The organism is Arthrobacter sp. P1_H7 (assembly GCF_056405215.1).
The window spans coordinates 106,083-162,977 of sequence record NZ_JBFUCO010000002.1; the positions used below are offsets into that span (position 1 = coordinate 106,083).

Here is a 56,895-nt window from a genome sequence, read left to right on the forward strand (position 1 = left end):
CCTGGCCCTCGGCCAGCTTGATGCCCTGCGGAAGCGTGGACTCGTCGAGTTCGACCTTGTAGGTTCCCTGGGTGGGGACGCCGATGGTCCAGGCGCCGTTGGCTCCCGATTTCGTGGTTCCCGTGAAATCGCCGCTCGTGGCGGTGATGGTTACCCCGGGGATCGGGGCGCGGTCGTCGCCGCGCAGGAAGCCGCTGATGCTGTTCGTGAACTGGGTGGCCGACGGGGATGGTGTCGGCGAAGGGGTCGTGGCGCTGGACGCCGGGGCCACGATGAGCAGTAGCGCAGCCATGGCGGCAAATACTGCCCCCACAGACCTCAGTAGTCTGCCGCGCCGTCTCTGCGACAGGCCGCTCGTTGTGCTTCTCAAATTGAAAACCTCCACATGGGGGTGCTGTGGGTTGCGCCTTTGCAACCGTTGCGAACGGTCAGGGGACGAGCGTCTGGCAATACGATCACGTGTTGTGATGTCCGTCACCCTGTGTGGCCTATGCTACAGCCCGGACGCCCCAAAGAATGCCGCTGCGAGCAGGGGGAACGTCGCGATCGGGTAACAACCGTGTAGCCGCGCCGACCCCTTGATGTAGCCCAGCTAAAGAAAACTTTTGTTGATTCCGAGTATGCCTAAACAGTGGCCGGCCCGGTCCATAATCCGCCGGGCCAACCCGGGGCTGGTGCGGGCTGCCGGGCACGCCCGCTCCGGCCCGCGGAACCGCCACCTCCAAGCTTTTTCCAAGTCCTCCCGAGTTATGGTGCGAAGAGCGCCAGAACCGGAGTCCGGAACCGGAGTTCGGAACCGAAGTCCTTTCCTTCCGGGAACCGGCCGGCGCCGATGGCAGGGTCCGATCTTGGAGGGCCGAGGGATGAACCGGGTAGTCAAGCTGTGCCTCGCGGGTTCGCTTGTGCTGGCGATCCTGGGCCTTCCGGCGCTCAGCCTCGGCCCCGAGACCGCCGGGGCGCAGGCCTGCGTTCCCACCACGGAAGCGCTCACTGACCCCTACCCGGGGATCCAGGCGGCGGCGTCCAGCTTCGAGGCAGGCACCTTGGACGGATTCGGTGTCTCCACGGCCGGGACGGGGAATGCCTCGGTGTCCACCGGGCTCTCGCGCTCCGGGAACTGTGCCGCCCTCCTGCGCACCACTGCTGGGCCAGGCTCCATCGCCAGGCTGACGGTGGGCCTGACCCCCGGGGCCACCGAGGCGTATGCGGACGGATGGTTCAATATCGCTGCCGAAGGAATGGCGGGAAACAATGTTCCCTACTTCCGGTTCTTTGCCGCCGGCGTCCGCGTCCTGGATGTATTCCGGCAGAACATCTCCCATGAGCTGGTGCTCCGCACCTACTCACCCGCAGGGTTCACCTACACCACGTTGCGGCGGGACGTCCCTACTGACTCCTGGCACCGGCTCGTCATGCACGTGGTCCCCAACGGCTCCGGGACCCAGGTCCAAATCTGGTGGGACGGGCGCTCGGTCTACGCCGGCACTGTCAATATTTCCGCGACGACGCTCGACACGCTCCAGCTTGGCTCCGAACACGATCAGCAAATGGCCGACATCTACATCGACGACGTCATTGTCAACAGCGGCACGGGAACGCCGGCGCCGGTTCCCGGCCCGCTCCCGGAGCCGAAGGGGGACCCGTCGAAGCGGTTGGACGATTTCCGCGGTGACGGACAACCCGGCCTGCTGGCCGCCGGCACTGCCGCGAGCCACAATGTTGCGAACCGTGCTGCCGCGAGCCGCACGGGCCGGCCGGCGTTTGCGGACATACCGGGCCTGAAGAACCCGCGGACTTAGGTCACGGTTCGGTTGCGGCGGCCCCCGCGGGGAACTATCCCTCCCCGTCGGCCGTGGGAATTGGTAGCGTGACTATATAGAACCCCGTTTCGTCTAGTCCGCATCGCACCGGAACATCACCCACCCCCTTATTTTGGAGGACACCCGCAATGGCACATGGCGGAAACCCGATCTTCAGCGGAAAGAATTTCCGCGAAGCCACCCAGGCACCGCCTGCCCCGCAGGCCCCGTACGGCCAGAACTCGTATGGCCAGGCCCCGTACGGCCAGAACCCCTATGGCCAGACCGGCTACGGCCAGGCCCCGGGCCAGGGCGGCTGGAATTCGGCGCAGCAGGGCATGACCCAGGAACAGCTCCAGGACCTGTACAACCGCCCGGCCGCCGGCCCGGCCGACATCGGCCGGATGACGTACGACGACGTCATCATCAAGACCGCCGGGTGCCTCGGCATCCTGGTGGTCGGCGCCGCAGTGGCGCTCGCCGTCCCGCAGGGCACCGGATCCATGCTGATGATCCTCGGAGCCCTCGGCGGCTTCGCCCTCGCAATGGTCAACACCTTCAAGAAGCAGCCGTCACCCGGACTGATCCTGGCCTACGCCCTGCTTGAAGGATTCTTCCTCGGCGGCCTGACCCGCATCCTCGACAACCTGTTCCCGGGAGTCGGCATCCAGGCCGTCGTCGGAACGCTGTCGGTCTTCGCCGTGACGCTTGTGCTGTTCAAGAGCGGCAAGGTCCGGGCGACGCCCAAGCTCATGCGGTTCTTCATGATCGCCCTGATCGGCTATGCGGTGTTCGCGCTCGTCAACATGTTCATGATGATGACCGGGGCCGTGACCACGCCGTTTGGCCTGAGCACCAGCATGGAGATCATGGGTATCCCACTCGGCGTCTTCATCGGCATCCTGGCGATCGGCCTGGCCGCCTTCTCCCTGATCATGGACTTCACGTCCATCGAGGCGGCCATCAGCGCCGGAGCCCCGCAGCGCTTCTCCTGGACCGCGGCCTTCGGCCTCACGGTCACCCTGGTCTGGCTCTACGTCGAGATCATCCGGCTGCTGGCCATCCTCCGCGGCGACGAGTAAACCGGCGTCGTTCCTGAACGACCCTGATTGCCCCACCAGGAGCCCCGCCCAACGGCGGGGCTCCTGGCGTATGCGGCTGACGGTGGCTGCCGCAGCAGCTCAGCCGCATGCCGTCAGCTGAGCCGCTCGAACACAACTGCCATGCCCTGGCCGCCGCCGACGCAGAGCGTCGCCAGGCCGAGGGAGGCGTCGCGGACGCGGAGCCCGTTGAGCAGCGTGGCGGTCATGCGTGCGCCGGTCATCCCGAAGGGGTGGCCGAGCGCGATGGCGCCGCCGTGGACATTGAGCATCTCCGGATCAATGCCGAGCTCCCGGGCGCTGGCCACGACCTGGACCGCGAACGCTTCGTTGAGCTCCACGAGATCGATGTCCCCGATGGTCAGCCCGGCGATCGTGAGCGCCCGGCGGGTCGCTTCCACCGGGCCCATGCCCATCAGCTCCGGGGACAGGGCGCTGACACCGGTGGAGACGATCCGGGCAAGCGGTTCCAGGCCCAGTTCGCGGGCGCGCGAGTCACTCATGACCACGACGGCGGCGGCCCCGTCATTGAGCGGACACGCGTTCCCGGCCGTCACGGTGCCGCCACTGCGGAAAACGGGCTGTAGGGCGCCGACGGCCTCCGCGCTCACACCGGGACGCGGCGAATCGTCACGGTCGACCACCGAGCCGTCGGCGCGGGTATACGGGGTGATTTCGCGGGCGTAGAACCCGGCGGCGATGGCCGCCTCGGCCCGGTTCTGGCTGAGCACCGCCCAGGCGTCCTGCTCCGCACGGGTGATGCCGTAGCTTGTGGCGACGTTCTCCGCCGTCTGGCCCATGGCGATATACACGTCCGGCATCCGGCCGCCCAGCCGCGGGTCGGTCCACGGGGTGTTGGCGGCCGCGCGGGCCTCGGTGCGTTTCCGGGCCGCCGTGAAGCGCGGATTGTGCGTGCCCGCGTCGGTCTCGCCGGCACCGGCCCAGTCCCGGTAGCGCGACACCGCCTCCACGCCGGCGGCCACAAACGCCTGGCCTTCGCCCGCCTTGACGGCGTGGAACGCCATCCGGAGCGTCTGCAGACTGGAAGCGCAAAAACGGTTGATGGTGGCGGCCGGAACGTTGTCCAGCCCGGCCAGGATGCTGACCACACGGGCCATGTTGGAGCCGGCCTCGCCGCTCGGCTCGGCGCACCCCAGATAGATGTCGTCCAGGCCGCGGCCGGGACCTGCGGCGGCGTCGAACGCAGGAATCCCGGCGAGGGCCGCAGTGATCATGGCGGCGGCGAGATCGTCCGGCCGTTCGTCTTTCAGCGACCCCTTGAAGGCGCGGCCGATCGGGCTCCGGGCCGTGGAAACGATGACAGCTTCTGGCATGCGCCCAGACTACGCCCCGCCTAGCACAGACGCATGGCCCCGGCCGCGGGGCTGACGCTGAAGATCTCCGGCGCGGCATACCCGGCCCGGGCAAAGGCACGTTCGACGGCGGAACGCACCTGCTGCGCCGATCCCGCCGGGGTCAGGGCGATCGCGGAGCCGCCAAAGCCGCCGCCCGTCATGCGGGCTCCGATCGCGCCGGCCGACCGTGCCGTGCCCACGGCAAGGTCCAGTTCCGGGCAGGAGATCTCGAAGTCATCACGCATCGAGGCGTGGGACGCGTCGAGCAGGGGGCCGATGGCGGCCGGTCCCACGGTGTCCAGAAGCTCGACCGTCTGCAGCACCCGCTGGTTTTCGGTGACGACATGCCGGAGGCGGCGGAACGTCACCGCATCCAGCAGCCCGCTGGCCTCCTCGAGGTCCTCGAGCCCGACATCGCGCAGCGCCGCCACGCCAAGGACCTCGGCGGCGAGTTCGCACGATTCCCGCCGCGCCGCGTACCCGCCGTCGGCGTGGGAATGGGAAACCCGGGTGTCGATGACCAGCAGCACCAGTCCCGCGGCGTCGGCGTCGAACGGCACCAGCCGGACACTCTGGTCCCGGCAGTCGAGGAAGACGGCGTGGCCGGCCGTGGCCCGGAGCGAGGCGGACTGGTCCATGATGCCGGTGGGCGCGCCGACGAAGTCATTCTCCGCCCGCTGGGTGGCCAGGACCATGTCCTGCACGGAGAGGCCGGCCTCCATGAGCCCATTCAGGGCCGAAATCACGGCACATTCGATGGCGTGGGAGGACGACAGGCCCGCGCCGCGCGGGACCTCGGAATCCAGGAGCAGGTCCACGCCGGGAACCTGGAGGCCCCGCTGCTGCAGGGCCCAGATGACCCCGAGCGGGTACTTTGTCCAGCCCCTGGCGCTGGCGCGGGCCAGCGAGCCGGTCTCCGCGGTGGTCAGCCMCTGGTTGCCGAACGTGGAGAGCATCCGCACGGTGGAATCCGGCCGGACCCGGACGGCAACCCGGGCTGCCCGGTCGATGGCGAACGGCAGGACGAAGCCCTCGTTGTAATCGGTGTGCTCGCCTATGAGGTTGACCCGTCCCGGTGCCCGCCACACGCCGTCGGGCCTGGCGCCAAAGACCGACTCAAACCGGGCGGCGAGCCCGCGGCTGTCCAGGGGTGGATTCATGGCCTGGCGCCTTCGCTGGTGGAAGTCATGGGTCCAAGGTATACGGGTTGCCGGGCGGTCTGTACGGTGGTCACCATGGATCTCTCAGCGACACCCCCGGCCTCCGGCAATGTCTCCGCCGCCAATGACACGATGCGGCGGTACGCGTCCGGCCGGCAGTACGAGCTCCGGCGCGGCGACGCCCTGGCAGTCGTCACCGAACTCGCCGCCGGCCTGCGCCTCTACAGCCGCGCAGGAACCGCCCTGACGGAAACCTACGGGGATGCCGACATTGCGCCCGGTGCCACCGGAATCACGCTGGCACCGTGGGCTAACCGGGTGGAGGACGGCGTCTGGCACCTCAACGGCAAGAAGCTGCAGCTGGACATCACCGAGGTCTCCCGCAATAACGCCAGCCACGGTCTGCTGCGGAACTCCTCCTACGAACTCGTGGACGAGGACGAGTTCTCCGTAACCCTGGAAGCGGCGGTTTTCCCGCAGCACGGCTACCCGTTCCTCATGCGGCACCGGGTCCGCTATGAACTGGCCGAGGACCTGGGGCTGGTGGTGCGCCAAACCCTGATCAACGACTCCCAGGACCGCGCGCCGTTCGTGCTTGGCGCACACCCTTACCTGCGGCTGGGCGACGTGCCCAGCGAGGACCTCACCGTGAGCGTGGACGCCCGGACCAGGCTGGTCGCCGACGACCGCCTCATCCCGCGCAGCAGTGAACCGGTCAGCGGCGACTTCGATCTGCGCGGCGGGCGGCCGGTGGGGACGCTGGACCTCGATTCGGCCTACACGGACCTGGAGTTCGACGGCGGCGTCGCGCGGCACACGCTGCGCTCACCCGACGGGCGGACGGTGAGCCTGTGGCAGGACGCGAGCTGCGGTTACGTCCATGTCTTTGTCACAACGGAATTTCCGGGCCGGTCGAAGGCGGTCGCGATCGAGCCGATGACCGGTCCCGCCAATGCGTTCAACAGCGGCGAGGGCCTGCGCTGGCTCGCGCCGGGGGAGCAGTTCTCCATGACCTGGGGCATCTCCGCCGCGCTGACGGCCACCACACCCTGACCCCACAGGCGGACCCGGCGGCCTGACTCTGGCCGTCGCACGGGCCGTTGCTGGTTGCTGGTTGCTGGTTTCCTATTGAGCGTCGCCTACGGAATCATGGGGCTATGACGCCAGCTGAGGACGCCGCACCTGCCACAAGCCCCTCCTATTCCACGGCCGGGACCGGGGCACGTGCCGTGGCCCGGGTACGGACCGACCGGGAGATCGACCAGGACATTCCCTACGGCGTGCGGATCGCCGCCGGCTGGGCGTGGCGCGGCGGGCTCATCCTGCTCGTGATCGGGCTGCTGGTCTGGCTGCTCAGCCACGTCAGCTTCCTCATCATCCCCGTCATGGTGGCCGCCCTCCTCGCGGGGCTCCTGAGCCCCGCAGTGCGCTGGATGGCCAACCGGCGCGTGCCCAAGGGCCTCGCCGTCGCCATCACGGTGCTCGGCTTCATCGGACTCATCGTCGGTGCCCTGACCCTGGTCGGGCGCCAGCTCGTGCAGGGCTTCGGTGAGCTGTGGTCCCAGGCGCTAACGGGCGTGCAGCAGGTACAGACCTGGCTGTCGGAGGGCCCGCTGCACCTGACGGCCGCACAGATCGACAAGTACATCGAGGACGCCACCGCCGCGCTGCAGAACAACAGCAGCAGCATCCTCAGCGGGGCCCTGACGTTCGGGAGCACTGCCGGGCACTTCGCCGCCGGCCTGGTCCTGGCTCTGTTCATCCTGATCTTCTTCCTGCTCGAAGGCGACAGGATCTGGGCCTTCCTCGTCAGCCTCATGCCCCGGAAGGCGCGCCGCGCCACGGACGGCGCGGGCCGCCGCGGCTGGACCTCGATGGTCAGCTACGCACGCATCCAAATGTTCGTCGCGTTCGTGGACGCCGTGGGAATCGGCGTCGGCGCCGCCATCATTGGCGTGCCGCTCGCGCTGCCGCTGGGCGTGCTGGTCTTCCTCGGTTCGTTCATCCCGGTGGTCGGCGCGCTGGTCACGGGTGCGATCGCCGTGCTGCTGGCGCTGGTCGCCAACGGGCCCGTCAACGCCCTCATCATGCTGGCGATCGTGCTCGGCGTCCAGCAGCTCGAAAGCCACATCCTGCAGCCGCTCGTCATGGGCAAGGCCGTCTCCCTCCACCCCGTTGCCGTGATCCTGTCCGTCGCGGCGGGCTCCTACCTCGCCGGGATCCCCGGCGCATTGTTCTCCGTGCCGATCCTTGCCGTAGCAAACTCGTCGATTCGCTACATTGCGGGCAGAACGTGGGAACATGATGAAGTGCTGGCAACCGCGGGAGCCGGGGGCGGACCCGCCCCCGAACCCGGCGCAGACACCACCTTCACAGACGTCCACCTGCCGGGCGCACACCCCGGCGGCGAGGGCGCCGCACCCAACAGCGGTGCTCCGGGCAGCGATGCCGGACGGGGCACCGACGCCTAATCCAAAGAAGGAGAACAGTTCGTGAATACCCTTGAGAGCCTGCCCGTCACGCTGGACGATGTCCTGGAGGCGCAGAAGCTGCTCGACGGGATTATTACGCGGACGCCCGTGGAGTCTTCGCGGGCCCTCGGCAGCATGGTGGGCGGCGAGGTCTTCCTCAAGTGCGAAAACCTGCAGCGCGCCGGCTCCTTCAAGGTCCGCGGCGCCTATGTGCGGATGGCCAAGCTCTCCGACGCCGAAAAGAAGCGCGGCGTCGTGGCGGCCTCCGCCGGTAACCACGCCCAGGGTGTGGCTGTCGCAGCCAAGAGCCTGGGCATCAAGGCCCGGATCTACATGCCGCTCGGCGTCGCTTTGCCCAAGCTCGCCGCCACCCGCAGCCACGGCGCCGAGGTGGTGCTGCATGGCCACAACGTGGACGAGGCGCTGGCGGAAGCCAAGCGCTACGCCGATGAAAGCGGCGCCGTCTTTGTCCACCCCTTCGATGACGTCGACGTCGTCGCCGGCCAAGGGACGGTCGGGCTGGAGATCCTCGAGCAGGTCCCCGACGTCGACACCATCCTGATGGGTGTCGGCGGCGGCGGACTCCTCGCGGGCGTTGCCGTCGCGGTGAAGGCACGTGCCAAGGAACTTGGCCGCAATATCCGCATCATCGGCGTCCAGGCCGAAAACGCTGCCGCCTATCCTCCGTCCCTCGCTGCCGACGCCCTCGTCCCGCTCAAGAAGGTGTCCACCATGGCCGACGGCATCGCCGTGGGCCGGCCGGGCCAGCTGCCCTTCAGCATCATCCGCGAGCTCGTCGACGACGTCGTCACCGTCAGCGAAGACGCCCTGGCCCGGGCGCTGATCTTCCTGCTGGAGCGCGCCAAGATGGTGGTGGAACCCGCCGGGGCCGTCGGTGTCGCGGCGCTCATGGAAGGCAAGATCGAAAACCCGGGAACCGTTGCAGTGGTCCTCTCGGGCGGCAATATCGACCCCATGCTGATGCTCAAGGTCATCCAGCGCGGCCTCTCCGCCGCCGGGCGGTACATGACCGTGCGGATGATGCTGGACGACCGTCCGGGCTCGCTGGCCACGATCGCCCGCATCATCGCCGAGAACGACGCCAACGTCACGGGCCTGGACCACACCCGGGTGGGCGGCTCCATCAGCATGGGCGACGTCTCCATCACCGTCAACCTGGAAACCAAGGGCCACGAGCACTGCAGCCAGGTCCTGGCGGCGTTGCGCGCCGAGGGTTTCCAGCCGATCGTGGTGCACTAGGGGCCATGGTGAGCGACGCATTTCCGGGCGGGCCGCCGCGGGAGGGGGACAGCACCGCGGTGCGGGCCCGCCGGGGACTGCTGGTGGTGGGCTCCTTCGTGGTGCTGCTGTACCTGATCGAGATCCTCAACACCGCCCTGTTCCACTCCCTGAACCGCACTTTCGGGCTGCGTCCGCGCAGCCTGGACGGGATCCTGGACATCCTGACGTTTCCGCTGCTGCACTCCAGCCTGGCCCACTTGATGTCCAACACCCTCCCGCTCATCATTTTCGGGTTCCTCGTGTTCCTCTCCGGGCACCGGGTGTTCATCACCGCCCTGGCCGCCAGCTGGCTGGCGTCCGGGCTCGTGGTGTGGCTCATTGGCGGCGCCAGCGTCACCGTGGGCGCCTCCGGGCTGGTGTTCGGACTCTTCGCGTTCCTCCTGGTCCGCGGCTTTATCAACCGGAACTGGTGGCAGATCGCGCTGTCCGTGGTGTTGTTCATGGCCTACGGCGGCATCCTGTTCGGAATCCTGCCCACCGTGGCCAGTTTCGTCTCGTGGCAGGCCCACCTGGGCGGGGCGATCGGCGGCATCACAGCGGCACTGCTGCTGAGCACCAGGCGCCCGGGGGCGCTGCCCGCCGGCCGCTGAATACCCGGCAAGAGGACCCGCCGGGGACTCCGGCCAGGCCGACCGGCCCAACCGGCCCCGCCAACACGCGGAAAACGCGACGCCGGCCTCCCCGCGAAGGGGAGACCGGCGTCGCTGTTCTGCTGTTATGTGGCGGCCGTTCTGCGAACGTGCTCCGTCACGGAACAGGGCGGGCTGCGGGTGTCAGCCGGCGTACGGCTTGGCGGAGATGATCTCCACCGTGATGTCCTTGCCGTTCGGGGCGGTGTAGCTGAGCTTGTCGCCTTCCTTGTGGCCGACGATGGCCGCGCCGAGGGGGGACTTCTCGCTGAAGACATCCAGGTCCGAGTCGCCGGCAATTTCGCGGGAGCCGAGCAGGAAGGTCTCCTCGTCGCCGGCAATCTTGGCCACGACGATCATGCCGGGCTCCACGATGCCGTCATCGGCCGGGGCCTCGCCGACGTGGGCGTCCCGGAGGAGGGCCGTGAGCTGGCGGATGCGGGCCTCGATCTTGCCCTGCTCCTCCTTGGCAGCGTGGTAGCCGCCGTTCTCCTTGAGGTCGCCCTCCTGGCGCGCGGCTTCGATCTTCTGGACGATTTCTGCCCGGCCGGGGCCGGAAAGGTTGTCCAGCTCTGCCTTCAGGCGGTCAAAAGCTTCCTGGGTAAGCCAAGCCGCAGTTGCGCTGTTGGTGGTAGACACGGACTTCTCCTTTGGGTGGTCATACAAGCAAAGACCCCGCCACGGTGGCCACTTTTATGACGCAGTAACCAGCTCAGCGGGGGAAAGGTATTGATCCATTGTAGTCAATCCTGTGGATAAACCAAAGAGGACTGCGGCGTGGATCACACCGTGTTACCGGCGCCTGCCGCGGCCCGTTGTCCGGTTAGTGTCCGGCGTCGGGAATCCAGCAGCTGTCCACGACGGCGGAGACCGCCTGGGATTCCGTGCGCAACTGGATGCGGTGGGCTGTGGTGCGTCCGCCGTCCGTGCCGGCATCGGCCGCGTTCGGCCCGATGTCCACAACCTTCCAGCCGACAATCGCGAACTTCGAGTCCATGGCCTTCACGGCGCATTTCGCCGCCGCTGCCGGGTCCTTGGTGACCTGGAAGTCGATTTCTGTCAGCGTGGCGTCGGGGGTGCTGTAGCCGACATCCTTGAAGCTGACACCGCCGATGGCCGCCGACGTCGACACCCAGGCCAGGAAGGCAATGCCCACGGCGAGGGCGGCGATCAGGATGTTGCGTTTGACCTTGCGGGACAGCGCGCGCTTTTGGCCGCCGTAACGATTGGATAGGCTGGTAGGTGCCGGCGCGGCAGGCTGGTCCTCGGAAGTCACCAGTCCAGTTTAGTGTGGATCGGACCGGGATATTTCCGAACGGCTGGCCGTACGGATCAAGCCGCACCCCCAACAGAGCAGAACAGCAGAAAGAGGAGCCGTCCCACGATGACAGCATCCCCCAGCCCGTCAGCACCGCTTCGCCTGCTGGCGGTCCATGCTCATCCCGACGACGAATCCAGCAAGGGTGCCGCCACGATGGCGATGTATGCCGCTGCCGGCGTGGACGTCCTGGTGGCCACATGCACCGACGGCTCCCGCGGCGACATCCAGAACCCCGCGATGGAGGGACAGCCGCACCCCAAACGCGATATGGCCGGGGCTCGCCGGCTGGAGATGGATGCCGCCGCGAACGTTCTCGGCATCCGGCAGCGCTGGCTCGGCTTCGTCGATTCCGGGCTGCCGGAGGGCGACCCCCTGCCGGCCCTGCCGCCCGGGTGCTTCGCCCTGCAGCCGCTGAAACGGGCGGCCGCGCCACTGGTCCGGCTGGTCCGGGACTTCAAGCCCCACGTGATCCTCAGCTACGACGAGAACGGCGGCTACCCGCACCCGGACCACATCATGGCGCACCGGGTGGCCGTCGAGGCCTTCGCGGCGGCCGGCGATCCTGCCCGGTATCCGGATGCCGGGGAACCCTGGGAGCCCAGCAAGCTCTACTATGACCGCGCCTTCAGCCCGGACCGCTTCCGAGCCCTCCACTCCGCGCTGGAGGAGGCCGGACTGCAGTCCCCGTATGCCGAGCGGCTCGCCGCGTGGCTGGAAGCCGACGCCGAGGGGCATACCCCTCCGCAGCCGACGCACCCCACCACCACCCAGGTCGAGTGCGGCGATTTCTTCGAAGCCCGCGACGACGCCCTCCGCTCACACCGGACCCAGGTGGACCCGGAAGGATTCTTCTTCGCGGTCTCTCCGGCCATGCAGCGCAAGGTCTGGCCGTGGGAGGATTACTCCCTGATCGAATCCCGGATCCCGGCAGAACTGCCCGAAACGGACCTCTTCGCCGGGCTAAGATAGGAACGAAAGGGCTCTTCTATCCAGTGTAGAAATGACGCTGTAGTAATGACGCTGTAGAAGAGTCATCGCAGAAAAGACACCACCTCCACAGAAGGTTCCTCACCGTGCATTCCTTGCTCATCGCCCTGGCAACAACGCCGGCGCCGACCCCTACGCCGTCGCTGCGCCCGGGCCTGTCCGAGGACCAGGTCACCCCGGGTCTGCTGGGCTTCCTGCTGACAGCCTTCATCGTGGTGTTGACCGCGCTGCTGATCGTGGACATGGTGCGGCGTATCCGCCGGGTCCGCTACCGTGCCCAGGTCGAGGCCGAGCGTGAGGCCGCCGAAGCCGGGACCGCGGACGCTGCATTCCCCTCCGACGGCACCGGATTCCCCGCCGACGGCGGGGCTTCCCGGTCCGACGGCGCGGTTACCCGGCCGGAAGTCAACGGCGATGCGGGACCCGGAACCCGCTGACGGCGGATTCCCCAACCCGCCGTCCGGGGCCTCGAATGCCCTGGCGGCGGAACCCTCTGCATACCTGCGCCAGCACGCCGGCAACCCCGTGCACTGGCAGCCGTTCGGTGACGCGGCCTTCGCCGCCGCGGCCGCCCGGGACGTGCCGGTGTTCCTCTCAATCGGCTACGCGGCCTGCCACTGGTGCCACGTCATGGCCCACGAATCCTTCGAGGACCAGGACACCGCCGACTACCTGAACGCCCACTTTGTCTCCATCAAAGTGGACCGGGAAGAGCGCCCTGACGTCGATGCCGTCTACATGACAGCGACGCAGGCGATCAGCGGCGAGGGCGGGTGGCCAATGTCTGTCTTCCTCCTGCCCGATGGCCGGGCCTTCCACGCCGGCACCTACTTCCCGCCCCGGCCCATGCCGGGCCGGCCGTCCTTCCGGCAGGTCCTTGACGCCGTGAGCGAGGCCTGGACGGAACGCCGCGGCGCCGTCGAGGCCAACGCTGCCACCCTGGCCCGTGGTATCGCGGCGTCCCAGCCGGCAGCCGCCCTGCGCCTCGACGGGCCGCCCGAGGCCCTGGACGCGGCGCTCCTTGGCGAAGCCGTCGCCGCGCTGTCCGGCGCCGAGGACCAGGCCCACGGCGGCTTCGGCGGCGCGCCGAAGTTCCCACCCGCGGCCGTGCTCGAATTCCTGATCCGTCACGCCGCCATGCCGCTGGCAGGCGCTCCGGACACCGCGGGCCCGGAGACCGTGAGCCTCGACACCGCGACGGCGGCCCGGGACATGGCCGGGCGGTGCCTGGCGGCAATGTCCCGCTCGGCGTTGTTCGACCAGCTCGACGGCGGCTTCGCCCGCTATTCGGTGACGGGAGACTGGTCTGTTCCGCATTTCGAGAAAATGCTCTACGACAACGCCCAGTTGCTGCGCGTCTACGTCCACTGGGTCCGGCTGGGAGGCACGCCGGAGTACTCGGCGGCCGAGGCCGCCGGGATTGCCGGGCTCACTGCCGACTGGCTCCTGGCCCGCCTCGGGCTGGCACCTGCTCCGGCACCGGGTCCTGCGACCGGCCCGGCGACAGGCGCTGCGACGGGACCGGACGCCGGCGTCGTGGCCCTGGCGTCATCGCTGGACGCCGACACGGTCATCGACGGCGTGCACGCCGAGGGCGCCAGCTACCTGTGGACTCCCGGCGGGCTCGAGTCACTCCTGGGCCCAGCCGACGGCGCCGCTGTGGCTGCCCTCATGAACGTCCGCACGCCCGGAAGCGTGAGCGCCGACGGTTCGCCGCTGCATCCGGGCAGGGAAATATCCGGCGGGGACGCCGCGCTGTGGCAGCGGGTGCGGCCGCTGCTGGCGCAGGAGCGCAGGAACCGGCCCCAGCCCGGCCCGGATGACAAGGTGGTGGCGGGCTGGAACGGACTCGCCGTCGCCGCCCTCGCCGACGCCGGCGCCGTCCTGGCACGGCCGGAGCTTGTGGACGCGGCCGAACGGATCGCGGACTATCTTGACCGCGTGCACTGGCGGCCTGCGGCGGACGGCCCCGGCCGGCTCATGCGGGTCTCCCACGACGGAGTGGCGCGCGGAATCGGCGGCCTGCTGGAAGACTACGCCTTGTGCGCTGAAGGGCTGTTCGCGCTCTATGGGGTTACCGGGCACACCCGCTGGTACGAGCTGGCCGAGGCCATTCTGGACGCCGCCTGCCGGCGGTTCGCGGCCGACGGTGGCCTGAAGGACGCTGCGGGGGAGTCCGCGCAGGTCACGGCCGCCCAGGGTGGCCGTGATGGCCTGGAACCGTTCGACGGCGCCACCCCCAGCGGTGCCGCAGCGCTGGCCGGTGCCCTGCTGACCTACTCGGCCCTGTCCGGCTCGTCCGAACACGGCACGCTGGCGGCGAACATCCTCGCCCTGCTGCTGCCTCCGCTGGTGGTCCGGGCGCCCCGCGCCGCCGGCTGGCTGCTCGCGACCGCCCAGGCCGCCGTCGCCGGTCCCATCGAGGCCGCCGTCGCCGGACCGGACACGCCGGAACGGGCCGCACTGCACCGGGAGCTGCTGCTCTCGGCCAGCCCCGGGCTGGTGGTCGCGGTCCAGGATGACGGCGCCGCCCGGCCAGTACCCCTGCTGCGCGGCCGCGGCACGGGCCCGGACGGCGCCCCGCAGGTGTTCCTGTGCCGCGGCATGGTGTGCGACCTTCCCACGAATTCCGTCACCGGAATGCGTGAGCAGCTGGCTAGGATGTCCTCATGACCGGTCAGGACGGCTTTGAGCTGGTGGTGTTCGATTGCGACGGGGTGCTGGTGGATTCCGAGGTGATCGCCATCCGGGTGGACCAGCGCGTGCTGGCCGATCTCGGCTGGGAACTGGAACTCAATGACATCGTGGAACGCTTCGTCGGAAAATCCGAGGCGCACTTTATTGCGGCCGTTGAACAGCAGCTCGGAGTCCGTCTGGCCGACGGCTGGGACCGGGACTACGGGCGCTGGTACCAGGAGGCGTTTGAACGCGATCTCGAAGCGGTGGACGGCATCGAGGACGCCCTGGACCGGCTGTCCCTGCCGCACTGCGTCGCCTCCAGCGGCAGCCACGAAAAGATGCACCGGACCCTGGGCAAGACCGGGCTGCTGCACCGCTTCCAGGGCCGCATCTACAGCGCCACGGAGGTCGCCAACGGCAAACCCGCCCCTGACCTGTTCCTCCACGCCGCCGCGAGCCTCGGCACCGCGCCCGGGCGGTGCGCCGTCGTCGAGGACAGCGCCTACGGCGTCCAGGCCGCCCGGGCGGCGGGAATGCACGTCTTCGCGTATGCCGGCGGTGTCACCCCGGCTTCCCGATTGGCCGGTCCCGGAACCACCGTCTTTTCCGACATGCGGCTGCTGCCCGGGCTCATCGCGGCGGGACGGCCCGGCTGAGCCGAGGGCCAACCCCGGACGCCGAATTTCCCCACTCTTGAAGCCGGCGCCCGGCATGTCGGGCCGAAACGCCGGTGAGTCCCGGCGTCGCAGTTTCAAAGGTGGGGAGAATCCGCGCGGGCAGTGTCAGCCCAGGACCGCGATGGCAATGGCGATGTAGTGCGCGGCGAAGGCAAAGACCGTCAGCGCATGGAACAGCTCATGGAAGCCGAAGTGTTCGTAGCTGAAGTTCGGCTTCTTCAGCGCATAGAAGACGGCGCCGGTGATGTACAGGACGCCGCCGACGCAGACCAGCACCGCCGAGGCGGCGTTGGCGGCGAAAAAATCCGGCAGGTAGAACAGCGAGCCGCAGCCCAGCGCGATATAGATCGGCACGTAGAGCCACCGCGGGGCATTGGTCCACAGCAGGCGGAACAGCACGCCCAGGATGGCCCCGGACCAGATCACCCACAGCAGCACTTCGGCCTGCTGCCGGTCCAGCAGGGCCCACGCGAGCGGCGTGTAGCTTCCGGCGATCACCAGCATGATGTTCGTGTGGTCCAGCCGCTTCAGGACGATCTTCACGCGCGGCGACCAGTTCCCGCGGTGATAGACGGCGCTGACGCCGAACAGCAGTACCCCGGTGACGGCATAGACGGCGCAGGCGACCTTCAGGTCCGGCGGCGCCAGGATCACCAGCACCAGCCCGGCGGCCAGTGCCAGCGGGGCGGTGACGGTGTGGATCCAGCCCCGCCATTTGGGCTTGATCATCAGCAGTTCGGCCAGGCGCACCGCGGCGTCGTCCACCGGGGTTCCCCGCTTCGACGAAGGCTCCGGCCTGGGCTCCGGACTGTTGCTTTCCATGCCGTAATAATAACGTACGCAACAGTAAGTTACCTGTGAGTAACAAGCTGTCGGGGGCTTTCCGGCGGCGGAACTGCACCCGGCACGGCCCTCCGGCAGGTAGCCTAGGATGTGCACTGAACAAGTACCTCAAGGAAGCCAGGTGAATCTCCGGATGGAACTGCCCGGATTCCTCTACGGCTTTTACGAGCGCAAGCTCCAGCGCTCCCTCGATCCTGAACGGATCCCGCGGCACGTCGGCGTCATGGTTGACGGGAACCGGCGCTGGGCGCGCCAGTTCAACGCCCCCACAAGCCAGGGCCACCAGGCCGGCGCGGACAAGATCCACGAATTCCTCGGCTGGTGCCAGGAGCTGGGCATCAAGGTGGTCACCTTGTACATGCTCTCCACGGACAACATGAACCGCTCCGGCGAGGAACTCGACCTCCTGATGGGCATCATCGCCAACACCCTGGACCGGCTGGACGAGGACGCCAACATCTCGGTGCACGCCATGGGCGCCCCCGAACTGCTGCCGGACTACCTCGCCGAGCGGCTGAACAACCTGACGGCCCGCACGCCCGCGCAGGAGAGGCTGCACGTCAATGTCGCCGTCGGCTACGGCGGACGGCGGGAGATCGTCGACGCCGTCCGGGAACTGCTGCACGACGCCGTCGCCCGGGGAGCGGACATCGGACAACTGGCCGATGAACTCACCGTGGATGACATCTCGCGCTTTCTCTACACCCGGGGCCAGCCGGATCCTGACCTGGTGATCCGGACCTCCGGGGAGCAGCGGCTGTCCGGGTTCCTCATGTGGCAAAGCGCGTACAGTGAGTTCTACTTCTGCGAGGCCTTGTGGCCGGCGTTCCGCAAGGTGGACTTCCTGCGCGCCCTGCGCGACTACGCCGGCAGGCAGCGCCGCTTCGGCGCTTGAGCGGTTCACGCGGAGTTCACAAGACGGCAACAAGAATCGCCGAAAAATTATCGGACAAACCGGCCACCGGAGACGTACGTTAATCCCATCGGCAGGCAATTCGCCGGCCGATCGGGGAGGCCAGTACATGGAGCGGATTTTCGCACCGGGTGTATGGGAGGCCGCGTCCGGCCTCCAGGCCGAGCCGCCTCACCAATAACAATTCCGGGCATTGCCCCGGGGCTGGAGTCGATGTGGCTATTTCTGAGCAACTGCCCGACGTCATTTCCGATCAGGGACAGAAAGCTACCTCTCGCGCCAAGCGAGCCACCTCAAAGACCGGTGCAGCGGATTCCGCGGCGGCCGGTCTTGCTGTTTCCGGGGAAGGAACAGGGAGCCGGGGCACGGCCCGCAGTTTCGTGATCGATACCTCTGTGCTGTTGTCCGATCCGCGGGCCCTCCTGCGCTTCGCGGAGCACGAGGTCATCCTGCCAATCGTCGTCATCACCGAGCTTGAAGGAAAGCGCCACGACCCCGAGCTGGGCTACTTTGCGCGCAAGGCCCTCCGGCTCCTCGATGACCTGCGGCTCGAGCACGGCGGCCTGGACCGTCCCATCCCGCTGGGTCCCGACGGCGGCACGCTCATGGTGGAGCTGAACCATATCTCCGCCGAGGTGCTGCCCGCCGGGTTCCGCGGTGTGGACAATGACAGCCGCATCCTCGCAGTGGCCAAGAACATGGCCAACGAGGGCCGCGACGTGACGGTGGTGTCCAAGGACCTGCCGATGCGCGTCAAGGCCTCGGCGATGGGGCTGCTGGCCGACGAGTACCGCAATGAACTCGTCAAGGACTCCGGCTGGACCGGCGTCGCCGAGCTCGACGCGGGCGAGGACGAGGTTGCCACCCTGTACGGGCACGAGCCGGTGTTCATCCCGGCGGCGGCCGAGATGCCGACCAACACCGGGCTGGTCCTGCTGTCCAGCCGCGGCTCGGCCCTCGGACGGGTAGGGGCGGACAAACAGGTCCGGCTCGTCAAGGGCGACCGCGACGTCTTCGGACTCCATGGCCGCTCGGCCGAGCAGCGGCTGGCGATCGACCTCCTTATGGACCCGTCGGTCGGCATCGTGTCCCTCGGCGGCCGGGCCGGCACGGGCAAGTCCGCACTGGCCCTGTGCGCCGGGCTCGAAGCCGTCCTGGAGCGCCGGGAGCACCGCAAGGTGATCGTTTTCCGGCCCCTGTACGCGGTGGGCGGCCAGGAACTCGGCTATCTGCCCGGTTCCGAAGCCGAAAAGATGAACCCGTGGGCACAGGCGGTCTTTGACACGCTGGGCGCGCTGGTCAGTCAGGAAGTGGTGGAGGAAGTGATGGACCGGGGCATGCTTGAGGTCATGCCGCTGACGCACATCCGCGGACGTTCCCTGCACGATGCGTTCGTGATCGTCGACGAAGCGCAGTCCCTGGAGAAGAATGTGCTGCTGACAGTGATGAGCCGGATCGGCCAGAACTCCAAGATTGTCCTGACGCACGACGTCGCCCAGCGCGACAACCTGCGGGTCGGGCGGCACGACGGCGTGGCGGCCGTCGTCGAGACGCTGAAGGGGCACCCGCTGTTCGGCCACGTAACCCTCACCCGCTCGGAGCGCTCGCCGATTGCGGCCCTGGTGACGGAGCTGCTGGAGGGCGCGGAGATCTAGGCCATCACCCGGTTTGGGGCCGTGGTCCGGTTCGCCGGGCCGCGGCCCTCCGCCGTGGTTGGGTAGCCGTTGATTGGGGTGCCGTGGTTGGGTTCGCCGGGCCGCCGCCTTTCGCCGTTGTGGGGTTGCCGTGGTCGGGTTTCGCCAGGCGGCGGCCTTTCGCCGTGGTTGGGTCTGCCGTGGTTGGGTTTGCGGTGCTGTGGCGCCCCGCCGTCGCTTAGACACCTCCCGTCGCTGCGCTGCGGTCGCTGGGCGACCTTCGCTGCGCTTTGGTCGGCGATGCGCTCCTTAGCGGGACACCGCAGCCCCGCGAAGGTGGGACGCTCACCACCGGGAGGCGGTCTTTCGCAAAGGAGCGCATCGCGGCGCATCGGACCCCGAAGGTCGCCCCGCGACCGCAGCGGGTCCCATGCGACGTGTCTAAGCGACGGCGAAAGGCCGTGTCCCGGCAAACCTAACCACGGGCGAACCCAACCATTGCACCCCAGAGCATGGAGGTGTCTCAGCGACGGCGGGACGCTGCGGCCCCGACTGCGGGCTGCTACTGGTGGACGCCCAGATATTTCGCAAAGGCTTCGTGGCCTTCTACCTCTAGCTGCCAGTCGGGGCGTTTGAAGGTGGCGGGCGTGAGGCGGACGTTTTGGACCTCTTGGGCCTTGCCGCCCCAGGCGGCGCGGGTGACGCCGTTGAGCTCGTAGCCGAGGGAGCGTGAGACGCCCAGGGACTGCTGGTTCCAGGCGGCGGCCTCGGATTCCGCCACGTCGGCACCGAGCCAGTCGAAGGCGTAGAGGGCGACGGCGGCCCGCATTTCCTTGCCGAGGCCGCGGCCCTGGACGCTCTGGCGGAGCCAGGAGCCCGTGGTGACCGTCTTCAGCGTGGCGAAGTTCTTGGCCGCGATGTCCTGGCAGCCGACGAATTCGTCCTCGTGCCAGATGCCAAGCAGGAGGGTCCAGTCCTGCGGGCTCATGCTGCCGCGGCACCGCCAGTACCACTGCGCCATGTTGGTTCCGAGCTCGCTGGGCGGGGCTTCGGTCCAGGGGTTGCTGAACGGGTTCCTGCCCGGGGGGTGCACGCCGCTCCGGGCGGCCCCGACCGCGGCAGGAACGTCCGCGTCGCGGATGGGGCGCAGCTGAAGGCGCGGCGTAGTGAGGCGCAGGCCGAAAGGGGGCCAGTAGTCGGCAGGTTCAGTCATCGCAGGAAGCCTAGCGGTGCCGGCGGGCGGACGCGAGTCACGGCCGGGCTACTCCGCGGGGACGTCCCAGCTGATGTGGCGCCGGACGTCCGTGAGGTTCATCGATTCGGCCAGGAACAGGTCATCGAGCATGTATTCGTCGACGCCCAGGATCCTCAGCCAGTGCCCGTAGCCGTCCTGCTCGGTGCCGGTCCCGGGCGCGTCCAGCCAGCGGCTGGCAACGCAGACGCCCGTGGCGGCGTCAATCCTCAGGAGCGTGCGTCCCGGACGGCAGAGCGGGGCTCCGGGGTCGGCGGGACGGTAGGAGAGGTTCGGGCTGACCGTCGATTCCAGGGCCGGCCGGCCCTCGTGGTCTACCTCCGTGATGGGGCCAAGCTCCACGGCGTTGGCGTTGGGGAACTCCAGCGGGACAGGGGAGTTGCCTGCCAGCTCCACCGGGTCCAAGGCTGCGGCGAACCGGCCGTTCCCGAAGGAGGGCTCGCCGTAGGCTGCCTCCGGGCGGCGGCGCACCAAGCCGTCGTCGTCGTACACCGGGGTGACCAGGTGTGGCGGCAGGAGCCAGGTCTTCCTCGTGGAACTGACATAGAAGCCGCCGCGTGAATCGTTGATGCCGGTGGTGCTGGCGATCACCAGCCCGTCGGCGGTCTCCAGCCGCAAGGCGCCGGGCCTGCGCAGCCACGCCCTGATGAGGCCGTCGGGCAGGGCCACAGGGGAGCTTGCGGAACTCGTGAGCGGCCGGTCCAGGTACTCGAACCTCAGTGACTGCCACTTCCAGGGCGAGGACCGGCACAGGTGCCGGAACGCCGCAGCCGGATTCGCCGGGCCGCGGGGCGCGAGCGGCCCGCGCCCGTTCCTGCTGTCCCATGCGGCCATATCCACAGTTTACGCGCGGGGGCCGCCGGGCCGGACGAATATCAAGTAGCATCCGAGAGTGATCGAACGACTCGGCGTTCTGGGCGCCGCCAACCCGCTGGCTTTCTGGCTTGCCCTGGCTGCGTGCGCGTATTTCGTCGTGATGGCCGCTCGGCTCACCGTCATCGACGTCCGGCACCACCTCCTCCCGGACAGGATCGTCTTTCCGTCCTATGGGATCGCCGGAGTCCTTCTGCTGGGCGCGGCCGCCAGCCAGCTGCTTCCCGGCGGCCAGGACGCTGCCGGCACCGCCGACGCCGGGGCATTCGGCATTCCGGGGCTCCGTGTCCTTGCCGGCGGGGCAGCCCTCTGGCTTTTCTACTTTCTCCTGCACGCGGTGTATCCGCCGGGAATGGGGTTCGGCGACGTGAAGCTCGCCGGCGTCCTGGGGATGTACCTGGGATTCCTGGGCTGGGGGCACGTCATGGCCGGGACCTTTGCCGCGTTCGTCCTCGGCGGCCTGTGGAGTCTCGGATTGCTCGCTGCACGGCGCGGCACGCTGCAGTCGGCCATTCCCTTTGGGCCGTTCATGCTGGCCGGCACAGTCGCCGCCATGCTGCTGCCGGCCGGTTAGGCCGACAGCACGGCCACCCCGGCCTGCCGGCGCTGACCGGCCCGGCACGCAGCAGGGGCGCCGCACCCCCAAAGGTTGCGGCGCCCCTGCCGGCACTGTCTGGCTGGTGCCGGGCCGTTTCCGGACCGTCAGCCGCGCAGGCGGGTGAGCTCGTCGTCGTGACCGGGCCCGTCGGTGTGGCTGTGGGCTGAAAGTCCTTCCGGCCCCGTGGACTCCGCGGCGTCGGCGGCGTGGCGGGCTGCCGCCCGTTCCGCCTCGAGCCGCTCGGCTTCCTCGCCGCCGACAGCTTCCCCGCGGGCCACCATGCCGGCGGTGTCCGAGAGCGGGATCTGCTTGAGGGTCAGGGCCAGGATCAGGGCGATGACCAGGAACGGCAGCAGGTACCAAAACACGGGAGCGAGGGAATCCGCGTAGGCGTTGACAATCGCATCCTTGAGCTGGGCCGGGAGCTGGCTGAGGACCTGGGGGTCCATCGTCCGGGTGGACTGCGACGCCTGCTCAGCGGACGCCCCGGCGCCGGTGAAGGCATTGGTCAGGGACTCGGAGAGCCGGGTGGTGAAGATGGAGCCGAACACCGCGACGCCCAGGGATGCGCCCACCTCGCGGAAGTAGTTGTTGGTGCTCGTGGCCGTGCCGATCTGGTCCGCCGGCACGGAGTTCTGGACCACCAGGACAATCACCTGCATGATCGAGCCCAGGCCAGCGCCGAAGACGAACAGCTGCACGCAGATGACCCAGATGGGCGTGGCGGCCGTGAGCGTGGTCAACCACAGCATCGCCGCGATGGTCAGGGCGGCCCCGAGGATCGGGAACATCTTGTACTTGCCGGTCTTGGAGATGCGGATGCCCGAGAAGATGGCCATGCCCATGAGTCCCACCATCATGGGCAGCATCAGCAGGCCGGATTCGGCGGCGGAGGTCCCGGAGGACATCTGCAGGAAGGTCGGGACGAAGGCGATCGCCGCGAACATGCCCAGCCCGAGGGTGAAGCCGATGGCGGTGGAGTTCACGAAGATGCGGTTCTTGAACAGGCTCAACGGAATGATGGGGTCCTCGGCCCGGCGCTCCACCAGGACGAAGGCCGTAGCGGCGAGCACCAGCCCGGCGCCGAAGGCCCACGTCAGCGGCGAATCCCAGCCTTCGTCCTTCTTGCCACCGAAGTCGGTGAAGAAGATCAGGCACGTGGTGGCCGCGGAGAGCAGCAGCACGCCCAGGATGTCGATCCGCTTCTCAGCCTTCTTGTTCGGCAGCGTCAAGGTGAACCAGGCGATGGTGAACGCGGCAATGCCGATCGGGATATTGATGTAGAAGGCCCATTCCCAGGTCAGGTGGTCCACGAAGAAGCCGCCCAGCAGGGGTCCGGCGACGGCGGAGAGGCCGAAGATGGCGCCCAGCGGGCCCATGTACTTGCCGCGCTCCTTGGCCGGAACGATGTCGGCGATGATGGCCTGGGACAGGATCATCAGGCCGCCGCCGCCCAGGCCCTGGATGGCGCGGAAGACCACGAAACCCCAGAAGTCCGTGGCCAGGGCGCAGCCGACGGAGGCGAGGGTGAAGAGCCCGATGGCGACGAGGAACAGGTTCCGGCGGCCCAGGATGTCGCCGAACTTTCCATAGATGGGCATGACGATCCTGGTGGCGAGCAGATAGGCCGTGGTGATCCAGGCCTGGTGCTCCACGCCGCCGAGCTTGCCGACGATCGTGGGCATGGCGGTGGAGACGATCGTCTGGTCAAGGCTGGAGAGCAGCATGCCCGCGATGAGGGCGGAGAAGATGATCCAGATGCGTTTCTGGGTCAGCAGCAGCGGCTCGGCTGCTGGCTTGGTGCTGACGGCGGCGCTCATTGCGCTCCTTCGGAAGGGTTGGGCTGGATTGTGTTTGACTCGACGGTGTTTGACTCGACTCCGTCGAAGTCGGCTGTGTCGAACTGGGACACGGTGAACGGCAGGGAAAAGAGCGTGCGGGCTGCTGCGATGTTTTCCAGCAGCATGTCCTTGTAAGGGCGGGCGTTGCCCTCGGAGAAGTAGTCGGCGCTGGTTTTCCTGGCGACGTTTCCCAAAAGGACCACGGCCATGCGGACCACGGGATGATCGGCAGCAACACCTTCCCTGGCCGCAAGCAGCCGGGCGAAGTCGGCCTCGCGTTCTTCCGTGGCGCCGATGATCTTCAGCATCAGTTGGGGTTCCTTCTTGATCACCCCGATCAGCTGGCGGGTCTCCTCCTCGGAGCCGCTCATCCGTTCGGACAGATCAAGGGACAGGCGCACGAGGTCGGCGAGGAGTGAGGCCGATATTTCCCCGGCGGGCGAACCCGCGCCGCCCGCCATGAACCGGGCCACCACTTCTTCCGGAAAGTCGTCGTCGACGTGGCCCAGGATCGCATCTTCCTTGGCGGGGAAGTAGTTGAAGAAGGTCCGGCGGGAGATGCCCGCGCGCTCGCAGACTTCCTCCACGGTGTAGCCGCTGAGGCCGCGCTCGGCGGTCAGGGAACGCGCGACGGCGGTGATCGCCGCCCGTGTTGCGGCCCGCTTGCGCTCGCGGAGGCCCCCAGGACTAATTGCACTATTTCCCATGGAGTGTATTTTTGCACTTAAAGATCAATAGTGCAAAAGATGCTGTCGGCTGTTGTTGCCAATAATGTCGTTGCCCGGCCTTAGCCTGCTCCTGTCCAGCCATACGGCTGGCAACAGGTGGCCCGCGACGAGGCACAATCACCGTCGGGGCCGGAAATGGGGAAGCATGACAGATTCAGCCCTGACGCACGTGTATGTCCTCCTGGACCGTTCCGGGTCAATGAGCGCCATTGCCGATGACACTGTGGGCGGGTTTGCGGCGTTCATCCGCGAGCAGCGGGCAGTGGCGGGCCGGTGCCGGCTCTCGCTCGCGCAGTTCGATGACACCTACGAGCGCGTCTACGCCTCGGTGGACATCCAGGACGTGCCGGCCCTGGACCTGCAGCCACGGGGCAGTACAGCCCTGCACGACGCCATGGTCCGGCTGATCGGCGAAGCCGGAGCCGAACTCGCGGCCCTTCCGGAGGACCAGCGCCCCGGCACCGTGCTGGTGGCCGTGCTGACGGACGGCCACGAGAACTCCTCGCGCGAGGCCACGGGCGAGCTGGTCAAGGCACTGGTCCAGCGGCAGCAGAGCCAGTGGGGCTGGCAGTTCACGTATCTGGGCGCCAACCAGGACGCCGTATTGACCGCCGGCGGCCTCGGCATCCGCGCCGAAGACGCCCTGACCTATGCCGCCGGGAACGTCGATGCTGCCTTCTCCGTCCAGTCCGCCAAGACGCGGCGGTTGCGGGAGGCACGGATCGGCGGTGCCAGCATGGCGGACGCCGCGGCGGCAGCGGCCTACACGGCGGAGGAGCGGGAGGCCGCGGGCGGGGAACCGCCCAAGGTCTAAGGCACAGGCATGCCGCCGGCCGGCACCCTTCCAGGAAGGATGCCGGCTGTTCTTCGGTCAGCTCGCCGCGCTCGAGGAAGCCCATGGAGACGACGGTCTCACGGATGGTCAGGCCCTCGGCCACGGCCTTCTTGGCGATCTTGGCGGCGTTCTCGTAGCCGATGAACTTGTTCAGCGGAGTCACGATCGACGGCGAGGCCTCGGCGAGGAAGCGGGCGCGTTCGACGTTGGCGGTGATGCCGTCAATCATCTTGTCGGCCATGACGCGGCTGGTGTTGGCCAGCAGGCGCACGGATTCAAGGAGGTTGGCGGCCATCACCGGGATGCCGACGTTGAGTTCGAAGGCGCCGTTGGTGCCGGACCACGCGATGGCGGTGTCATTGCCGATCACCTGGGCACAGACCATGATGGAGGCTTCGCAGATGACGGGGTTGACCTTGCCCGGCATGATCGACGAGCCCGGCTGCAGGTCCGGGATGGCGATTTCGCCGAGGCCGGTGTTGGGGCCGGAACCCATCCAGCGCAGGTCGTTGTTGATCTTCATGAAGGAAATCGCGATGTTGCGCAGCTGGCTGGACGCCTCGATGAGGCCATCCCGGTTGGCCTGGGCCTCGAAGTGGTCGCGGGCCTCAGTCAGGGGCAGTCCGGTGTCGGCCGCGAGCAGTTCGATGACGCGCTCCGGGAATCCGGCCGGCGTGTTGATGCCGGTGCCCACGGCGGTGCCGCCAAGCGGGACCTCGGCGACGCGGGGGAGGGAGGCGTTGATGCGCTCGATGCCGTAGCGGACCTGCGCGGCGTAGCCGCCGAACTCCTGGCCCAGCGTGACGGGTGTGGCGTCCATGAGGTGCGTGCGGCCGGACTTCACGACGTCCTTGAATTCGGTGGCCTTGCGCTCCAGCGACTCCGCCAGGTAGCCAAGTGCCGGGATCAGGTCGTTGATCAGGGCGGACGTGGCGGCGACGTGGACGGAGGTGGGGAAGACGTCGTTGGAAGACTGTGAGGCGTTGACGTGGTCGTTCGGGTGGACAACCTTGTCGCTCCCGGCAGACTTGAGGGCCCGCGTGGCGAGCTCGGCGATGACCTCGTTGGTGTTCATGTTCGAGGACGTGCCGGATCCAGTCTGGAAGACGTCAATCGGGAAGTCGCCGTCGTACTTGCCGGCCGCAACCTGGTCGGCTGCGTCGGCAATCGCCTGGGCGAGCTCGCCGTCGAGCACCCCCAGTTCTGCGTTCGCCTGGGCGGCGGCCTTCTTCACCCGTGCCAGGGCTTCGATATGGGCGCGCTCCAGGGTCTTGCCGGAGATCGGGAAGTTCTCGACTGCCCGCTGCGTCTGCGCGCGGTACAGGGCGTTCACGGGAACGCGGACTTCGCCCATCGTGTCGTGTTCAATGCGGAATTCTTCGGTGTTCAACTCATCTGTGGAAGTCATGGGGCTAGCTTATTGGGAGGGAGGGTCCCACCGAAAACCGTGAACTGCCTCCCGCCGCGGCAGCCGCGGCGGGAACCAGGGCTTGGAGAGATGAGCCTAGAGCTCGCCGATTCCGGACACCAGGCCTGCCTTGCCGTCGGCCAGGCTGTAGGCGAGGCCGATCACGGCGGCGCGGCCGCTTTCCACTGCGTCCGAAATCACACGGGAGCTGTCCACCAGGCGCTGCGAGGTCTGCTTGACGTTCTCGACCACCATGTCGTTGATGTCGTCCTGATTGTTGCGGAGCGAGGTCAGCACGGACGGGGTGATGCGTTCGACCAGGCTGCGCATGAATCCGACCGGCATCTGGCCGGTCTCCACGGCGGCCTTGGTGGCGGTCACGGCGCCGCAGCGGTCGTGTCCCAGGACGACGATCAGCGGCACCCCGAGGACGCTGACGCTGTATTCCAGGGAGCCGAGGACGGCGTCGTCAATGACCTGGCCGGCGGTCCGGACGACGAACGCGTCCCCCAGACCGAGGTCGAAGATGATTTCGGCGGCGAGGCGGGAGTCGGAGCAACCGAAGATCACGGCGAACGGGTGCTGGTTCTCGACAAGCGACGAGCGCCGTGATGCGTCCTGGTTGGGGTGTGAGGACGCTCCGGCAACAAAACGCTCGTTGCCTTCGCGGAGACGCCGCCAGGCAAGGGCAGGGGTGAGATAGGTGGCCACGCCCCGACTTTACTTTGTTGTCGCCGCCGATGGCGAAACTGTTGCGCCGGCGGTGGGTGCCGGCGTGCTGGACCCTGCCCCGGCGGGCGGATTGCTTTCGAGCGACTTCACCACGGCGGTGGCCAGGGCGGAGAACTCCTCCAGTGTCGCGGATCCGGAGAGGATGACGGTGGTGCCGCGATCGGTCAGCACCATGGATTTCTCGCCCTTGCCGCTGTCGCGCAGTTCCCAGTCCCGGCCGCCGGCGTTGCGGGTACCGGTCACGGGCGCGTTCGTGGTCTGCTGCAGGAGCCAGGTGGGATTTGCCGCGCGGGTCTGCACGAGGGCGATGAAGGATTCCTTGGGCGTCAGGTAGCCGACTTCCCAGGCCGGAACGCCGCTGCCGGCGCCGGACTCCCAGCGGGCGTAGTTGGCGCGGAATGTGTCGCCGGTATCGGCCGCCACGGGTGTGAACCCTGCCACACCCGCCGCGTTCTGCGCAGTGGCGCTGACATTGACGTTGGGCCGGTAGCCGTCGGTCTTCGGAGACGGGTTCATGAGCACGATCGGCAGGAACGCCGCGATGCTCACCACCAGTGCGATGATCATGCCCATCACGGAGGCATTGGCGCGTTTGGCCGCAGCGGCGGCGATAACGGGCTTCACGGTCGGCTGTCCGGAAGGGGACGGGCCTGCCGCGGGGGAGCTGCCAGCCGGCGAACCGGGGGCGGCGGGGGAAGCGTCCTGCAATTCACTCACCCCTCTATAGTCGCGCATGTCCGGGCCGATCTCACATTCGCGGTGCATCGGCCCCCCAACGGTGAAGTGCGTCACGCGCCGGTCATCCCATGACCTTGCGGGCCCGCCCCGACTATGATCAATAACAGACGAATCACCGCGACGGATCGATCCTGGCCGTACGGGTTCAACGACCGCCACTCGAAGAAGAGGTTCACGTGACACCAGCGCCCATGTCCCAGAAGTACTCCACGCTTTCCCCCTCGCTCGCCGTCGGGATCGACGAGCCTGACCGCAACCTCGCGCTGGAACTTGTCCGCGTCACGGAAGCCGCGGCCATCGCCGGCGGCCACTGGGTGGGTTTCGGCGACAAGAACAAGGCCGACGGCGCCGCCGTGGACGCCATGCGCTCCTTCCTGCAGACCGTGCACTTCAACGGCGTCGTTGTCATCGGTGAGGGCGAGAAGGACGAAGCCCCCATGCTGTTCAACGGCGAACGCGTCGGTGACGGCACCGGCCCCGAATGCGACGTCGCCGTCGACCCCATCGACGGAACCCGCCTGACCGCCCTTGGCATCAACAATGCCCTGGCGGTCCTGGCCGTGGCCGAACGCGGCTCCATGTTCGATCCCTCCGCCGTGTTCTACATGGAAAAGCTCGTCACCGGCCCGGAAGCGGCCGACATGGTGGACCTGCGCCTGCCGGTCAAGCAGAACCTGCACCTGATCGCCAAGGCCAAGGGCGTCAAGGTCAACCAGCTCAACGTCATGATCCTGGACCGCGACCGGCACCGCCCCCTCGTGGAGGAAATCCGCGAAGCCGGCGCCCGCACGAAGTTCATCATGGACGGCGACGTCGCCGGGGCCATCGCCGCTGCGCGTGCCGGCACCGGAGTCGACGCCCTCATGGGCATCGGCGGAACCCCGGAAGGCATCGTCGCGGCCTGCGCCATCAAGTCCCTCGGCGGCGTCATCCAGGGCCGCCTGTGGCCCACGAGCGACGAAGAGAAGCAGAAGGCGATCGACGCCGGCCACGATCTGGAGCGCGTGCTCTCCACCAACGACCTCGTCTCCAGCGATAACTGCTACTTCGCGGCCACCGGCATAACCGACGGCGACCTCCTCAAGGGCGTCCGCTACTCCAAGGACAAGGTCCTCACCCAGTCGATCGTGATGCGCTCCAAGTCGGGCACCATCCGGTTCGTCGACGGCGAGCACCAGGCCAGCAAGTGGGAAGGCTACGCCCGCAAGAGCTAGCACCTGCGCGGCAACACTGAACCGCACCATTGAACTGCACCACTGAATGCCGCGAATCCCGGGCCGCCACCGCGACCCGGGATTCGTCGTCTTAAACCCGGTGCATGATGACGTGCCTATTGCCGCGGGGCGGCCGGGGCCCGTGGGATTAGATAGGGTGGAGCCATGACGTGGCTCGTAACTGGCGGTGCAGGATATATCGGTTCTCATGTGGTTTCCGCTTTGCGCGGTGCCCGGATCCAGCCGGTGGTGATTGATTCCCTCTCCAGCGGGCACCGTGAGTTCGTGCCGGCCGATGTGCCGTTCATCCACGGCAGCATCCTCGACGCCGACCTCGTGGCCCGTACGCTGCGGGAGCACGCGGTGACCGGGGTGATCCACCTGGCCGGTTTCAAGTACGCCGGGGTTTCCGTCCAGGAGCCGCTGCTGACCTATGAACAGAACGTCACGGGCACCGCGCAGCTGCTCAAGGCCATGGAGCTCACCGGCGTCGACAAACTGGTTTTCTCCTCGTCCGCGGCCACCTACGGCACGCCCACCGGCGACGTCGTCACCGAGGCGACGCCCACCAACCCGGAATCGCCCTACGGCGAGAGCAAACTCATCGGCGAGTGGCTGATCCGTGACCAGGGCCGGGCCCGGGGCCTGAACCACACCTCGCTGCGGTACTTCAACGTGGTCGGCTCCGGTGCGCCCGAGCTGTACGACACCAGCCCCCACAACCTTTTCCCGATCGTGCTGCGGGCGCTCACGGCCGGTAAGACCCCGCGCATCAACGGCATCGACTACAACACGCCGGACGGAACCTGCGTGCGCGACTACGTGCATGTGGCCGACCTGGCCACCTCGCATGTGGCCGCCGCCCAGGCGCTCGCGGCGGGCAAGCCGCTGGAGCGGGTGTACAACCTCGGATCCGGGGACGGGCTGTCCGTGCGCCAGATCATGACGGCGATGGCCAACGTCACGGGCATCGATTTCGAACCCGAAATCGGTCCGCGGCGGGCGGGGGATCCCGACCGGATCGTGGCCGACGGCACGCTGGCCGCCCGCGATCTCGACTGGAAGATGCGGCACTCCGTGGAGCAGATGGTGGCCAGCGCCTACGACGCCCAGCGGCACGCCATGACGGCCAACTAACACCGCCACCAACACCTGTCACCGGGACGCGGCGGGCCCGGGCGGCCCCGGCTGGCCGGTGCCGCCCTAGCGGTTGGCGAGGGCCCGGGACCGGGCGCGCAGCTCCTTCGCGAGCTGGGCGCCCTTGCGGGCCAGCTGGTAGCTGCCGTAGCGCACCTTCCGGACCGGCAGGTCCCACGTTCCGGGATACGCGATCCCGCGGCCGCCGAACGATTTCTTGAACGCCGTGAACCCGGCCCATTTGTGGTCGGGCTGGTCCGCCGGCGCCACGCCCCAGAGGTCCACGTGCTTGAGCCCCTTCGCCTGGGCGTCCGCCATCAGGGTGATGAGCAGGGGGATGCCCGCGCTGAGCTTGCGGTGGGTGTCGTCAAGGGCGGCATGGGCGTAGGTCCGGGTGTCGGCCGAATCGTAGGCCAGGGCCGCGGCGATGGGCTGGCCCTCGAGCTCCGCGATGAACAGCGCCGCGGCGCCGGCCGGCATCAGCGACCGTGCCACCTGGCTCAGGTACTCGTCGCTTTGCGGCTTGAAGCCGTTGCGGGCGGCCGTCATGTGCAAGAACTCCAGGAGGACGGCGATCTCGGCCGGGTCCTGGCTGGAGCGGAAGGTCACGCCCTTCTTGTGGATGTTGCGGAACAGGTTCCGGTTCGCCGGCTTCATGTCTGCCAGGACGTCCTTGAAATCCCGGTCGAGGTCCACGATCCAGCTGAGCTCGGGCTGTTGGCTGGCCGGCGCCGGCTGCAGGCCGCGGCTGCGGAGCACGGCGTCGGCCTCGGCGGCGGCGAACCCTGCGGTGACCGGCTCAACCCGGACAAACACGGCCCCGCTGGCCCGGGCGAGGTCCGTCAGGGCCGCGAGTGCGGCGTCGAACGCTGCCAGCGATTCGGCGACCGGGCCGTACGGGGAGTACAGCAGTTTGCCGGCCGGATTGGATTCCTCGACGGCAAGGAAGCGCCACCCGGGGCCGGACTGTTCGTGGACCGTGCGTCCCAGCGAACGCTGGAACTGTGCCCACTGCGGGCTCTGCAGGAAATAATCCATGGTGTCAGGCTTCCAATGCGGTGGTAACGGCAAATGCCAGGGCGGGGCCGGTGGCGCCGGAGACGGCGTGGACGTTGACCGGGGCCTCTGCGGCGGTCAGGAAGGCGCTGGCGCCCCGTTCCAGCCGCAGCTCGCCCTTGGGGGAGTCGAGGCGGACGGAGCCGCGGGTGACAATGACGACGGCGGCACCGGACTGCGCCAGCGGAACGGGCTCCGCCCCGGGCGCCAGTTCAATCCGCTGCAGCTGGAATTCCCGGAACGGCGGGCGGAAGAGTTCCTGGCCCAGCATGGAGGTCTCGGCGGGAAGCATGGGCACGGCGACGGCCTCGAACGCGACCGTCTTAAGCAGCTCCGGCACGTCCACGAATTTCGGCGTGAGCCCGCCGCGGAGCACGTTGTCCGAAGACGCCATGACCTCGATGCCGAGGCCGTGCAGGTAGGCATGGACGTTGCCGGCCGGCAGGTAGACGGCCTCACCCGGGGCAAGGGAAATCCGGTTCAGCAGCAGGGAAATCAGCACGCCCGGATCTCCGGGGTACAGGCCGTTCAGGCTTACCGCGGTGGACAGTTCCGTCTCGTGCCCAGCCATGGGGGCGCCGGAGAGGAGGGCCGCGACGATCGTCGCCGTCGCCTCGGCGACGTCCCCGCCGCCGGCGATGAGGCGTTCGAAGGCGGAGCGCAGGGCCGCGGGTTCGTCCGGCTGCGCCAGGTCTTCGAGCAGCAGCGGGACCAGCGGCGGCAGCTCCAGCCCGGCGAGCTCGAAGCACGCCGCCAGATGCTCGAAGACCGCACGGGATTCCGCGGCCGGCCGGAACCCGCAGAGCGCCTCGAACGGGGTCAGCGCGAAGATCATTTCGGGCTTGTGGTTATCGTCTTTGTAGTTGCGCTCTGTGGCGGCGGGGCCGACGCCGGCGGCTTCCTCGCGTGCGAAGCCCTCCCGGGCCTGGGCGAGCGTCGGGTGCACCTGCAGGGACAAGGGCGCCTCGGCCGCGAGGACTTTGAGCAGGAACGGCAGGCGCGGACCGAAAGCGGCCACGCTCGCGCTGCCCAGGCAATGTTCCGGATCCTCGGCGATCAAGGCGTCCAGCGCCAGCCGTCCGCCGTCGTGCGTTTCGGGTGCGTGCCGGCCGGCACCGCCGGGCGCCGGCGTCAGCGCGACGGACGGGGAGTCCGGGTGGGCGCCGATCCAGAGCTCCGCTTCGGGACCGCCGGAAGCCGGCCTGCCCAGCAGTTCGGCGATGGCCGTCGGGGAGCCCCAGGCGTAGGGCCGGAGGACGTTCTCAAGTTCGTACATGGCCTGGTCCCTGTCTGATCAATGAAATGTCTCGTCAACGAAATGTGGGTGCAGTGCTGCCGTCAAAACTGCTGCCCGGGGGTTAGAGCGGCGCGCACTGTCCGTTGGTGGCGACGAGGTCGCGGATGGACTGCTCGTCGCCGTTGCGCTTGAACTGGTTCAGCATCTCTTCGGTGATCGGCTCGCCGTCCGGCGTGGTGGTCACCGGGGTGAAGTCCGACGGCGCGGGCGGGGGCTCGGTGGCCGGGGCGGGGCCGGCGGCGGAGAGCGGCCCGGCGGCCGTTCCGGGCTGCAGGACGGCATCTTCAACGACGGTATCTTCAACGCCGTTGCCATCAGCTGCGCCGGCGGACGGGCTGGCCAGCAGTTTGGCCACCCGCTCGTGGATGATGTTGAAGTCCGGGGATGTGGAGAAGGCAGCGTCGAAGTCGGGCGGACCGATGGTCAGGCGGCTGACGTCCTGTCCCTTGGCCTTCATGGCCAGGTCCACGAAACTGCCGAGCTGGCCGGAGGAGATGTTCGACTCGACCACCTTCGTGCCAGCCTTGGCGATGTCCTCAAACTTGGCCAGAAGTTTTGCGGGGTCGAGCTGCTTGAGCATCGCCTGCTGCACGCACTGCTGGCGCTGGATGCGGGCGTAGTCGTCCACGAATTCCCGGGACCGGCCGTACCAGAGGGCGTGGAAGCCGTCGAGCGTCTGGTCGCCTGCCGGAATCCAGCCGTCCGGCATGCCGTGGATGCCGTTGGCCTCATCGACCATCGGTCCGCTGATGGGGACCCAGCCGCCGGCCTTGATCCGGATGCCGCCCATGGCGTCGATGAGCTTGGAAAAACCGTCCATGTCCACGAGCACGTAGGCCTGGACCTTGATGCCCAGTGTGCCGGACACCGCTTCGAGGGTGGCCTGCGCTCCGGGGTCGGCCACCCCGGGGTACAGATCCTGATGATTGTTGGTGACGTCGGTGTTGATCGCGTTGATCAGGCATTCGTCGCCGCAGTTGTAGCCTTCCGGGTACACCTGGCGCATCGGGGATTCCGCGCTGAACTGGGCGTTCTGGAGGTTGCGGGGCACGGAGATGATGGCCGTGCTGCCGGTCTTGGCGTCGACGCTGATCACCGAGAGGCTGTCCGGCCGGCGGCCCGTGCGGTCCGCTCCGGCGTCGCCGCCCATCATCAGGAAGTTGTACCGGCCATCGGACGGCTCAAGGGTGGGGCCGGAGCCGGAGAAGATGCTGCCGATGGCGTCGCGGCTGACGTTGAGCAGATAGGCCGCGTAGCCCAGGGATCCGCTGCTGAGGATCATGGCCAGCACGAGCGCCAGCACCACCGCGGGGCGGATCCTGGCGGCGAGCAGCCCGGGCCGGATCAGCCGCAAGGTGTTCAGGAACAGGGCAGCCCAACCGATGGCCAGGCACGCGAGGCCGAGGATCAGCAAGAGTGAGGGCACCGTGCCGGTGAGGAGGTTGATCAGCGTGGGGCGGGACACGAGCAGGAGCAGCACGGCCAGCAGGGCCAGCGCCCAGACCGTCAAGGTCACGCGCAGCGCAGCCCGTCCAAGCCTGCGGTTGCCCGCGACAATTTGGGCGCTGCCGGGAACCAGCAGCGTCATGAGGATCAGGACGAACGCCCGCTTGGTGAGCACCGGGGACGGGGCGCCGGAGGGGTGCCGGACTGGGTCGCCGAGTGCCCGCCCGGACTGCACGGGGCTCTCAGGGCGGTGCGTGGGGGCGTAGCTGCTGCTCATGCCGGGATTCCTAATGGCTGCCTTAATTGCTGCTACGCGGGGTGGTGTTTCCGGCGGCGAACACTTCGCTGACCTTGTGCCGCAGGTTTGCGCCCTTCCGGGTTGCGACGTCGTTCAGTTCCTGGGCGAACTCCAGGAGGTCCGCCCGGAGCTGGACGGCGAGGTCGTCCGTGCCCGAGGCCAGCATGCGCACGGCCAGGAGGCCGGCGTTGCGTGCGCCGCCGATCGAGACGGTGGCGACCGGAACACCGGCCGGCATCTGCACGATGGACAACAGGGAATCCATGCCGTCCAAGGTCTTCAGCGGCACGGGGACGCCGATCACCGGCAGGGGAGTGACCGAGGCGAGCATGCCGGGAAGATGCGCGGCTCCGCCGGCGCCGGCAATGATCAGGCGAAGACCGCGCTCGTGGGCCGTCTGGCCGTAGCGGATCATCTCCGTGGGCATGCGGTGGGCCGAGACGACGTCGGCCTCGAACGGGATTCCGAACTCGGCGAGGGCTTCGGCGGCGGCTTCCATGACCGGCCAGTCCGAATCCGAGCCCATCACGAGGCCCACGAGCGGGGTGTCCGCGCTGGTGCCGGCGAGGGGGGTTCCTGCGTTGTTGGCGTCGGAGTTGGGTGCGGTGCTCATGCGGTCTCCTCGGAGGTTGCGGGCATTGCGCCGGCGTGGGTCCGGCCGTTCCGGATGATGTCGGCCACGGTGGTGGCACGCTGCCGCACGGAGTCGACGTCGGCGGTGGAGGTTCCGACCAGGTTGACGTGGCCGATCTTCCGGCCGGGCCGGACGGCCTTGCCGTAGCAGTGCACCTTCGCGGCAGGCTCGCTCGCGAGGGCGGCGGGGAAGGCCGAATAGAGGTCCTGGTTGGCGCCGCCGAGGAAGTTCTTCATCACCACGACGGGTCCCAGCAGGTCAGTGGCTCCCAGCGGCAGGTTCAGGATGGCCCGCAGGTGCTGCTCGAACTGGCTGGTCACCGAGCCGTCCTGGGTCCAGTGCCCGGTGTTGTGCGGGCGCATGGCGAGTTCATTGATCAGGAAGCCTGCCCCCACGCCGGGGGTCTCGAAGAGTTCGACGGCCATGACACCGGTTACGCCGAGTTCGCTGGCGATCCGGACCGCGGCGTTCTCCGCGGCTGCGGCAACATCGACGGGGATGTCCAGGGCCGGGGCAATGACTTCATCGCACACGCCGTCCACCTGGATGGTGTGCACCACCGGCCAGGCCCGTGTTTCACCGTCCGGCGTCCTCGCGACCATGGCCGAGAGCTCCCGGCTGAATTCCACCTTGGCTTCCGCCAGCAGGGGAGACATGGTCTCGAACCAGTCGGCGGAGGCCGCCGCGTCCTCGGCCGAGGACACGATGCGCACGCCCTTGCCGTCGTAGCCGCCGCGGGGCATTTTCAAAACCACCGGCCAGCCGGTCTGCTCGCCGAAGGCGACGAGGTCCGCGACATTGGCGACGGCGGCCCACGTGGGGTTCGGAAGCTCGAGCCGGTCGATCGCGGCGCGCATCACCAGCTTGTCCTGGGCGTTGACCAGGGCATCCGGGCCGGGATGGACGTTCACGCCGGCACCGATCAAGGACCGCAGGTGCGCCGTGGGGACGTGTTCGTGGTCGAAGGTCAGGACGTCGAGGCCGCGGGAGAACTCGAGCAGATGCTCCAGGTCCTTGTAGTCGCCGACCGGGGCGTTAGCCACGGCAGAGACTGCGGAGACGTCCTCGCCTTCGACGAGGACACGGAGCTCAAAGCCCAGGGCGGTCGCGGCAGGGGCCATCATTCGGGCAAGCTGGCCGCCGCCAACAACACCGATTACAGGAAAAGTCACAAGTCCCAGCCTACCGAAAACCTCACGGGAACCCGGCTTTTGGGGATCGGCAAGCGCGGGAACGGTGCCGCAGCGGGGGTTTCGTACCCTCCCGCCCGGCGCGTGGCGCCGGGTGCGCAGCGGGCCGTCTGAGCGGCCGCTGAGGGCGGACTCCCGGGAAACGGCGCTAAAATGGGCGTTTGGCCCAATGGCCGACAGTTCCAGAAGGCCACGGAGGGTCATGATTACTACACTTAACGAGCGCATGCGCGGGCTGGCCTCGCTGTTCTGGCGCGAAGTGGCCAAGTTCGGTGCCGTCGGCGGCATCGCGTTCGTCATCGATAACGGACTGACGTTTTACCTGATGCACGGTCCCATGACCGACAGCGAGGCCAAGGCCCGTTTCTTCGGTGCCAGCGTGGCGACGGTGTTCTCGTGGGTTGCGAACCGGTTTTGGACGTTCCGGCACCGCCGGCAGGCCAACGTGCTGCGCGAGTTCGTGATGTTCCTCATCATCAACGGGATCGGCATCGGCATCTCTACCGGCCTCACCGCCGTCGCGAAGTACGGCATGGGGGTCACCGACAAGAACATGCTCTTCCTGGCCGGGGTGGTCGGCATCCTGGTCGCGACCGTGGTCCGGTTCTTTGCCTACCGCTTCCTGGTGTTCAACCAGGAACTCGACGCAGAGCCGGAGTTCTCGCACGACCACGAGATCATCGAACGGCACCCGCACTCTCAGCCGGTTTCCAGTACTGCCGTGAGGGAAGCCGTCAAGGATCCGGAGCTGCCCGGCCCGCCGTCCTAAGGAACCGCCGGTCTGGGGGATCGGCGTCTGGGGGATCGGTGGCCGGGGATCAGTCCCCGCTGATGCGCTCGGCGTCCCGCAGCTTGCCGGTCACTTCTACCTCGGGGTGTACCAGGACCACCGAACCGTCGGCCTTCCAGGTTCCCAGGGACTGCGCAAGGACGGCTTCGAGTCCGTCGGCCGCCGGAACGAGCAGCCGCAGGCCGGGGTCCTGGGCCGCGGCAAAACCGTCCAGGAGTGCCCCGTGCGCATGGACTGCGCCGTCGGCGGTGCGGACCGCGGGGCGTTCCGCCTCCGGGTCCACGTGGGGCATGAAAATGTCACCGTGGGAGCGGACCTCGGCGGCATAGTCGAGGACGCCGCTGGGCAGCTCGCCCGTCCACCGCATGGCCAGCGCCGGCAACGACACGGCCAGCACGGCGTCGAACCCGCCCGCGGCAGCGCCCGGACCCGGGTCCGCGGTGGCCAGCAGGTCCGCCTCCGCGTCATCGAAAACCACTTCCATGCCGAGCTGCCAGGCCGCGAGGGCCAGGATCACCGACTTCCAGTGCGCGGGCAGGTCCAGGCGCAGCCGCATGCCCGGTTCGGCGTCGAGTTCGTCCTGCAGCAGGTTGGAAGTCTTCGCGACCCAGTTGTCCAGCACGCGGCCAGAGAGTTCAACCCGCTCCGAATCGGGGCCGTACCAGGTCAGCCGGGGCGCCGTGGCCTGGCCGGACCGCAGAGCTGTCATCAGTTCGATTGCCGGAATGCTCATGCCCTCATCTTGCCACGGCCCATCCCACCGCCCGTTCCGTGACGTCCGTCACCCCAGCGGCTCCGGCGTCCGGCGGGCTCCGCGTGGGGCGTGGGAAAATTTCCCGAAAATTCAATGAAAAGCCCCGAAAGTGCTCAGTACCCTGATTATTCCGCGGGTTCTCGCGGGAGAGGCGAAAAAATTCCGGGCGTGGCGTGCCCCCACTTTGTGTATCAGGTTGATTATTATCTCCGCCGTGGCTTGACTCCCGGATACTTACACGCGTGTAATTAGTTATCTAAAGCCACTGCACAAAAACCGGCACTCAACCGAGTGTCCAAGGGGGTCTTGCAGTGGCTGCAAATCAGGAGGGGGACGCCATGGGGCTAGCAGAGCGTATCCATGAAGATGCCGTAGTTGCCGGCCAGGCCACGGCGAAATACCGGTCGCGCGGCGTGCCGACTGACTGGTACGTAGATCCGGCGGATCCGGACGCGGCTGACCGCTATAACGAACACACCCAGGATTCCCTGCAGGAGGCCGCCACGGCCTTCCTCGCAGCGCACGACGAACTCCTGGCCGGCCCGGATCTTGACGCCGATCCCCTCGACCCGCCGATGGAGCTCCAGTCTCCCGGGACCGGTACCTCCGCGCAGCCCGTCTGGATCGGTCTGCCGTCCCGGCAGGAATTCGACGACGAGGGCGAGCTCGGCTGGCAGACCGATGCCCTGTGCGCCCAGACTGATCCCGAAGCCTTCTTCCCTGAAAAGGGCGGCTCTACCCGCGACGCCAAGAAAGTCTGCGGCGCCTGCAACGTGCGTTCCCAGTGCCTCGAATACGCCTTGTCCAACGACGAGCGCTTCGGGATCTGGGGAGGCCTCTCCGAGCGCGAGCGGCGCCGGCTTAGGAAGCGAGCAGTCTAATTCTTCAAGAAGTACGAGTCACCGCCGTCGTGGTCGCCCACGACGGCGGTGATTTTCTCCCCAGGACCCTTGCGGCGCTGGCGGCCCAGACGCGGCCGGCCGACGCCGTTATCGGTGTCGACACCGGCTCCCGCGACCACTCCGCCGCCCTCCTCGAACAGGAACTGGGCAAGGCCAACGTCACCGTCTTTGACCAGCCCAGGTCCGGCATGGGCGGCGCGGTCATGGCCGGGCTCAGGGCCCTCGCGCCGTGGCCTGCGGAGGGCTCCGCCGGTGCCGTGCCGGGAGCCGACTGGATCTGGCTGCTGCACGACGACGCCGCACCGGCACCCGAGGCCTTGGCCGAACTCCTCCGTGCGGTCGAACGGGCGCCGTCGGTCACGGTGGCAGGCTGCAAGCAGCTGGACTGGCATGCCGAGCGGCGGCTGATCGACGTCGGACTCTCCACGAGCCGTTGGGCCGAGCGGCTGACGCTGATCGACGCCGACGAGCTCGACCAGGGCCAGTACGACGGCCGCAGCGATACCTTCGCGGTCAATTCCGCCGGCATGCTGGTCCGCCGCGACATCTGGGAGGAGCTCCGGGGCTTCGATCCCGCCTTGCCGGGAAGCGGCGACGACGTCGACTTCTGCTGGCGCAACCGCCTCGCCGGGCACCGCGTGGTGGTGGTCCCCAGCGCCAGGATGTTCCATGTCTCGCACCGTCCCCACGCCCTGGGCAACGCGACCGCCGCACGCAAGGCACAGGTGCACCTGCGGCTCAAGCACGCGGCCGGCTGGAAAGTCCCGCTGCACGCGGTCGGCGCCCTGCTGGGCAGCATTTTCAAACTCGTCCTCAGCATTGCGGTCAAGGACCCGGGGCACGGGTTCTCCCAACTGCTGGCAACCTTTGGCGCGCTGGGCCGCCCGGCGGCGGTGATCCGCGGACGCCGCAACGCCGCGCGCACCCGCCGGATCAGGCGCTCCGTCATGAAGGGGCTGCAGACGCCGCGCCGTGAGGTCTGGGCACACCGGCGCTCCCTGATTGAGGCGCTCGGCGCCGACGACTTCGGCGACGAACTCACAGGCCCCGGTCCGCTGACCGAGCACCCCACCGGCAACACCGGCGACGCCGACGACTTCGCCGCCATCGCCACCCCGGACCGCGGTTGGGTGGGCAGCGGTGCGGTGCTGGCCATCCTCCTGACCCTGGCGGTCTCCCTGACGGGACTGCTCAGCCTGTTCCGGGCCCCGGCCGTCTCCGGCGGCGCGTTGATCCCAGTCTCAGTGCGCCTCTCCGAAATCTGGAACCATGCCTCCACCTGGTGGATCAGTCTCGGCGCTGGCCTTCCGGGCCACGGCGACCCCTTCGGCTACCTGCTGTGGGTGCTGGGTGTGCTCGGCGCCGGCGATGCCAACGCCGGCGTCGGCTGGTTGTTGATCCTCGCCATGCCGCTGTCCGCGCTGGGCGCGTGGTTCGCTGCCGGCGCCCTGACCACACGCCGCAGGCTGCGCCTGGCGGCCGCCCTGTTGTGGGCCGCGGCGCCGGCACTCCAGGTGTCCCTTAACCAGGGCCGGCTGGGCGCCTTGGCCGCGCATGTCATGATCCCGGTGCTCGTCCTGGCGCTGCTCCGGGCGACCGGCACGGCCGCGGGCCGCGGCGTCCATGCCGTCCCGGCCCCGGGCCAGGGACGACTCACCCCCAAGCCGGCCGCCCGTCCCGGCGTCAACGGGACGCCCTCGTGGACGGCTGCGGCCGCCGCGGGCCTCGCCCTGGCCGTGGTCACCGCCGCTGCGCCCTCGCTGCTGCTGCCGTCCATGGCCGTCGTGGCCCTCTGCGGGGTGCTGTTGGGCCGGCGCGGCCGCACGGTGTGGTGGGCGCTCCTGCCCAGCCTGGCACTGTTCCTGCCCTTCGCCTTCTCGGTCCTGGACCGGCCGCGCGCGCTCCTGGCCGACCCGGGCCTGCCGCTCGGTTTCGACGCCGCCCCACTGTGGCAACAGGCCCTGGGCCAGCCGTTGAACTTCGACGCCGGTGCCGGACTCACCGGGCTCAGCGCCTTCGGCGGGTCCGCCGCGGGCTCCGCCGGGCTGGCCGGTCTGCCGTGGGCGCTGCTGCTGGCACTGCTGTTCGGGCTGCCGGTGCTCCTGCTGGCCCTCGCCGCACTGTTCATGCCGCGCCGGCTTGTGCTGGCCGGACGCACCCGGACGGCACGCTGCCTGTGGGCCGTGGCAGTCCTGATGCTGGCCGGCGGCTGGCTCGCCGGGCATGTCGCCTCCGGCGCCAGCGCCGAGGTGCTGGTCACGCCGTTCCCCGGCCCCGCCGTTTCGGCGGCCGGGTTCGCGTTCCTGGGCGCTGCCCTGATCGCCGCCGAAGGACTCCTGGACGCCGCCGGCCGGACCGCCGGTACCGGACTGGCACGGAAGATCCTGATCCGCGGCACGGCCGCGGCATCCATGGTCCTGCTGCTGGCCGCGCCACTGGCCGGGTTCACCGTGTGGACCGCACAAAACCTGCTGCACCCCACGTCGCAGACACCAACACAGACACAAACACAGGCACTGGCCGCCGCCGCAGCACCGACCGGTCTCGGGACCCCGAGGCTCGTCCAGCCTGCCCAGGCCCGCACCCTGCCCGCCACGGCGGTTGACCGCGGCGAGGGCCCGGAACAGTCCAGGACGCTCCTGATTGCCAGCAACGAGGACGGAAGCTTCGACGCAACACTCATGCGCGGAGCCGGGACCACCCTGGACGCACTCTCAACGATTGCCGCTGCCCGCAACATCATGGGGGCGCCGGGCCAGGAGACGGTCCGCGACGACGACGCCGTCGCCGGATCGCTCCGGAACGTCGTGGCCACCATCGTCGCCGGCGAAGGCGTGGACCCGCGGGCAGACCTCGAGCGGCTCGGCGTCGGCTTTGTCGTGCTCCGGGTTGCCGATTCAGCCTCCGAATTGACGGCCAGCCGCATGGACGCAGTCCCCGGACTTGTCGCCGTCGGCCAGACGGGGACGGGCTGGCTTTGGCGGGTCAGCCCGCTGGACCGGCCCGGCATCACGGACTCCGACGTCGCGCACCGGGTCCGTGTGGTGGACGGCAGCGGCGCCGCCATCGGCCTGCTCCCTTCGGAAGAAGTCTCGGCGGCCGGCACGGTCCCGGCCGGCCCCGAGGGCCGCCTGGTGGTGCTGGCCGAGCGGGCTGATCCGGGCTGGAGCGCCTGGCTCGACGGGCGCCGTCTGACCTCAACGACGTCGGGATGGTCCCAGGCCTTCACGCTGCCGGCCCAGGGCGGCCACTTGAGCATCCGTTACGAAGCGCCGTGGGCTGTCCTGATCGGAATTGCGCAGGCCGTGATGATCGGGCTGACCGTCCTCCTGGCCGTGCCCATGCCTGCCCGCCGGTCCAACACCGGCCTGTCCAGGGACGAAGCCTCCCTGCGTAAGGAACACCAGCATGTCTAAGGGCGACAACGAAAAAGAATCCGAAACCGAAACCGAAACCGAGACGGGTCCGTCGCGGCGGAAGCGGGGTCTGCCGCGGGTCGGAGTGATCGGCGGGATCCTCTCCGCGGCCGCCCTCGTTGCCGCGGGCGGCGGCCTGGTGTCGGCGGCGTCGCTGACGCCCCAAAGCCCCGCCAGCAGGCAGCTTGAGGCCCCCGTTGCCGCGGTTCCGGCCGGCAGCAGCGTAGGGGTCTGCCCGGGCCCGGCCCGGCTGCTCGAGGGCACCCCTGTGGGCACCGACCCCCAGTTCAGTCCGGAATCCGCCACCGCGAAGACAGCCGTCAGCGCTGCCGTGCTCGGCTCAAGCGCGGGCATCATCCCCGGCAGCCGGCTCGCCCCGCTGAAGGGTGCTGCCCTCGCCGAAATCGCGCCGGGCGCAGCGCCCACAGCTTCCGCGCCCCCAGCCTCCGCGGCTGCGGCCCGCACGCCCGTGCTGGTCGCCGGCGTCGTGCCCCAGCGCGAGGTGGACAACATCAGCGTCCTCAGTGCGGATGCCCAAAACAACCACCAGGCATCTGCCGGCGCCGTCCTGAGCTACACGGCCGAGGACGGGGACCTTCAAGGTTCCGCGGCCGCCGCCTGCCAGCAACCCGGCAACGATCTCTGGCTGGTCGGCGCCAACACGGCCCTCGGCCGGTCGGCAGTCCTGAACCTGACCAATGCCTCCAGCACGCCGGCGACGGTGAGCCTGGACCTCTTTGGCGCCGAGGGCCCGATCCAGGCTCCCGGAAGCCGCGGCCTGCTGGTGGCACCCGGCACCACCCGCTCCATAATCCTGGCCGGGCTCGCGCCGGGACAGGAACGGCTCGGCGTGCGGGTCCGCAGCACCGGCGGCCCGGTGGCCGCCGTGATCCAGCAAAGCGTGCTCCGCGGCCTCACGCCCGGCGGCGTCGACTTCATCACTCCCGGCACCGCCCCATCCGTCAGCCAGGTGGCCACCGGTCTCGAAATCCAGGACCCCGCGGCGCTGGCCGCGCTCAAGGCAAAGCCCGGCTTCGCCGACGCGGGCCCGGCCCTGGAAGTCGCCGTGCCGGGTGCCGCCGACGCCGTAGTCGAGATCAAGCTGTACGGTCCCGACGGCCAGAAAGCGTTGCCCGGCGGCGGCGTGGTCACGGCGAAGGCCGGCGCGGTCACGGAAGTTTCGCTGGTCGGGGTCCCGGCCGGGACCTACACCGTGGCGGCGAGCTCGGACGTCTCGTTCGCGGCCACAGCCCGGCTCACGCGGGGCCTGCAGTCCGGGGACTCGGCGGACATCGCGTTTTCCGCTGCGTCGGCCCGGCTGGGCAGCCAGCACATCGTTGCGGTTCCGCGCACCGGAGACCGGCAGCTCGTTCTCGGTGCCCCTGCCGGCCGGGCGGCAGTGAGCTACACCCCGATCACGGCGGACGGCAAAATCCGGACCGCAGGCACCGCCGATATTGCCGGCGGAACCACCACGTCCATCAAGATCCCCGCGGACGTGGGCGGCTCGCCGCTCGTGGGCTATGTGGTGTCCGCCGCCGGGGAACCGGCGTACGGAGCACTGGTCCTGGCGCGGGACGGCCGGCAGGACATTTCCGCGGTGCCGCTTGCACCGGAAGCGGCAGGACAGCGGCAGGTACCCGTCACGCTGGGCTACTAGGGCCCGAGGGCAGGACGTCGGGCGAGGCTCCGGCTAATACCGGCGGCGATAGACGGGGTCGAGGGACTCCGGGGGTACGCCGAGCATTTCGGCCGTGTATTCCACGACGACGTCGTGCACGAGGTCCTGCAGCTCGTCCCGGGTTCCGCACGCTTGCTCCACCACCCGGCGGTACAGCGTGATGACCGGTCCGTCCTCGGCCGTCGCGGCCGTGAAGGCGCCCATCGGCGCGGGCGTGCGGTCCGCCACGAGCTGCTCCAGGCCTCGGGGGATCTCGTCGACGGCGAAGCGGACGCCGTCGAGCGGCTTGCCCCAGATGTCGTGCAGCCGCTGGGCTGAGTCCAGGACGAAGTCATCGAAGCGGTCGGAACGGGTCCGGTACCCGGGCAGGGTGGGGAGCATGAGCTCGCCGCGAAGGCCCCGGCCGTGCCGGTTCCTGCGGCGCTGCCGGAAGCTCTTTCCCTGGACAGCGGCGGGCGACCCGGCCAGAGGCGCGCCGGCGGGGCCGGAACCGGCGCCTGTGCGTCCGGCGTCGGGGTCAGCCAACCGGACCGTGAAACCCGAATCGTGGTGCGATGACTGCATATCTTGACTCTAAACCCGCGCAATGAAATACGCGATACAGCCCCGACGGCGATCCGCCGCCCCGCCGCGGCCCCGCCGCGGCACAACCACCGCCGTTTCAATGCGCAGCCCCCGGTCCGAGGGGGAGTAGTCTGTGATGTCGTGGGTGCAATTCGTATTTGTTCTAGGTCTGCCTGCCGCAATTCTGCGGTGGCCACTTTGACGTACGTCTACGCCGACTCCACAGCCGTCCTGGGCCCGCTGGCGACGTACGCCGAACCGCACTGCTATGACTTGTGCGAACAGCACGCGGACTCGCTGACCGTACCGCGCGGCTGGGAAGTCATGCGGCTGGCGATGCCCGCGACCCCGGCCGGCCCCGGCCCCGACGACCTCCTGGCCCTCGCCAACGCAGTCCGCGAGGCGGCCTCCCGTCCGGCGGCGGCGGAAACGGCGAAAGGGCAGCGCACGCTGCACCCGGCGCTGGAAGCACCGGCCCCGGCCGAGGGCGCCCGGCGCGGACATCTGCGCGTCCTGCGCGAACCTTCCTAAGGCGCCAACTGGCGGTAGGGTGGAAACTGCAAAAAGCCGTCAGCCACTTAGCCACCGGCGCCGTCTTGCGGCGCCCATCAGGGAGCGTTCACCATGCCCAAGCTCAGTTCCGAACTGTTGTCTGTCCTGCGATGCCCCGTCACCGGCTCCGGCCTGGTGCAGGAAGGCGACGAGCTCGTCACCGTCACGGCAGATGAAGCCGGAAACAAGCTGCGGTACAAGATCGAGGACGGCATCCCGCTGCTGCTGCCGCCGGAACTGCTGCCCGCCGCTGCGGCCGCAGCCGCTGATCAGCACGACGCCGGCCCGCACGACGCCGCCCCGCGCCACGCCGCCGAATAGCGGCCCGCAAGATCGCTGCCGGGCACCCATCGGGGAGGCCCGCGGCACCGAATGACTGCTTAGATACTTCTAAATCCAGAATCGCCCAGCTCCAGACACGCAATGCCACCGGCCACAACTAAGGATGCACATGACTTTCGATTACAAGATTGCGGACATTTCCCTGGCCGAGGCGGGCCGCCACCAGATCCGCCTCGCCGAGCACGAGATGCCCGGACTCATGTCCCTGCGCGAGGAGTTCGGCGCCAGCCAGCCGCTCAAGGGCGCCCGGATCGCCGGATCGCTGCACATGACCGTCCAGACCGCGGTGCTGATCGAGACCCTGACCGCCCTCGGCGCCGAAGTCCGCTGGGCCTCCTGCAACATCTTCTCCACCCAGGATGAAGCCGCCGCCGCAGTGGTGGTCGGCAACGGCACCGTTGAGGACCCCCAGGGCGTCCCCGTCTTCGCCTGGAAGGGCGAGACGCTGGAGGAGTACTGGTGGACCGCCCAGCAGATCCTCACCTGGCCGGGCGCCGACGCCAACCCTGAGCTGGGTCCGAACATGATCCTGGACGACGGCGGCGACGCCACGATGCTGGTGCACAAGGGTGTCGACTTCGAGGCTGCCGGCGCCGTCCCCGCCGCCGCCGAGGACGAGTCCGAGGAAGGCCGGGTGTTCCTGGACGTGCTGCGCGCCTCCCTCGAGGCCGACCCGCAGAAGTGGACCCGCATCGGCGCCCTCCTGCTTGGCGTCACCGAGGAGACCACCACGGGCGTGCACCGCCTGTACCAGCTGGCGGAGCAGGGCAAGCTGCTCTTCCCGGCCATCAACGTCAACGACTCCGTCACCAAGAGCAAGTTCGACAACAAGTACGGCATCCGCCACTCCCTGCCGGACGGCATCAACCGCGCCACCGACGTCCTGATGGGCGGCAAGGTCGCCGTCGTCTGCGGTTACGGCGACGTGGGCAAGGGCGCAGCGGAGGCCTTCCGCGGCCAGGGTTCGCGCGTGATCGTCACGGAGATCGACCCCATCTGCGCGCTCCAGGCTGCCATGGACGGCTACCAGGTCGCCAAGCTGGAATCCGTCCTCAGCGAAGGCCACATCTTCATCACCACGACCGGCAACAAGGACGTCATCATGGCCGAGCACATGGCCGAGATGCGTGACAAGGCGATCGTGGGCAACATCGGCCACTTCGACAATGAGATCGACATGGCTGGCCTGGCGCGGGTCCCCGGCATCAAGAAGGTCGAGATCAAGCCTCAGGTGCACGAGTGGGTCTTCGAAGCAGACCCGGCCACGGGAAAGGGCAGCCGGTCCATCATCGTCCTGTCCGAAGGCCGCCTGCTGAACCTGGGCAACGCCACCGGACACCCCTCGTTCGTCATGAGCAACTCCTTCGCCAACCAGACGATCGCCCAGATTGAACTGTTCACGAAGGCCGGCCAGCCCGAGGGCGAGCGTGAATACGAGAACCAGGTGTACGTCCTGCCCAAGATCCTGGACGAGAAGGTCGCCCGCCTGCACCTGGGTGCCCTCGACGTGGAGCTGACCGAGCTGTCCAAGGAGCAGGCCGAGTACCTGGACGTCGACGTGGCCGGACCGTACAAGCCCGGTCACTACCGCTACTAGGAAACCCTCCCAAAGGGCCCCGGACGAAGGTCCGGGGCCCTTTGTTGTGACCGTTTTGGGGGCACTTTTGTAACCGGATCGTGGTCGAACCGGGCCGGGGTTCCAAGGTAATTCGCTTATGCTGGCAAGATGACGTGTGGAAACGCCCGGGTCCTGTGATGGCCCTGAAGACCTGGAGCACCGGCCGAAAGATCGCCTTGCTAGGGGTGCTCTGCGCCCTGGCGGCCGGCGGCGGAGCCTTCGCCGCGGCGGCTCCGGGGCTGGCCCAGTCCGGGATTTCCTCCGAGGCCGGGTCCCCGGCCCGGACGACGCCGGGACTCGCCGTCCCCGTGGTGGCGCCCGCGGAACTGGCCGTCACGCCCGCCGACGGCGCCCAGCAGGTCAACCCTGCGGCGCCGGTTTCCCTCAAGGTCACGAACGGCCGGATTGACCGGGTGGCCCTGACGAGCGACGGCGGCGACACCGTCGACGGCACCTTGGGCCCGGACGGGTCCGCCTGGACATCTTCCGGCGACCTGACGTTCAACACGCGGTACAACTTCACCTACTCCGTGGTGGACGACGCGGGACGCGAGACCCACAGCACGCGCGCGTTCACCACCGTCTCGACCGCCAACGAGGCCGACGCCGCCATTTACCCCCTGGACGGGATGAAGGTGGGTGTGGCCCAGCCCCTGCAGATCACCTTCAGCGAGCCGGTCCTGAACCGGAACGCCGTCGAAAAGGCCATCAAGATCACCTCGACGTCCGGCCAGGTGGGTGATTTCCACTGGTTCAACAACAACACTGTCAGGTACCGGCCGGAGGCCTTCTGGGCCGCGAACAGCACCATCACCATGGACATGAAGCTGTTCGGCGTCGAGCTCGGCAACGGGCAGGTCGGCAACTTCAACAAGACGGTAACGGTCCACATCGGCGACAAGAAGGTGGCCGTTGCCGACGCCAAGGCCCATACGTTCTCGGTCAGTGTCAACGACAAGCCGGCCGGGCGCTGGCCGGCGACCATGGGCGACACCCGGTTCCCGTCGGCACGGGGCTTTCTGGTGTTCATGGAGAAGCACCGTGTGGAGCACATGGATGCCTCCACGATCGGGCTCAAACCGGGGGACCCGGCCTACTACGGACAGCTTGACGTCAACTACGCCACGCGCCTGACGCCCAGCGGGGAATTCATCCACCAGGCCACGGAGTCCGCGATGCCCTACATCGGCAAGTTGAACCTCTCCCACGGCTGCATCGGCCTGGGCCCGGATGGCGCGAAGTGGGTCTTTGACAATATGACCACCGGCGACGTCGTCCAGGTGGTGAACACCGAGGGGGAGTACGCCAACTTCGATGACGGTTTCGGGGACTGGAACATCCCTTGGGCCCAATACGCCAACTGACGGGGTGGCACCTCGCTGAGCCCAATCCTCTGACGGTAGGCTCAGAGCCAGATAAGTTGCGCAGCCGGGCGCAGGCCGGGCAGCGCAGAAGCCTACGGAAGCGAAGCTCCACGTGACTGACAAAAGTCCCACCCCTCCCGACCGGCCGGATCCGCACCTGGATCCGTCGGACGACACCGACGAGCCGGCGTTCGACTGGATGAAGCCGGCCTCCGCCGGCAAGCCTACGGCCGGCCCGGCAGCAGCGGGCACGGCAGCCGGCCCGGCAGGTTCAGCTGCAGCAGCCAGCAAGGCAGGTTCAGCCGCAGCAGCGGACCCGGCAGCACCGGGCCCAGCAGCGGGCCCGGAAGCGGCCACCGCCAGCCAGCCGGAGAGCCGTGCCGACCGCAAGGCGGCCGAGGCCGCCGCCACAGGCCAGACGAATTCTGCCCAGCCGGATGCTGTCCCCTCGGATTCCCTCTCGCCGGATGACGGCGAGCGCGGTGCACCAGCCGGCGCACGTCCGGACTCCGCCGCCGAGGACGAAGTCGAACGCCGCAACGCCGAACGCCGGACTGCCGAACGCGAGCAGGCGGCCAAGGCCAAGCCCGTCCTCCCGCGGGTGCTTCAGGTGCTGCTCGCCGTGTTCTACCCGGTCATCCTGCTGGTGCTCGCCGTCCGCGCCGTGACCAGCCCGCTGTTCCTCTGGGTGGAATACAACCGTCCGGGCTTCCCCGGTGACGGCTACGGCTTCAGCAGCGATGACCGCATGACCTACGGTTCCTACGCGGTGGACTACCTCAGCAACTGGTCGGGCCCCCGCTACCTCGGTGACCTTGTGGACCAAAGCGGGGAGCGGCTGTTCAAGGACGGCGAAGTCAGCCACATGGCCGACGTCAAGGCCGTGATCCTGTCCACTTTCGGCGCCGGTACCCTGCTGATCCTGTTGGGCCTGGTTGCCGTGATCTACCTCAAGCGGCGCCACAGCGGGGGAGTCCGCCGCGGCCTGTTCGCCGGCTCGATCGTCACCCTTGCGCTCATCATCGGCCTCGGGACCCTCGCCGTGCTCGGCTGGGAGCAGTTCTTCACCGATTTCCACCGTATTTTCTTCGCCAACGGGACCTGGACATTTACGCTTCAGGACACCCTGATCCGGCTTTTCCCGGGCCAGTTCTGGATGGACGCCGGGATTGCCATCGGAAGCCTCGTGCTGCTTGCGTCCCTGGTCACCATTGTCCTGACCTGGCCCACGCGCCGGCGCCGCGGCCTTGGCAAGAAGGCTGCCAGCACGGCCAAGGGCACGGACACTGATGCAGGCGCCGGCACTGAGGCAACCGCCGAGGCTGCGCCCGCGGCGGACGGCACGGCCGGCAGCGACGCAGAGGGCGGGACGCGTACCCGGCACACCGTCTGACGACGGGCCAGTTGCCTGGTCAGCCGTAGATGCGGTTGATGTGCTGTTCGTAGTCCCGCACGACGGCGGCCCGCTTGAGTTTGAGCGAGGGGGTCAGGTGCCCTGATTCCACGGTGAAATCGGCGTCCAGGATGACGAAGCTGCGGATGGACTCGGCCTTGGAGACCGTGAGGTTCGCCGCATCGATGGCTTCCTGGATTGCGGCCCGGACCGTCTGGTCTGTGGCGGCTTCGGCCGGCGCCATGATGGGCACCTTCCGGGCCGTGCACCAGTTGCGCAGTCCTTCCGGGTCCAGGTTGACCAGTGCCGAGACGAAGGGCCGGCCGTCGCCAACCACCACGGCCTGGCCGACCAGCTGGTGCTCCCGGATCTTCTCCTCGAGCGGGCCCGGGGCGACATTCTTGCCGCCGGCCGTGACCAGCAGGTCCTTCTTCCGGCCCGTGATGGTCAGGAATCCGTCCTCGTCGAGGGAGCCGAGGTCACCGGTCCGGAAGAAACCGTCCACGAACGCCTCAGCGTTGGCGGCCTCGTTGGCGTGGTAGCCCTTGAAGACTCCGATGCCCTTGACCAGGATCTCGCCGTCGTCGGCCACCCGGACCGTGGTGCCCGGCACCGGGATGCCGACTGTGCCCACCTTGGTCCGTGCCGGGGTGTTGGCCGTGCAGGGCGCCGTGGTTTCGGTCAGGCCGTAGCCTTCCAGGACGGGGATGCCCGCGCCGCGGAAAAAATGGGCGTCGTTGGAGCTCAGCGGGCTGGCGCCGGAGACCGTGTACCGCAGCTGGCCGCCGAAGGCCTGCCGGAGCCTGGGGTACAGGATCCGGTCGAAGACTGCATGCCGGGCACGCAGGAGGAGCCCTGGGCCCGTGCCGTTGCCCCGGGCGGAGGCGTCGAGGGCCTTGGAGTAGTCGATCGCGGCCGCCGCTGCGGCCGTGAAGACCCGTTCCTTGCCGGCGGCCGCAGCCTTCTGCTCGGCACCGGCGTAGACCTTTTCGAAGATCCGGGGGACCACCAGCAGGAAGGTGGGTTTGAAACTGGCCAGGTCTTCCAGCAGCTCCTTGGCGCTGGCGGTGTGGCCGAGGGTGGATCCGGCGCTCAGGCAGACTACCTGCACCGCACGGGCCAGGACGTGTGCCAGGGGCAGGAACATCAGCGTCCGGGAACGCGGCTGCATGAGGAGTTCGGGCAGGAACAGGACGATGTTCTTGGCCACCAGGGCAAAGTTGGCGTGGGTGATCTCGCAGCCCTTGGGCTTGCCGGTGGTGCCCGAGGTGTAGACCAGGGACGCAACATCCGCCAGGGAGGCGGCGGTGCGGTGGCGTTCCAGCTCGGCGTCGGTCACCCCGGTGCCGGCCGCGGCCAGGCTCGCCAGGTTCGGTGCGGCGCCGTCGTGCTCCATCCGCACGACGGCGACAAGCCGGTCGCCGAGGACGGTGGAGGCGTCCAGGACGCCCTGGACGAGGGCGGCCCTGGTGTGGTCCTCGACGAACACCCGCCGGGCCCCCGAATCATGGAGAATCCACTCGACCTGGGCCGCGGATGAGGTCTCGTAGATCGGGACGGTGACGCCGCCGGCAAACCAGATGGCAAAGTCCACCACCGTCCATTCGTACCGGGTGGCGGACATGACCGCGACGGTTTCGCCCGGCGTGAGTCCGCCGGCGATCAGGCCCTTGGCCAGGGCAGTGACCTGCTCCAGGAAGTGTTGGACGGAGACGTCGGTCCAGCCGCCGGGGCCTTTGCGGGAGTAGAGGGCATGCACGGGATCCTTTGCGTGCTGCTCCAGGAGCAGGTCGGTCACGTTGCTCTCCGGGTCCAGCTCCACGAGCAGTCCGGTGCTTGCTTCTCTCACAGCCGAGTCTCCATTTCCTGGTCCGCCCGGAGTTCGGCGGACATTCCCCTGCAATCCTGCCCTAGATCCAGGACGGCATCCACATCCGGATGCGCCAGTCCTGGTACGGGATCACCTCGGCTGTCCAGACAGGGTAGAAGAACGCGGACACCAGCACGGCCGCCACCACGAACAGCGCCACCAGGTAGAACCCGGACCGCCGGCGCCAGAGGGGGTCGCCGCGCTGGCCGAGCACCAGCCCCAGGCAATAGACGAGCGCCAGCACCAGGAACGGTTCAAAGGACACGGCGTAGAAAAAGAAGGTGGTGCGCTCCGGGTACAGGAACCAGGGGAGATACCCTGCGGCCACTCCGGCCAGGACGGCGCCGGCGCGCCAGTCGCGGCGCCCCGCCCACCAGAACAGCAGGACAGCCAGGCTCACGGCCGCGCTCCACCAGATCAGCGGGTTGCCGACGGAGAGGATGGCGGTGGTGCAGTTCGTCAGTTCGCACCCCGGCGTGCCCTGCCCGGGGGATTCGTAGAAGAAGGACGTGGGCCGGCCCATGACCAGCCAGCTCCAGGCGCTGGCCTCGTAGGGGTGGTCGGCACTGAGGCCCTGATGGAACTTGTAGGCCTCCAGGTGGTAATGCGCCAGGGACCGTACGGCGTTCGGCAGCCAGCCCCACTCGGCCGAGGGGTTGGTCTCGGCCCAGTGCCTGAAGTAGGCGTCCGTGGAACGGAACCAGCCTGTCCATGTAGCGCCGTAGACCAGGGCGGCCACCGGAACGATGCTGAGGAAGGCAGGGACGCCGTCCTTGAGGATGCCTCCGCTGATCCAGGCGTGCACTCCGGCTATGCGTCGTGCACTGAGGTCCCAGAAGACGGTCAGCAGGCCGAATCCGGCCAGAAAGAACAGGGCGGACCATTTCGTGCCGACCGCCAGGCCCAGGCAGACGCCCGCCGCGAGGCGCCACCACCGGATGCCGAGCCAGGGCCCGGAGGTGAGCTGCAGCGCCGAGGGCCGCCCCGTGGCGGAGGCTGCGGCCTGCCGGCCGAGCCGGGCTGCCAGCCGCCTCCGGCCGTCGTCGCGGTCCATCAGCAGGGCCCCGAACGCGGCGAGGATCCAGAACATGAGGAAGATGTCCAGCAGCGAGGTCCGGGACATGACCAGGTGGTGGCCGTCCACGGCGAGCAGGACGCCGGCCGCAGCACCCAGGGTGAGCGAGCGGAAGAGCTTTTGCGCGATCAGGGCCAGCAGGAGGATGGACAGCGTCCCCGTCAGGGCCGCACCGAACCGCCAGCCGAAGGGGTTGTCCGCCCCGAACAGCCACATGCCAGCGGCGATCATCCACTTGCCGACCGGCGGGTGGACCACGTATTCCGGTGTGTTCAGCAGCACGCCGGGGTTGCCGGCGATGAAGGAGTCGTTCGCCCGGTCCGGCCAGCTGCGCTCGTACCCGCTGACCAGGAATGAGTACGCGTCTTTGACATAGTACGTTTCGTCAAAGACCAGGTTGCGCGGCGTGTCCAGCCGGACGAACCGCAGGACGCCGCCCAGCGCGGCTGTAAGGACGGGAATGAGCCAGTACCAGAGCCGAAGCGACGCCGGGTAGTCCCGCCAGCTCTGGAGGCCGCCGATCAGGCGTTCCCTGAGGGCCTCCGGGGTGTTGGACTCGGCGGGGCGGCCGATCCAGCGGTGCCCTTCAAGGTTGCGGCCGGTGCTGACGCGGCTCCGGTCCTGGCCGCCTGCCCGGCCGTTGGGACGGCCAGGGCCTGAAGTCGGCGATGCGTCAGGGCCGGTCTCGGGCTGCCGCGTGGGGGTCTGGGTCACGTTGCCCATGCTACCTTTCGCAGCTGTGCTCGCAGGGCCCCGCCCCGGCGGCAGTAGGCTGGTCCTGTGGACCACGAACCCAGCACCTCCCCCCTTCCTCCCCTCGATCCTCCCTCCGACGGCGATGCCGTCGCCGCCGTTCCCGCCCCTGAATCCGCATCTGCTCCCGCCGCTGGCGGTCCCGGAAGGATCGTCCTCGCGGCGACGCCGATCGGGAACACTGGCGATGCCTCGGCGCGGCTCGTGGAGTTGCTCGCGACGGCGGACATCGTCGCCGCGGAGGACACCCGGCGGCTGCACCGCCTCGTGCAGAGCCTCGGCATCACCGTGGCCGGCCGGATCATCAGCTATCACGAGCACAATGAGGCAGCCAAGACGGCTGACCTGCTGGCCCAGGTCCGGTCCGGAAAGACCCTCGTGATGGTGACGGACGCCGGCATGCCCTCCGTCTCTGATCCGGGGTTCCGGCTGGTCGAAGGCGCCGTGGCGGCCGGCCTCACCGTCACCGCGGCGCCGGGACCCTCCGCCGTGCTGACCGCCCTGGCCCTGTCGGGCCTGCCCACGGACCGCTTTTGTTTCGAGGGTTTCCTGCCGCGCAAGGCCGGTGAACGCTCCTCGCGGCTGGCGGATCTCGACGCCGAGCGGCGCACCATGGTGTTCTTCGAGGCGCCGCACCGGCTGGAACCCATGCTCAGGGCCCTGCGCGAAAGCTTTGGCGCGGACCGCCGGGCCGCCGTCTGCCGTGAACTCACCAAGACCTATGAAGAGGTCATCCGCGGGACCCTGCGCGAACTGCTCGAATGGGCCGAGTCCAGCGAGGTGCGCGGCGAAATTGCCGTGGTGGTGGGCGGCGCTCCGGAACGCGAACCCGGCCGTCCCGAGGACCACGTGGCTGCCGTCAACGGATTGATAGCCCAGGGCATCCGGCTGAAAGAGGCCGTCGCCGCAGTGGCCGAAGACGCGAAGGTCAGCAAGCGCGAACTCTATGCCGCGGTCCTCGCCGCGCGCTGAGCCGCCCGCTGATCCAGGCGGTCGGTGCCCGGCGGCGGGTTTCCGCGCGTCGGCGGCCTCAGCGGCCGGCTGGAACCGGACTCCGGGCTCACGCAGAACGGTTGTGCAGCTGCACAGCATATTCTGGATCGGGTAGTGCGCAGATGCATAGACTTGCCAGTGAGCGCGGCAGTACCGTGGCAGTAATCCAGACGCCCGTGCCTGCCTGTGGGAACGAGCGCCTAAACCGAAAACTAGTTCAAAAAACTTGTGCCCAAACTAGTTCAACCGAATTGCTGACGAGGGAGTCATTGTGACTGTAACTGCCCAGCCTATTGTTTCCGCGGAGCGGGAGAGCGCCCTGCTGGCGTCCGTTCCGACGGGCCTGCTGATCAACGGCGAGTGGCGTCCGGCCGCGTCCGGGAAGACCTTCGACGTCGAGGACCCCGCGACCGGGAAGGTCCTGCTCAGCATTGCCGACGCAGGTCCCGAGGACGGCAAGGCGGCCCTGGACGCCGCCGCGGCCGCGCAGGAGTCCTGGGCCAAGGTCCCGGCGCGGGAACGCGGCGAGATCCTGCGCCGCGCCTTCGAGCTGGTGACCGAACGGGCCGAAGACTTCGCCCTCCTGATGACCCTGGAGATGGGCAAGCCGCTGGCCGAGGCCCGCGGCGAGGTCACCTACGGCGCCGAGTTCCTGCGCTGGTTCTCCGAGGAGGCCGTCCGTGCGTTCGGCCGCTACTCGGTCTCCCCGGACGGCAAGTCCCGGCTGCTGGTGACCAAGAAGCCGGTGGGCCCGTGCCTGCTGATCACGCCGTGGAACTTCCCCCTGGCGATGGCGACCCGCAAGATCGCCCCCGCGGTCGCAGCCGGCTGCACGATGGTGCTCAAGTCCGCGAACCTGACGCCGCTGACCTCCCAGCTGTTCGCCGCCGTCATGCAGGAAGCCGGTCTGCCCGCCGGCGTCCTGAACGTCATCCCGACCTCCACCGCCGGCGCCACCACGGGTCCGCTGATCAAGGATCAGCGCCTGCGGAAGCTGTCGTTTACCGGTTCTACCGAGGTCGGCCGGCGGCTGCTGGCCGATGCGTCCGAGACGGTGCTGCGGACCTCGATGGAACTCGGCGGGAACGCCCCGTTCGTGGTGTTCGGGGACGCCGACATCGACGCCGCCGTCGCGGGGGCCATGCTGGCGAAGCTGCGGAACATGGGCGAGGCCTGCACCGCGGCGAACCGGTTCATCGTGCACGAGTCCGTCGCTGCCGAGTTCGCGGAGAAGTTCGCCGCGAAGATGGCAGAGATGACCACAGCCCGGGGTACCGAGGCCGAGTCCAAGGTCGGCCCGCTGATCGATGCCAAGAGCCGGGACAAGGTCCACGAACTCGTCACCGACGCCGTGAACTCCGGCGCGGTCGCCGTGACCGGCGGCTCCGCCGTCGAGGGCCCGGGCTACTTCTACAAGCCCACGATCCTCACCGGCGTCAGCGAGGGCAGCCGGATCCTGTCCGAGGAAATCTTCGGACCCGTCGCCCCGATCATCACCTTTGACACCGAGGACGAGGCCGTCCGGCTCGCGAACAACACCGAGTACGGGCTGGTGGCCTACGTCTTCACCCGGGACCTGAACCGGGGCATCCGGATGGGCGAACGCCTCGAGACCGGCATGCTGGGCCTGAACGCCGGCGTGGTCTCCAACGCGGCCGCCCCGTTCGGCGGCGTCAAGCAGTCCGGCCTGGGCCGCGAAGGTGGCCTCGAGGGCATCGAGGAATACCTCTACACCCAGTACATCGGCATCGCCGACCCCTACGCCGGCTAGCCACACACGCTAGCGGCGGCGCACCCGGCGGACGGACTTGCGGATCTTCCCCCAGGATCCCGCGAACCCCCGCCGGGTGCGTTGTGCTGTCCGGGAGAGGAAGCCGCGGGGCAGCTGCAGGGACCGTCGCCAGCCGGACATGACCGACGGCGGCAGCCAGGCCGCGCGCAGCCGGACCAGGAATCCCGCGTTGGCGTGCAGCGAGGCCTGCACCAGGGCGACCCTGGCCGCGGCGGAGTCGGCAAGATCCTCGGAGTCTGCGGAGCCTGCGTGCTGCGCCGGACCGGCGGCGCCGCCCGGGCGGCCGTACTGCTCACGTTCAAAGTCCTCGGTCAGGGCGGCCGCGGCCCGCTGGCCGGGCCCGTCCGCGCCGCCGGGTTCCGCCATGGCCTCCGAGGCGCGCAACCGCCCGGAGAAATGCCGCGGCGTCTCGCTCGCTCCGGGCGCCATTCCGTAGTCCGTGGCCAGATCCAGCAGTTCCGCCCAGGCCGGCAGGGCCGTCCCGCCCGTGGCGCCGGGATAGCCGCGGTCCGCCGTCCTCAGCCTGCGCCGCCGCACGCCGCTGCGCACCAGCCGCGGGGAGGCCACCAGCAGTGCCAGCAGCAGCACCGCGGCAACGCTGTACAGCACCTGTGCCGCCTGCGCCCCGCCGGGCGCCGCCGTGCCCGCTCCCGGCAGTGGGACCGGGACGGGGACGGGGACCGGTGCCTGGGTGGAGCCGTCCCCGGGGGTCAGGGCGTCGTTGCGATCATTGGTGCTGGCACCACTGGGCGCGGAGGCATCCGTGGCGTACGCCGGAACGACGCCGCGGGACGGTGTCGGCTCAAACGCGACCCAGCCGGTGCCCTGGAAGTAGAGTTCCGGCCAGGCGTGGGCGTCCCGGGCATCGACCTCGAACTCCGGAAGCGGA

The 56,895-nt window shown here is 68.7% G+C and carries 49 protein-coding genes and 1 pseudogene (2 of these 50 running past the window's edge); 27 read left to right on the top strand and 23 right to left on the bottom strand.

Annotation, left to right across the window (positions count from 1 at the left end):
- A protein-coding gene (locus AC1DXI_RS01265; protein ID WP_476937117.1) for a branched-chain amino acid ABC transporter permease crosses the window boundary here: on the bottom strand, positions 1 to 292 show its start. Its footprint begins 971 nt before the window's first position; only the first 292 of its 1,263 coding nucleotides appear in the window; its start codon is at positions 290 to 292; the stop codon falls past the left edge of the window.
- A 571-nt stretch (positions 293 to 863) separates the two neighbouring features.
- On the opposite strand from AC1DXI_RS01265, the gene AC1DXI_RS01270 reads away from it, so the two are divergent.
- A complete protein-coding gene (locus AC1DXI_RS01270) occupies positions 864 to 1,799 on the top strand; it encodes a hypothetical protein (RefSeq protein ID WP_476937118.1) in 936 nt (311 codons plus the stop codon).
- A gap of 149 nt (positions 1,800 to 1,948) precedes the next feature.
- On the top strand, positions 1,949 to 2,881 hold the full coding sequence (locus AC1DXI_RS01275; protein ID WP_476937119.1) for a Bax inhibitor-1/YccA family protein: 933 nt from the start codon (positions 1,949 to 1,951) through the stop codon (positions 2,879 to 2,881).
- Positions 2,882 to 2,994: 113 nt separating this feature from the next.
- Here the strand turns inward: AC1DXI_RS01275 and AC1DXI_RS01280 are convergent, their stop codons facing one another.
- Both AC1DXI_RS01280 and galK read right to left on the bottom strand, forming a co-directional pair.
- On the bottom strand, positions 2,995 to 4,233 hold the full coding sequence (locus AC1DXI_RS01280; RefSeq protein ID WP_476937120.1) for an acetyl-CoA C-acetyltransferase: 1,239 nt from the start codon (positions 4,231 to 4,233) through the stop codon (positions 2,995 to 2,997).
- A 20-nt stretch (positions 4,234 to 4,253) separates the two neighbouring features.
- Entirely contained in the window at positions 4,254 to 5,414 is a 1,161-nt protein-coding gene (galK, locus tag AC1DXI_RS01285) for a galactokinase (protein ID WP_476937121.1), read from the bottom strand.
- Positions 5,415 to 5,489: 75 nt separating this feature from the next.
- On the opposite strand from galK, the gene AC1DXI_RS01290 reads away from it, so the two are divergent.
- From AC1DXI_RS01290 to AC1DXI_RS01305, 4 genes are all read left to right on the top strand, one after another.
- Positions 5,490 to 6,467: an aldose 1-epimerase family protein gene (locus AC1DXI_RS01290; RefSeq protein WP_043422775.1), complete on the top strand. Its 978-nt coding sequence runs from the start codon at positions 5,490 to 5,492 to the stop codon at positions 6,465 to 6,467.
- 104 nt (positions 6,468 to 6,571) lie between these two features.
- Positions 6,572 to 7,885: an AI-2E family transporter gene (locus AC1DXI_RS01295; RefSeq protein WP_476937122.1), complete on the top strand. Its 1,314-nt coding sequence runs from the start codon at positions 6,572 to 6,574 to the stop codon at positions 7,883 to 7,885.
- Positions 7,886 to 7,906: 21 nt separating this feature from the next.
- The gene (gene ilvA, locus AC1DXI_RS01300) at positions 7,907 to 9,145 is read left to right on the top strand and encodes a threonine ammonia-lyase (RefSeq protein ID WP_476937123.1); all 1,239 of its coding nucleotides are present in this window, start codon (positions 7,907 to 7,909) and stop codon (positions 9,143 to 9,145) included.
- Positions 9,146 to 9,150: 5 nt separating this feature from the next.
- A complete protein-coding gene (locus AC1DXI_RS01305; RefSeq protein ID WP_018774713.1) occupies positions 9,151 to 9,777 on the top strand; it encodes a rhomboid family intramembrane serine protease in 627 nt (208 codons plus the stop codon).
- A 183-nt stretch (positions 9,778 to 9,960) separates the two neighbouring features.
- Here the strand turns inward: AC1DXI_RS01305 and greA are convergent, their stop codons facing one another.
- Together greA and AC1DXI_RS01315 are read right to left on the bottom strand one after the other, a co-directional pair.
- Entirely contained in the window at positions 9,961 to 10,455 is a 495-nt protein-coding gene (gene greA / locus AC1DXI_RS01310) for a transcription elongation factor GreA (protein WP_018774712.1), read from the bottom strand.
- 184 nt (positions 10,456 to 10,639) lie between these two features.
- A complete protein-coding gene (locus AC1DXI_RS01315; RefSeq protein WP_018774711.1) occupies positions 10,640 to 11,092 on the bottom strand; it encodes a DUF4307 domain-containing protein in 453 nt (150 codons plus the stop codon).
- Positions 11,093 to 11,200: 108 nt separating this feature from the next.
- Here AC1DXI_RS01315 and mca point away from each other — a divergent pair, with 108 nt between their 5' ends.
- The 4 genes from mca (at position 11,201) to AC1DXI_RS01335 (ending at position 15,459) form a co-directional block, all read left to right on the top strand.
- The gene (gene mca / locus AC1DXI_RS01320) at positions 11,201 to 12,106 is read left to right on the top strand and encodes a mycothiol conjugate amidase Mca (RefSeq protein ID WP_476937124.1); all 906 of its coding nucleotides are present in this window, start codon (positions 11,201 to 11,203) and stop codon (positions 12,104 to 12,106) included.
- Positions 12,107 to 12,210: 104 nt separating this feature from the next.
- The gene (locus tag AC1DXI_RS01325) at positions 12,211 to 12,561 is read left to right on the top strand and encodes a hypothetical protein (protein WP_476937125.1); all 351 of its coding nucleotides are present in this window, start codon (positions 12,211 to 12,213) and stop codon (positions 12,559 to 12,561) included.
- Entirely contained in the window at positions 12,539 to 14,797 is a 2,259-nt protein-coding gene (locus AC1DXI_RS01330) for a thioredoxin domain-containing protein (RefSeq protein WP_476937126.1), read from the top strand. The genes AC1DXI_RS01325 and AC1DXI_RS01330 overlap by 23 nt, the downstream gene beginning before the upstream one ends.
- Positions 14,794 to 15,459 (top strand): HAD family hydrolase, encoded by a 666-nt coding sequence (locus AC1DXI_RS01335; RefSeq protein ID WP_476937127.1) that lies wholly within the window; start codon positions 14,794 to 14,796, stop codon positions 15,457 to 15,459. The genes AC1DXI_RS01330 and AC1DXI_RS01335 overlap by 4 nt, the downstream gene beginning before the upstream one ends.
- 126 nt (positions 15,460 to 15,585) lie before the next feature.
- On the opposite strand, the gene trhA is transcribed toward AC1DXI_RS01335, so the two are convergent.
- Positions 15,586 to 16,302, bottom strand: coding sequence for a PAQR family membrane homeostasis protein TrhA (gene trhA, locus AC1DXI_RS01340; RefSeq protein ID WP_476937128.1), 717 nt, complete (start codon positions 16,300 to 16,302; stop codon positions 15,586 to 15,588).
- 154 nt (positions 16,303 to 16,456) lie between these two features.
- On the opposite strand from trhA, the gene AC1DXI_RS01345 reads away from it, so the two are divergent.
- Complete coding sequence (locus AC1DXI_RS01345; RefSeq protein ID WP_043466899.1) at positions 16,457 to 17,218, top strand: isoprenyl transferase; 762 nt, start codon at positions 16,457 to 16,459, stop codon at positions 17,216 to 17,218.
- Between the two features lie 233 nt (positions 17,219 to 17,451).
- The gene (locus tag AC1DXI_RS01350) at positions 17,452 to 18,891 is read left to right on the top strand and encodes a PhoH family protein (protein WP_026266649.1); all 1,440 of its coding nucleotides are present in this window, start codon (positions 17,452 to 17,454) and stop codon (positions 18,889 to 18,891) included.
- A gap of 541 nt (positions 18,892 to 19,432) precedes the next feature.
- On the opposite strand, the gene AC1DXI_RS01355 is transcribed toward AC1DXI_RS01350, so the two are convergent.
- Positions 19,433 to 20,083, bottom strand: coding sequence for a GNAT family N-acetyltransferase (locus AC1DXI_RS01355; RefSeq protein ID WP_476937129.1), 651 nt, complete (start codon positions 20,081 to 20,083; stop codon positions 19,433 to 19,435).
- Between the two features lie 48 nt (positions 20,084 to 20,131).
- Positions 20,132 to 20,956, bottom strand: coding sequence for a hypothetical protein (locus tag AC1DXI_RS01360; protein ID WP_476937130.1), 825 nt, complete (start codon positions 20,954 to 20,956; stop codon positions 20,132 to 20,134).
- A 58-nt stretch (positions 20,957 to 21,014) separates the two neighbouring features.
- On the opposite strand from AC1DXI_RS01360, the gene AC1DXI_RS01365 reads away from it, so the two are divergent.
- A complete protein-coding gene (locus tag AC1DXI_RS01365) occupies positions 21,015 to 21,569 on the top strand; it encodes a prepilin peptidase (protein ID WP_476937131.1) in 555 nt (184 codons plus the stop codon).
- Between the two features lie 128 nt (positions 21,570 to 21,697).
- Here AC1DXI_RS01365 and AC1DXI_RS01370 read toward each other — a convergent pair whose 3' ends face one another.
- Together AC1DXI_RS01370 and AC1DXI_RS01375 are read right to left on the bottom strand one after the other, a co-directional pair.
- Positions 21,698 to 23,413, bottom strand: coding sequence for an MDR family MFS transporter (locus AC1DXI_RS01370; RefSeq protein ID WP_476937132.1), 1,716 nt, complete (start codon positions 23,411 to 23,413; stop codon positions 21,698 to 21,700).
- Positions 23,410 to 24,141, bottom strand: a complete 732-nt coding sequence (locus AC1DXI_RS01375) for a TetR/AcrR family transcriptional regulator (RefSeq protein ID WP_476937133.1) — start codon at positions 24,139 to 24,141, stop codon at positions 23,410 to 23,412. The genes AC1DXI_RS01370 and AC1DXI_RS01375 overlap by 4 nt, the downstream gene beginning before the upstream one ends.
- A 166-nt stretch (positions 24,142 to 24,307) precedes the next feature.
- Between AC1DXI_RS01375 and AC1DXI_RS01380 the strand changes: the two genes are divergently transcribed.
- Positions 24,308 to 24,976 carry a VWA domain-containing protein gene (locus tag AC1DXI_RS01380; RefSeq protein WP_476937134.1) on the top strand — a complete coding sequence of 223 codons (669 nt, stop codon included), beginning with the start codon at positions 24,308 to 24,310 and terminating at the stop codon, positions 24,974 to 24,976.
- Between the two features lie 61 nt (positions 24,977 to 25,037).
- On the opposite strand, the pseudogene AC1DXI_RS01385 reads toward AC1DXI_RS01380, so the two are convergent.
- The 3 genes and pseudogenes from AC1DXI_RS01385 to AC1DXI_RS01395 all read right to left on the bottom strand — a co-directional run.
- Positions 25,038 to 26,405, bottom strand: a pseudogene (locus tag AC1DXI_RS01385) (class II fumarate hydratase); the annotation flags it as partial.
- A 96-nt stretch (positions 26,406 to 26,501) separates the two neighbouring features.
- Positions 26,502 to 27,116 carry a carbonic anhydrase gene (locus AC1DXI_RS01390; RefSeq protein ID WP_079553133.1) on the bottom strand — a complete coding sequence of 205 codons (615 nt, stop codon included), beginning with the start codon at positions 27,114 to 27,116 and terminating at the stop codon, positions 26,502 to 26,504.
- A 9-nt stretch (positions 27,117 to 27,125) separates the two neighbouring features.
- Positions 27,126 to 27,854 carry a DUF4245 domain-containing protein gene (locus tag AC1DXI_RS01395; RefSeq protein ID WP_476937135.1) on the bottom strand — a complete coding sequence of 243 codons (729 nt, stop codon included), beginning with the start codon at positions 27,852 to 27,854 and terminating at the stop codon, positions 27,126 to 27,128.
- 212 nt (positions 27,855 to 28,066) lie between these two features.
- Between AC1DXI_RS01395 and glpX the strand changes: the two genes are divergently transcribed.
- The gene (gene glpX, locus AC1DXI_RS01400) at positions 28,067 to 29,089 is read left to right on the top strand and encodes a class II fructose-bisphosphatase (protein WP_018774693.1); all 1,023 of its coding nucleotides are present in this window, start codon (positions 28,067 to 28,069) and stop codon (positions 29,087 to 29,089) included.
- A 165-nt stretch (positions 29,090 to 29,254) separates the two neighbouring features.
- Positions 29,255 to 30,226, top strand: a complete 972-nt coding sequence (gene galE, locus AC1DXI_RS01405; RefSeq protein WP_476937136.1) for a UDP-glucose 4-epimerase GalE — start codon at positions 29,255 to 29,257, stop codon at positions 30,224 to 30,226.
- A gap of 66 nt (positions 30,227 to 30,292) precedes the next feature.
- Here galE and AC1DXI_RS01410 read toward each other — a convergent pair whose 3' ends face one another.
- The 5 genes from AC1DXI_RS01410 to AC1DXI_RS01430 all read right to left on the bottom strand — a co-directional run bounded on the left by AC1DXI_RS01410 (position 30,293) and on the right by AC1DXI_RS01430 (position 36,081).
- Positions 30,293 to 31,264: a lipid II:glycine glycyltransferase FemX gene (locus AC1DXI_RS01410; protein ID WP_476937137.1), complete on the bottom strand. Its 972-nt coding sequence runs from the start codon at positions 31,262 to 31,264 to the stop codon at positions 30,293 to 30,295.
- A gap of 4 nt (positions 31,265 to 31,268) precedes the next feature.
- Positions 31,269 to 32,558 carry a mannose-6-phosphate isomerase, class I gene (gene manA, locus AC1DXI_RS01415; RefSeq protein ID WP_476937138.1) on the bottom strand — a complete coding sequence of 430 codons (1,290 nt, stop codon included), beginning with the start codon at positions 32,556 to 32,558 and terminating at the stop codon, positions 31,269 to 31,271.
- An 82-nt stretch (positions 32,559 to 32,640) separates the two neighbouring features.
- The gene (locus AC1DXI_RS01420) at positions 32,641 to 34,302 is read right to left on the bottom strand and encodes an LCP family protein (RefSeq protein ID WP_476937139.1); all 1,662 of its coding nucleotides are present in this window, start codon (positions 34,300 to 34,302) and stop codon (positions 32,641 to 32,643) included.
- Between the two features lie 22 nt (positions 34,303 to 34,324).
- Entirely contained in the window at positions 34,325 to 34,936 is a 612-nt protein-coding gene (gene purE / locus AC1DXI_RS01425) for a 5-(carboxyamino)imidazole ribonucleotide mutase (RefSeq protein ID WP_476937140.1), read from the bottom strand.
- The gene (locus AC1DXI_RS01430; protein WP_476937361.1) at positions 34,933 to 36,081 is read right to left on the bottom strand and encodes a 5-(carboxyamino)imidazole ribonucleotide synthase; all 1,149 of its coding nucleotides are present in this window, start codon (positions 36,079 to 36,081) and stop codon (positions 34,933 to 34,935) included. The genes purE and AC1DXI_RS01430 overlap by 4 nt, the downstream gene beginning before the upstream one ends.
- A gap of 268 nt (positions 36,082 to 36,349) precedes the next feature.
- On the opposite strand from AC1DXI_RS01430, the gene AC1DXI_RS01435 reads away from it, so the two are divergent.
- Complete coding sequence (locus tag AC1DXI_RS01435; RefSeq protein WP_476937141.1) at positions 36,350 to 36,916, top strand: GtrA family protein; 567 nt, start codon at positions 36,350 to 36,352, stop codon at positions 36,914 to 36,916.
- A 49-nt stretch (positions 36,917 to 36,965) separates the two neighbouring features.
- On the opposite strand, the gene AC1DXI_RS01440 is transcribed toward AC1DXI_RS01435, so the two are convergent.
- Positions 36,966 to 37,670 carry a TIGR03089 family protein gene (locus tag AC1DXI_RS01440; protein ID WP_476937142.1) on the bottom strand — a complete coding sequence of 235 codons (705 nt, stop codon included), beginning with the start codon at positions 37,668 to 37,670 and terminating at the stop codon, positions 36,966 to 36,968.
- A 359-nt stretch (positions 37,671 to 38,029) separates the two neighbouring features.
- Between AC1DXI_RS01440 and AC1DXI_RS01445 the strand changes: the two genes are divergently transcribed.
- From AC1DXI_RS01445 to AC1DXI_RS01455, 3 genes are read left to right on the top strand one after another with little or no spacing between them, the layout of a single operon-like run.
- Complete coding sequence (locus AC1DXI_RS01445) at positions 38,030 to 38,572, top strand: WhiB family transcriptional regulator (RefSeq protein ID WP_081801649.1); 543 nt, start codon at positions 38,030 to 38,032, stop codon at positions 38,570 to 38,572.
- A gap of 29 nt (positions 38,573 to 38,601) precedes the next feature.
- Positions 38,602 to 42,009, top strand: a complete 3,408-nt coding sequence (locus AC1DXI_RS01450) for a glycosyltransferase family 2 protein (RefSeq protein ID WP_476937143.1) — start codon at positions 38,602 to 38,604, stop codon at positions 42,007 to 42,009.
- Complete coding sequence (locus AC1DXI_RS01455; RefSeq protein WP_476937144.1) at positions 42,002 to 43,669, top strand: DUF5719 family protein; 1,668 nt, start codon at positions 42,002 to 42,004, stop codon at positions 43,667 to 43,669. The genes AC1DXI_RS01450 and AC1DXI_RS01455 overlap by 8 nt, the downstream gene beginning before the upstream one ends.
- Before the next feature lie 33 nt (positions 43,670 to 43,702).
- On the opposite strand, the gene AC1DXI_RS01460 is transcribed toward AC1DXI_RS01455, so the two are convergent.
- Positions 43,703 to 44,254, bottom strand: coding sequence for a metallopeptidase family protein (locus AC1DXI_RS01460; RefSeq protein WP_476937145.1), 552 nt, complete (start codon positions 44,252 to 44,254; stop codon positions 43,703 to 43,705).
- A gap of 141 nt (positions 44,255 to 44,395) precedes the next feature.
- On the opposite strand from AC1DXI_RS01460, the gene AC1DXI_RS01465 reads away from it, so the two are divergent.
- The 5 genes from AC1DXI_RS01465 (at position 44,396) to AC1DXI_RS01485 (ending at position 49,523) form a co-directional block, all read left to right on the top strand.
- On the top strand, positions 44,396 to 44,785 hold the full coding sequence (locus tag AC1DXI_RS01465) for a DUF3499 domain-containing protein (RefSeq protein WP_026537763.1): 390 nt from the start codon (positions 44,396 to 44,398) through the stop codon (positions 44,783 to 44,785).
- Positions 44,786 to 44,878: 93 nt separating this feature from the next.
- Entirely contained in the window at positions 44,879 to 45,127 is a 249-nt protein-coding gene (locus AC1DXI_RS01470; protein WP_476937146.1) for a hypothetical protein, read from the top strand.
- Positions 45,128 to 45,257: 130 nt separating this feature from the next.
- Positions 45,258 to 46,745: an adenosylhomocysteinase gene (ahcY, locus tag AC1DXI_RS01475; RefSeq protein WP_476937147.1), complete on the top strand. Its 1,488-nt coding sequence runs from the start codon at positions 45,258 to 45,260 to the stop codon at positions 46,743 to 46,745.
- 158 nt (positions 46,746 to 46,903) lie between these two features.
- A complete protein-coding gene (locus AC1DXI_RS01480) occupies positions 46,904 to 48,130 on the top strand; it encodes a L,D-transpeptidase (protein ID WP_476937148.1) in 1,227 nt (408 codons plus the stop codon).
- Positions 48,131 to 48,242: 112 nt separating this feature from the next.
- Complete coding sequence (locus AC1DXI_RS01485) at positions 48,243 to 49,523, top strand: TIGR01906 family membrane protein (protein ID WP_476937149.1); 1,281 nt, start codon at positions 48,243 to 48,245, stop codon at positions 49,521 to 49,523.
- Between the two features lie 19 nt (positions 49,524 to 49,542).
- Here AC1DXI_RS01485 and AC1DXI_RS01490 read toward each other — a convergent pair whose 3' ends face one another.
- Positions 49,543 to 51,372, bottom strand: a complete 1,830-nt coding sequence (locus AC1DXI_RS01490) for an AMP-dependent synthetase/ligase (protein ID WP_476937150.1) — start codon at positions 51,370 to 51,372, stop codon at positions 49,543 to 49,545.
- Positions 51,373 to 51,433: 61 nt separating this feature from the next.
- Positions 51,434 to 53,191, bottom strand: coding sequence for a dolichyl-phosphate-mannose--protein mannosyltransferase (locus AC1DXI_RS01495; protein ID WP_476937151.1), 1,758 nt, complete (start codon positions 53,189 to 53,191; stop codon positions 51,434 to 51,436).
- A 180-nt stretch (positions 53,192 to 53,371) separates the two neighbouring features.
- Here AC1DXI_RS01495 and rsmI point away from each other — a divergent pair, with 180 nt between their 5' ends.
- Both rsmI and AC1DXI_RS01505 read left to right on the top strand, forming a co-directional pair.
- Complete coding sequence (rsmI, locus tag AC1DXI_RS01500; protein WP_476937362.1) at positions 53,372 to 54,193, top strand: 16S rRNA (cytidine(1402)-2'-O)-methyltransferase; 822 nt, start codon at positions 53,372 to 53,374, stop codon at positions 54,191 to 54,193.
- Positions 54,194 to 54,485: 292 nt separating this feature from the next.
- Complete coding sequence (locus tag AC1DXI_RS01505; RefSeq protein ID WP_476937152.1) at positions 54,486 to 55,985, top strand: NAD-dependent succinate-semialdehyde dehydrogenase; 1,500 nt, start codon at positions 54,486 to 54,488, stop codon at positions 55,983 to 55,985.
- 9 nt (positions 55,986 to 55,994) lie between these two features.
- Here the strand turns inward: AC1DXI_RS01505 and AC1DXI_RS01510 are convergent, their stop codons facing one another.
- Positions 55,995 to 56,895: the final stretch of a transglutaminase TgpA family protein gene (locus AC1DXI_RS01510; protein WP_476937153.1), read on the bottom strand. 1,640 nt of this gene lie beyond the right edge of the window; the window shows 901 of its 2,541 coding nt (coding positions 1,641–2,541); the start codon falls outside the window, past its right edge; its stop codon occupies positions 55,995 to 55,997.

Coding starts and splice junctions, on each gene's coding strand:
- AC1DXI_RS01270 (WP_476937118.1), top strand. CDS start 864: ATGAACCGGGTAGTCAAGCTGTGCCTCGCGGGTTCGCTTGTGCTGGCG.
- AC1DXI_RS01275 (WP_476937119.1), top strand. CDS start 1,949: ATGGCACATGGCGGAAACCCGATCTTCAGCGGAAAGAATTTCCGCGAA.
- AC1DXI_RS01280 (WP_476937120.1), bottom strand. CDS start 4,233: ATGCCAGAAGCTGTCATCGTTTCCACGGCCCGGAGCCCGATCGGCCGC.
- AC1DXI_RS01290 (WP_043422775.1), top strand. CDS start 5,490: ATGGATCTCTCAGCGACACCCCCGGCCTCCGGCAATGTCTCCGCCGCC.
- AC1DXI_RS01295 (WP_476937122.1), top strand. CDS start 6,572: ATGACGCCAGCTGAGGACGCCGCACCTGCCACAAGCCCCTCCTATTCC.
- AC1DXI_RS01305 (WP_018774713.1), top strand. CDS start 9,151: ATGGTGAGCGACGCATTTCCGGGCGGGCCGCCGCGGGAGGGGGACAGC.
- mca (WP_476937124.1), top strand. CDS start 11,201: ATGACAGCATCCCCCAGCCCGTCAGCACCGCTTCGCCTGCTGGCGGTC.
- AC1DXI_RS01330 (WP_476937126.1), top strand. CDS start 12,539: ATGCGGGACCCGGAACCCGCTGACGGCGGATTCCCCAACCCGCCGTCC.
- AC1DXI_RS01335 (WP_476937127.1), top strand. CDS start 14,794: ATGACCGGTCAGGACGGCTTTGAGCTGGTGGTGTTCGATTGCGACGGG.
- trhA (WP_476937128.1), bottom strand. CDS start 16,302: ATGGAAAGCAACAGTCCGGAGCCCAGGCCGGAGCCTTCGTCGAAGCGG.
- AC1DXI_RS01345 (WP_043466899.1), top strand. CDS start 16,457: ATGGAACTGCCCGGATTCCTCTACGGCTTTTACGAGCGCAAGCTCCAG.
- AC1DXI_RS01355 (WP_476937129.1), bottom strand. CDS start 20,083: ATGACTGAACCTGCCGACTACTGGCCCCCTTTCGGCCTGCGCCTCACT.
- AC1DXI_RS01360 (WP_476937130.1), bottom strand. CDS start 20,956: ATGGCCGCATGGGACAGCAGGAACGGGCGCGGGCCGCTCGCGCCCCGC.
- AC1DXI_RS01370 (WP_476937132.1), bottom strand. CDS start 23,413: ATGAGCGCCGCCGTCAGCACCAAGCCAGCAGCCGAGCCGCTGCTGCTG.
- AC1DXI_RS01375 (WP_476937133.1), bottom strand. CDS start 24,141: ATGGGAAATAGTGCAATTAGTCCTGGGGGCCTCCGCGAGCGCAAGCGG.
- AC1DXI_RS01380 (WP_476937134.1), top strand. CDS start 24,308: ATGACAGATTCAGCCCTGACGCACGTGTATGTCCTCCTGGACCGTTCC.
- glpX (WP_018774693.1), top strand. CDS start 28,067: ATGTCCCAGAAGTACTCCACGCTTTCCCCCTCGCTCGCCGTCGGGATC.
- galE (WP_476937136.1), top strand. CDS start 29,255: ATGACGTGGCTCGTAACTGGCGGTGCAGGATATATCGGTTCTCATGTG.
- AC1DXI_RS01410 (WP_476937137.1), bottom strand. CDS start 31,264: ATGGATTATTTCCTGCAGAGCCCGCAGTGGGCACAGTTCCAGCGTTCG.
- manA (WP_476937138.1), bottom strand. CDS start 32,558: ATGTACGAACTTGAGAACGTCCTCCGGCCCTACGCCTGGGGCTCCCCG.
- AC1DXI_RS01420 (WP_476937139.1), bottom strand. CDS start 34,302: ATGAGCAGCAGCTACGCCCCCACGCACCGCCCTGAGAGCCCCGTGCAG.
- purE (WP_476937140.1), bottom strand. CDS start 34,936: ATGAGCACCGCACCCAACTCCGACGCCAACAACGCAGGAACCCCCCTC.
- AC1DXI_RS01430 (WP_476937361.1), bottom strand. CDS start 36,081: ATGATGGCCCCTGCCGCGACCGCCCTGGGCTTTGAGCTCCGTGTCCTC.
- AC1DXI_RS01435 (WP_476937141.1), top strand. CDS start 36,350: ATGATTACTACACTTAACGAGCGCATGCGCGGGCTGGCCTCGCTGTTC.
- AC1DXI_RS01440 (WP_476937142.1), bottom strand. CDS start 37,670: ATGAGCATTCCGGCAATCGAACTGATGACAGCTCTGCGGTCCGGCCAG.
- AC1DXI_RS01445 (WP_081801649.1), top strand. CDS start 38,030: ATGGGGCTAGCAGAGCGTATCCATGAAGATGCCGTAGTTGCCGGCCAG.
- AC1DXI_RS01455 (WP_476937144.1), top strand. CDS start 42,002: ATGTCTAAGGGCGACAACGAAAAAGAATCCGAAACCGAAACCGAAACC.
- AC1DXI_RS01460 (WP_476937145.1), bottom strand. CDS start 44,254: ATGCAGTCATCGCACCACGATTCGGGTTTCACGGTCCGGTTGGCTGAC.
- AC1DXI_RS01470 (WP_476937146.1), top strand. CDS start 44,879: ATGCCCAAGCTCAGTTCCGAACTGTTGTCTGTCCTGCGATGCCCCGTC.
- ahcY (WP_476937147.1), top strand. CDS start 45,258: ATGACTTTCGATTACAAGATTGCGGACATTTCCCTGGCCGAGGCGGGC.
- AC1DXI_RS01480 (WP_476937148.1), top strand. CDS start 46,904: ATGGCCCTGAAGACCTGGAGCACCGGCCGAAAGATCGCCTTGCTAGGG.
- AC1DXI_RS01495 (WP_476937151.1), bottom strand. CDS start 53,191: ATGGGCAACGTGACCCAGACCCCCACGCGGCAGCCCGAGACCGGCCCT.